45 protein-coding genes and 1 pseudogene (1 of these 46 cut by a window edge) are annotated in these 57,177 nt (G+C 73.8%); 15 read left to right on the top strand and 31 right to left on the bottom strand.

The genetic code is table 11. The features are described from left to right. The 4 genes in view from ACZ7HT_RS26505 to ACZ7HT_RS26490 are tightly spaced (at most 3 nt apart) and all read right to left on the bottom strand, a layout consistent with a single transcriptional unit that may run on beyond the window. Positions 1-1,046, bottom strand: the 5' portion of a protein-coding gene (locus ACZ7HT_RS26505) for an ABC transporter ATP-binding protein (RefSeq protein ID WP_471170564.1). 40 nt of this gene lie to the left of the window's left edge; 1,046 of the gene's 1,086 nt are visible here — the first part of the coding sequence; its start codon is at positions 1,044-1,046; the stop codon falls past the left edge of the window. Positions 1,047-1,049: 3 nt separating this feature from the next. Beyond that, positions 1,050-1,973 carry an ABC transporter permease gene (locus ACZ7HT_RS26500; RefSeq protein ID WP_471170563.1) on the bottom strand — a complete coding sequence of 308 codons (924 nt, stop codon included), beginning with the start codon at positions 1,971-1,973 and terminating at the stop codon, positions 1,050-1,052. Continuing rightward, positions 1,961-2,854, bottom strand: a complete 894-nt coding sequence (locus tag ACZ7HT_RS26495; RefSeq protein WP_471170562.1) for an ABC transporter permease — start codon at positions 2,852-2,854, stop codon at positions 1,961-1,963. The genes ACZ7HT_RS26500 and ACZ7HT_RS26495 overlap by 13 nt, the downstream gene beginning before the upstream one ends. Beyond that, positions 2,854-3,966, bottom strand: coding sequence for an ABC transporter substrate-binding protein (locus ACZ7HT_RS26490; protein WP_471170648.1), 1,113 nt, complete (start codon positions 3,964-3,966; stop codon positions 2,854-2,856). Before ACZ7HT_RS26490 ends, ACZ7HT_RS26495 begins: the two co-directional genes overlap by 1 nt. A gap of 315 nt (positions 3,967-4,281) precedes the next feature. Here ACZ7HT_RS26490 and ACZ7HT_RS26485 point away from each other — a divergent pair, with 315 nt between their 5' ends. The 5 genes from ACZ7HT_RS26485 (at position 4,282) to ACZ7HT_RS26465 (ending at position 7,927) form a co-directional block, all read left to right on the top strand. Next, complete coding sequence (locus ACZ7HT_RS26485) at positions 4,282-5,031, top strand: GntR family transcriptional regulator (protein WP_471170560.1); 750 nt, start codon at positions 4,282-4,284, stop codon at positions 5,029-5,031. Positions 5,032-5,126: 95 nt separating this feature from the next. After that, positions 5,127-5,510: a VOC family protein gene (locus ACZ7HT_RS26480; protein ID WP_471170558.1), complete on the top strand. Its 384-nt coding sequence runs from the start codon at positions 5,127-5,129 to the stop codon at positions 5,508-5,510. 103 nt (positions 5,511-5,613) lie between these two features. Then, positions 5,614-6,141 (top strand): NUDIX hydrolase family protein, encoded by a 528-nt coding sequence (locus ACZ7HT_RS26475; protein ID WP_471170647.1) that lies wholly within the window; start codon positions 5,614-5,616, stop codon positions 6,139-6,141. Between the two features lie 90 nt (positions 6,142-6,231). Further along, the gene (locus ACZ7HT_RS26470; protein WP_471170557.1) at positions 6,232-6,891 is read left to right on the top strand and encodes a HEAT repeat domain-containing protein; all 660 of its coding nucleotides are present in this window, start codon (positions 6,232-6,234) and stop codon (positions 6,889-6,891) included. 31 nt (positions 6,892-6,922) lie between these two features. Further along, a complete protein-coding gene (locus tag ACZ7HT_RS26465; protein ID WP_471170556.1) occupies positions 6,923-7,927 on the top strand; it encodes a HEAT repeat domain-containing protein in 1,005 nt (334 codons plus the stop codon). 16 nt (positions 7,928-7,943) lie between these two features. Here ACZ7HT_RS26465 and ACZ7HT_RS26460 read toward each other — a convergent pair whose 3' ends face one another. Both ACZ7HT_RS26460 and ACZ7HT_RS26455 read right to left on the bottom strand, forming a co-directional pair. Beyond that, positions 7,944-8,450, bottom strand: coding sequence for a dihydrofolate reductase (locus ACZ7HT_RS26460; protein ID WP_471170646.1), 507 nt, complete (start codon positions 8,448-8,450; stop codon positions 7,944-7,946). 8 nt (positions 8,451-8,458) lie between these two features. Further along, positions 8,459-9,256, bottom strand: a complete 798-nt coding sequence (locus ACZ7HT_RS26455; RefSeq protein WP_471170555.1) for a thymidylate synthase — start codon at positions 9,254-9,256, stop codon at positions 8,459-8,461. Positions 9,257-9,340: 84 nt separating this feature from the next. On the opposite strand from ACZ7HT_RS26455, the gene ACZ7HT_RS26450 reads away from it, so the two are divergent. Beyond that, entirely contained in the window at positions 9,341-10,891 is a 1,551-nt protein-coding gene (locus ACZ7HT_RS26450) for a serine hydrolase (RefSeq protein ID WP_471170554.1), read from the top strand. 12 nt (positions 10,892-10,903) lie between these two features. On the opposite strand, the gene ACZ7HT_RS26445 is transcribed toward ACZ7HT_RS26450, so the two are convergent. Further along, complete coding sequence (locus tag ACZ7HT_RS26445; protein ID WP_471170552.1) at positions 10,904-12,520, bottom strand: TROVE domain-containing protein; 1,617 nt, start codon at positions 12,518-12,520, stop codon at positions 10,904-10,906. A gap of 262 nt (positions 12,521-12,782) precedes the next feature. Further along, positions 12,783-14,318, bottom strand: a complete 1,536-nt coding sequence (locus tag ACZ7HT_RS26440) for a hypothetical protein (RefSeq protein ID WP_471170551.1) — start codon at positions 14,316-14,318, stop codon at positions 12,783-12,785. Positions 14,319-14,436: 118 nt separating this feature from the next. Between ACZ7HT_RS26440 and ACZ7HT_RS26435 the strand changes: the two genes are divergently transcribed. Both ACZ7HT_RS26435 and ACZ7HT_RS26430 read left to right on the top strand, forming a co-directional pair. Further along, on the top strand, positions 14,437-15,597 hold the full coding sequence (locus ACZ7HT_RS26435; RefSeq protein WP_471170549.1) for a sensor histidine kinase: 1,161 nt from the start codon (positions 14,437-14,439) through the stop codon (positions 15,595-15,597). Continuing rightward, complete coding sequence (locus ACZ7HT_RS26430) at positions 15,594-16,265, top strand: response regulator transcription factor (protein ID WP_471170547.1); 672 nt, start codon at positions 15,594-15,596, stop codon at positions 16,263-16,265. Before ACZ7HT_RS26435 ends, ACZ7HT_RS26430 begins: the two co-directional genes overlap by 4 nt. Positions 16,266-16,271: 6 nt before the next feature. On the opposite strand, the gene ACZ7HT_RS26425 is transcribed toward ACZ7HT_RS26430, so the two are convergent. Beyond that, positions 16,272-16,772 (bottom strand): MarR family winged helix-turn-helix transcriptional regulator, encoded by a 501-nt coding sequence (locus ACZ7HT_RS26425; RefSeq protein ID WP_471170546.1) that lies wholly within the window; start codon positions 16,770-16,772, stop codon positions 16,272-16,274. A 39-nt stretch (positions 16,773-16,811) separates the two neighbouring features. Between ACZ7HT_RS26425 and ACZ7HT_RS26420 the strand changes: the two genes are divergently transcribed. Further along, positions 16,812-18,080, top strand: a complete 1,269-nt coding sequence (locus tag ACZ7HT_RS26420; protein ID WP_471170544.1) for an MFS transporter — start codon at positions 16,812-16,814, stop codon at positions 18,078-18,080. Positions 18,081-18,095: 15 nt separating this feature from the next. Here the strand turns inward: ACZ7HT_RS26420 and ACZ7HT_RS26415 are convergent, their stop codons facing one another. From ACZ7HT_RS26415 to ACZ7HT_RS26390, 6 genes are all read right to left on the bottom strand, one after another. Next, positions 18,096-18,680, bottom strand: a complete 585-nt coding sequence (locus ACZ7HT_RS26415; RefSeq protein ID WP_471170542.1) for a hypothetical protein — start codon at positions 18,678-18,680, stop codon at positions 18,096-18,098. Next, positions 18,677-20,317 carry a protein kinase domain-containing protein gene (locus ACZ7HT_RS26410; RefSeq protein WP_471170540.1) on the bottom strand — a complete coding sequence of 547 codons (1,641 nt, stop codon included), beginning with the start codon at positions 20,315-20,317 and terminating at the stop codon, positions 18,677-18,679. The genes ACZ7HT_RS26415 and ACZ7HT_RS26410 overlap by 4 nt, the downstream gene beginning before the upstream one ends. Positions 20,318-20,496: 179 nt before the next feature. Next, positions 20,497-21,696 carry a S8 family peptidase gene (locus ACZ7HT_RS26405; protein WP_471170539.1) on the bottom strand — a complete coding sequence of 400 codons (1,200 nt, stop codon included), beginning with the start codon at positions 21,694-21,696 and terminating at the stop codon, positions 20,497-20,499. Between the two features lie 205 nt (positions 21,697-21,901). Further along, positions 21,902-23,059: an RNA polymerase sigma factor gene (locus ACZ7HT_RS26400; RefSeq protein WP_471170645.1), complete on the bottom strand. Its 1,158-nt coding sequence runs from the start codon at positions 23,057-23,059 to the stop codon at positions 21,902-21,904. Positions 23,060-23,067: 8 nt separating this feature from the next. Continuing rightward, complete coding sequence (locus ACZ7HT_RS26395) at positions 23,068-23,475, bottom strand: YciI family protein (RefSeq protein WP_471170537.1); 408 nt, start codon at positions 23,473-23,475, stop codon at positions 23,068-23,070. A gap of 120 nt (positions 23,476-23,595) precedes the next feature. Continuing rightward, positions 23,596-25,068 (bottom strand): MFS transporter, encoded by a 1,473-nt coding sequence (locus ACZ7HT_RS26390; RefSeq protein ID WP_471170535.1) that lies wholly within the window; start codon positions 25,066-25,068, stop codon positions 23,596-23,598. Positions 25,069-25,178: 110 nt separating this feature from the next. Between ACZ7HT_RS26390 and ACZ7HT_RS26385 the strand changes: the two genes are divergently transcribed. Beyond that, on the top strand, positions 25,179-26,147 hold the full coding sequence (locus ACZ7HT_RS26385) for an ArsR/SmtB family transcription factor (RefSeq protein WP_471170533.1): 969 nt from the start codon (positions 25,179-25,181) through the stop codon (positions 26,145-26,147). A 102-nt stretch (positions 26,148-26,249) separates the two neighbouring features. Beyond that, positions 26,250-27,011, top strand: coding sequence for a MerR family transcriptional regulator (locus ACZ7HT_RS26380; protein WP_471170531.1), 762 nt, complete (start codon positions 26,250-26,252; stop codon positions 27,009-27,011). A gap of 203 nt (positions 27,012-27,214) precedes the next feature. On the opposite strand, the gene ACZ7HT_RS26375 is transcribed toward ACZ7HT_RS26380, so the two are convergent. Next, entirely contained in the window at positions 27,215-29,236 is a 2,022-nt protein-coding gene (locus ACZ7HT_RS26375; RefSeq protein ID WP_471170644.1) for an ATP-binding protein, read from the bottom strand. Between the two features lie 334 nt (positions 29,237-29,570). Between ACZ7HT_RS26375 and ACZ7HT_RS26370 the strand changes: the two genes are divergently transcribed. Then, positions 29,571-30,524, top strand: coding sequence for a terpene synthase family protein (locus ACZ7HT_RS26370; RefSeq protein ID WP_471170530.1), 954 nt, complete (start codon positions 29,571-29,573; stop codon positions 30,522-30,524). Between the two features lie 27 nt (positions 30,525-30,551). On the opposite strand, the gene ACZ7HT_RS26365 is transcribed toward ACZ7HT_RS26370, so the two are convergent. Beyond that, positions 30,552-31,475 carry a quinone oxidoreductase family protein gene (locus ACZ7HT_RS26365; RefSeq protein ID WP_471170528.1) on the bottom strand — a complete coding sequence of 308 codons (924 nt, stop codon included), beginning with the start codon at positions 31,473-31,475 and terminating at the stop codon, positions 30,552-30,554. A gap of 115 nt (positions 31,476-31,590) precedes the next feature. Here ACZ7HT_RS26365 and ACZ7HT_RS26360 point away from each other — a divergent pair, with 115 nt between their 5' ends. Beyond that, a complete protein-coding gene (locus ACZ7HT_RS26360) occupies positions 31,591-32,034 on the top strand; it encodes a MarR family winged helix-turn-helix transcriptional regulator (protein ID WP_471170526.1) in 444 nt (147 codons plus the stop codon). A 23-nt stretch (positions 32,035-32,057) separates the two neighbouring features. On the opposite strand, the gene ACZ7HT_RS26355 is transcribed toward ACZ7HT_RS26360, so the two are convergent. Then, the gene (locus tag ACZ7HT_RS26355) at positions 32,058-32,630 is read right to left on the bottom strand and encodes a TetR/AcrR family transcriptional regulator (RefSeq protein ID WP_471170525.1); all 573 of its coding nucleotides are present in this window, start codon (positions 32,628-32,630) and stop codon (positions 32,058-32,060) included. Positions 32,631-32,721: 91 nt separating this feature from the next. Here ACZ7HT_RS26355 and ACZ7HT_RS26350 point away from each other — a divergent pair, with 91 nt between their 5' ends. Both ACZ7HT_RS26350 and ACZ7HT_RS26345 read left to right on the top strand, forming a co-directional pair. After that, a complete protein-coding gene (locus ACZ7HT_RS26350; protein ID WP_471170523.1) occupies positions 32,722-33,117 on the top strand; it encodes a nuclear transport factor 2 family protein in 396 nt (131 codons plus the stop codon). 59 nt (positions 33,118-33,176) lie between these two features. Then, positions 33,177-34,187: a zinc-dependent alcohol dehydrogenase family protein gene (locus ACZ7HT_RS26345; RefSeq protein ID WP_471170522.1), complete on the top strand. Its 1,011-nt coding sequence runs from the start codon at positions 33,177-33,179 to the stop codon at positions 34,185-34,187. Between the two features lie 10 nt (positions 34,188-34,197). Here ACZ7HT_RS26345 and ACZ7HT_RS26340 read toward each other — a convergent pair whose 3' ends face one another. From ACZ7HT_RS26340 to ACZ7HT_RS26280, 13 genes and pseudogenes are all read right to left on the bottom strand, one after another. Continuing rightward, a complete protein-coding gene (locus ACZ7HT_RS26340) occupies positions 34,198-34,989 on the bottom strand; it encodes a bestrophin-like domain (protein WP_471170520.1) in 792 nt (263 codons plus the stop codon). A gap of 231 nt (positions 34,990-35,220) precedes the next feature. Then, positions 35,221-35,481, bottom strand: a complete 261-nt coding sequence (locus ACZ7HT_RS26335; protein ID WP_471170519.1) for a hypothetical protein — start codon at positions 35,479-35,481, stop codon at positions 35,221-35,223. A 256-nt stretch (positions 35,482-35,737) separates the two neighbouring features. After that, positions 35,738-36,565 (bottom strand): 4'-phosphopantetheinyl transferase family protein, encoded by an 828-nt coding sequence (locus tag ACZ7HT_RS26330; RefSeq protein ID WP_471170516.1) that lies wholly within the window; start codon positions 36,563-36,565, stop codon positions 35,738-35,740. A 7-nt stretch (positions 36,566-36,572) separates the two neighbouring features. Then, positions 36,573-37,865, bottom strand: coding sequence for an MFS transporter (locus tag ACZ7HT_RS26325; protein ID WP_471170515.1), 1,293 nt, complete (start codon positions 37,863-37,865; stop codon positions 36,573-36,575). A 52-nt stretch (positions 37,866-37,917) separates the two neighbouring features. Continuing rightward, positions 37,918-38,268 carry a hypothetical protein gene (locus tag ACZ7HT_RS26320; RefSeq protein WP_471170513.1) on the bottom strand — a complete coding sequence of 117 codons (351 nt, stop codon included), beginning with the start codon at positions 38,266-38,268 and terminating at the stop codon, positions 37,918-37,920. 101 nt (positions 38,269-38,369) lie between these two features. Beyond that, positions 38,370-39,671: a glutamate synthase-related protein gene (locus ACZ7HT_RS26315; protein ID WP_471170511.1), complete on the bottom strand. Its 1,302-nt coding sequence runs from the start codon at positions 39,669-39,671 to the stop codon at positions 38,370-38,372. Further along, on the bottom strand, positions 39,668-40,672 hold the full coding sequence (locus ACZ7HT_RS26310) for an asparagine synthetase A (protein WP_471170509.1): 1,005 nt from the start codon (positions 40,670-40,672) through the stop codon (positions 39,668-39,670). Before ACZ7HT_RS26310 ends, ACZ7HT_RS26315 begins: the two co-directional genes overlap by 4 nt. A 96-nt stretch (positions 40,673-40,768) precedes the next feature. After that, positions 40,769-42,085, bottom strand: coding sequence for a methylaspartate mutase (locus ACZ7HT_RS26305; protein WP_471170508.1), 1,317 nt, complete (start codon positions 42,083-42,085; stop codon positions 40,769-40,771). Further along, positions 42,082-42,492 carry a cobalamin B12-binding domain-containing protein gene (locus ACZ7HT_RS26300; RefSeq protein WP_471170506.1) on the bottom strand — a complete coding sequence of 137 codons (411 nt, stop codon included), beginning with the start codon at positions 42,490-42,492 and terminating at the stop codon, positions 42,082-42,084. The genes ACZ7HT_RS26305 and ACZ7HT_RS26300 overlap by 4 nt, the downstream gene beginning before the upstream one ends. Before the next feature lie 154 nt (positions 42,493-42,646). After that, a complete protein-coding gene (locus ACZ7HT_RS26295) occupies positions 42,647-42,862 on the bottom strand; it encodes an MbtH family protein (RefSeq protein WP_471170504.1) in 216 nt (71 codons plus the stop codon). Next, positions 42,859-49,992: an amino acid adenylation domain-containing protein gene (locus tag ACZ7HT_RS26290; protein ID WP_471170502.1), complete on the bottom strand. Its 7,134-nt coding sequence runs from the start codon at positions 49,990-49,992 to the stop codon at positions 42,859-42,861. The genes ACZ7HT_RS26295 and ACZ7HT_RS26290 overlap by 4 nt, the downstream gene beginning before the upstream one ends. 203 nt (positions 49,993-50,195) lie before the next feature. Beyond that, positions 50,196-55,670 (bottom strand): annotated as a pseudogene (locus ACZ7HT_RS26285) (condensation domain-containing protein); the annotation flags it as partial. Between the two features lie 203 nt (positions 55,671-55,873). After that, complete coding sequence (locus ACZ7HT_RS26280; RefSeq protein ID WP_471170500.1) at positions 55,874-57,088, bottom strand: non-ribosomal peptide synthetase; 1,215 nt, start codon at positions 57,086-57,088, stop codon at positions 55,874-55,876. Positions 57,089-57,177: the final 89 nt, after the last annotated feature.

Here is a 57,177-nt window from a genome sequence, read left to right as displayed (position 1 = left end):
GCGATGCCGACGGCGGCGCGGGTGCCCGGGGTGAGGTCGCCGGCGTCGCGGGACGGGAGGTCGGCCTTGACCGTCGTACCGCGGTGGTCGAGGTGGACGCGGGTGACGGAGCCGAAGAAGGACGTGGAGACGATCACGGCCTCGCCTTCGGTGTCGGCGGTCACGGTGATGTTCTCGGGGCGGACGAGCACCTCGACGTCGCGGGCGTCGGGGACGTCTCCGTCGACGGGGAGGCGGCTGCCGGCGGCCTCGACGAGTCCGGAGTCGGTGAGCCGGCCCGGGAGGCGGTTCATGGTGCCGACGAACTCGGCGACGAAGGCGGTCGCGGGCCTGCGGTACAGCTCGGCCGGGGCGGCGCACTGCTCCAGCTTCCCGGCGTTGAGGACGGCGACGCGGTCCGCCATGGACAGCGCCTCCTCCTGGTCGTGGGTGACGAACACGGTGGTGATGCCGAGGGAGAGCTGGAGCCGTCGGATCTCCTCGCGGAGGCTGAGCCGGACCTTGGCGTCGAGCGCGGACAGCGGCTCGTCCAGGAGCAGGACGCGGGGCCGGAGCGCGAGGGCGCGGGCGAGGGCGACGCGCTGCTGCTGGCCGCCGGACATCTGGTGCGGGTAGCGGTCGCCGTGCTCGGGCAGGCCGACGAGGTCGAGGAGTTCGGCGGCGCGGGCGTGGCGCTCGGCCGTCTTGGCCTTGCGGACGCGGAGGCCGAAGGCGACGTTGTCGCGGGCGGTGAGGTTGGGGAAGAGGCTGTACGACTGGAAGACCATGCCGGCGTCGCGGCGGTTGGCCGGGACGTGGGTGATGTCCGCCCCGTCGACGAGGACCTCGCCGGAGTCGGGGCGTTCGAAGCCGGCCAGGACCCGCAGGGCGGTGGTCTTGCCGCAGCCCGACGGGCCGAGGAGCGCGAGGAGTTCGCCGGGTTCGACGGTCAGGTCGAGTCCGTCGAGGGCGGTGGTGGTGCCGAACGCGCGGCGCAGGCCGCGGAATTCGACGCGGGCCCCGGTGGCGGCGGTGGACTCCGTCCGTTCCGCTGTGGCAGAGGTCATGGGTCAGGACTCCTTGCGGGAGGTGCGGGGGGCTCCGGGCGTGCCGGTCGGGGCGGTCCCGGCCCGGGACAGGACGAGGAGCAGCGCCCAGGTGATGAGGAGGCTCAGGAGGGAGACGGCCACCGACATGCGGGCCTGGGCGCCGGAGATGGAGACGATCCACACGGCGAAGGGCCGGAAGCCGAGGATCGAGGCGGTGGTGAACTCGCCGAGGACGAGCGCCAGGGTGAGGAAGGCGGCGCCGGCGAGGGAGGAGCGCAGGTTGGGCAGGATCACCCGGAGCATGACGTACGGCCAGGAGGCTCCGCAGTTGCGGGCGGCCTCGACGAGCGTGGGGACGTCGACGGCGCGCAGTCCCGCGTCGAGGGAGCGGTACACGAACGGCAGGGCCATGACGGTGTACGCGAGGACCAGGACGAAGGGGAAGTCCTCGTTCTGGACGGCGAGGAACGTCTGGTAGAGCGGGGTCCGCGAGAGGTGGTCGGGGCCCCAGCGCAGGACGGTGCTGATGCCGGTGACGAGCGCGATCGGCGGCACCACGAGCGGCAGCATGCACATCACCTCGACGACCGGCCGCAGGCGCGGGGCGCCGAGCCGGACGGCCACCAGGGCGGGCACCGCGAGCAGCAGGGACAGCGCGATGGTGGCGGCGGCGAGGCCGAGGGAGAGCAGCAGGCTCTGGGTGAACCCGTCGGCGGAGAGCAGCGCGGTGTACGCCTCGAAGGAGACGCCCTGGCCGGGGGTGTGCACGGTGAACACGAACGAGGCGACGAGCGGGACGAGGAAGTACGCGCCGCCGAGGCCCAGGACGAGGCCGCGCCACACGCGGGGGCGGCGCCGGGTCCGTACGGGTGCGGTGGACCGGGCCGCCGGGCGTGTCCCGGACTCCGGGGTGACGTCCGGGGCGGTGGGGGTCATCGCAGCCATCGGGCGCTCCTGCGCTGGAGGGGGAGGTAGACCGCCATGACCAGGCCGGCGATCAGGATCATGTCGAGGCCGAGGGCGAGGGCGACGTTCTCCTGGCCGACCATGACGTTGCCGGAGAGGGCGTCCGCGATCTTGAGGGTGACCAGCGGTACGGAGCCGCCGACGAGGGCCGCGGCGGTGGCGTGGGCGGCGAAGGCGCTGCCGAAGAGCAGCACGAATCCGCCGAGCAGCGAAGGCGCGAGGACGGGGATGCCGACGTGGCGCCAGTACTGCCGGCCGCCGGCGCCCGCGTTCTGCGCGGCCTCCCGCCACTGGGGGCGCAGGCCGTCGAGGGCGGGCAGGATCACCAGGACCATGAGGGGGATGAGGAAGTACAGGTAGACGACGGTGAGGCCGCCGAAGGAGTACAGGTTCCAGCCGAGGCTGGTCAGGTCGGCGAGCTGGGTGACGACGCCGGAGATGCCGACGGTCGCGATGAACGCGAACGCGAGGGGGACGCCGCCGAAGTTGGCGAGGACGCCGGAGGCGGTGAGGACGGCGCTGCGCAGGGCCTGGGACCGGGAGGTGACGACGGCCTGGGCGATGAGGACGCCGAGGACCGAGCCGATCAGGGCGGTGAGCGCGGAGAGTTGCACGCTGCCGATGAGGGAGCCGAGGTAGGGGCCCTGGAGCGAGCGGCTCAGGTGCTCGCCGGTCAGGGCGGTGGCGCCGGTGGCCGGATCGGTGCGGGTGACGGCGCCGAACAGGAGGGCGCCGAGGGGCAGTCCGAAGGCGAGGGCCGTGAAGGCGAGCAGGGGGAGGGCGGCGAGCCAGGTGCGGGGGCCGCGCCGCCGGCGGCTGGTGCCGCCGGCGGTTCCCGTGGTGGGGGTGGCTGAGGACATCAGGAGAGGGCCTTGTCCCACTTCTCGGCGAGAGTGGCCTTGGCCTTGTCGAGCTCGGCGGAGGCCGGGAAGGAGGGGGTGCCCTCGACCTCGGGGAGCTTGGCCAGGAGCGTCTTGTCGGCGGTGCCGTCGGTGGTCATGGCCGGCAGCAGGACGGGGCGGGCGTATCCCTTGAGCCAGAGGTTCTGGCCCTCGGTGCTGTAGAGGAACTCCATCCACAGGCGGGCGGCGGCGGGGTGCGGGGCGTCCTTGTTGACGGCCTGGGAGTAGAACTGGGCGTACACGCCGTCGGTCGGGACGGCGACCTGCCAGTCGACGCCCTTGCCCTTGAACTGGTCGGCGTAGCCGGCGTTGAGGTAGTCCCAGTCGATGCTGATGGGCGTCTCGCCCTTCTCGACCGTGGCGGGGGTGGACTCGACAGGGATGAAGTTGCCGCTCTTCTTCAGCGTGCCGAAGAAGTCGATGCCGGGCTGGATGTCCGCGAAGGAGCCCTTGTTGGCGAGGCCGGCCGCGTACACGCCGCCGAAGGCGGAGCCGGACTTGGTCGGGTTGCCGTTGAGGGCGACCTTGCCCTTGTACTCGGGCTTGAGGAGGTCCGCGAAGGTCTTCGGGCAGTTCGGGATCCGCTTGGCGTCGCAGCCGATGGAGACGTAGCCGCCGTAGTCGTTGTACCAGCGGCCGTCCGCGTCCTTCTGCGCGTCGGGGATCTTGCCCCAGGCCTCGACCTTGTACGGGGCGAACAGGCCCTCCTCGGCGCCGCTGCGGGCGAAGGCGATGCCCAGGTCGAGGACGTCGGGGGCGCGCTTCTGGCCCTTGCGGGACTTGACGGCGGCGATCTCGTCGGCGCTGGCGGCGTCCGGGTTCTCGCTCTCGACCTTGATCCCGTACTTCGCCTCGAAGGCCTTGATCATCTCGCCGTAGTTGGCCCAGTCCGGCGGCAGCGCGATGACGTGCAGCGCGCCTTCCTGCTTCGCCGCCTTGACGAGGGCGTCCATGCCTCCGAAGTCCTTGGCCGACGCCGCGGTGGCCGACTTCGCGCCCTCGGCGCCGCCGGCGCCCTCGGGAGCGGCACCACAGGCGGTGACGGTGGTCAGGACGACGGCACCGAGCAGGAATGCGGCGCCGCGGACGGGGGTTCTGCGCACGGGTTTCTCCCAGAAGCAAATGGAGCGACTGAAGCGAGGGACGGAACTTGTCTGAACAAGACGCCCTTAGTTCGCCCGCACTTCCTGTCCGGAAAATGAACGGGACATGGCTGGATCCGGACGCCTCCCGGAAGAGCCGGTTGCTGTGAACCCCGGGTGACGTCCGTGGACTTGAGGTGAACCGGGAGGGCGATCCGGTGCCCGATCGCCGGGTTAGGGTGGGTGCCTGGTCAGCACACGCCGTGACGTGCTGCGCACAGCCAGGGACGATATGGGGGCATTGTGACGACGCTGTACGTGGAGATCGCGGAGGAACTCCGCCGCTCGATCCTCAACGGCGAGTACCCCGTCGGCGCCCGTCTGCCCTCCGAGAGCGACCTCGCCGACCGCTGGTCCGCCTCACGCGGCACGGTGCGCCAGGCCGTCGCCCTGCTCACCGCGGAGGGCATCATCGGCTCCCGCCAGGGCGCCCGGCGCATCGTGCTCCGCCGGGAACGCCGGCACAGCTTCGCCGAGCTCCACAGCTTCGCCCAGTGGGCCCGCACCATGGGCTACCGGTCGGCGAGCCGCTTCCTCCACCGCGAGCGCCGCCGCGCCACGCCCGAGGAGGCGCGCCGCCTCGGGCTCCCGGAGGGAGCCGCGGTCCTGGACGTCCTGCGGCTGCGCTACCTCGACGACGAGCCGGTGATGCTGGAACGCACCGCGTACGCGGAGTGGGTCGCGCCCAGCGTCGAGTCCCTGCCCGTCGACTGCGCCTCCATCATGGACAGCATGGCCGAGGACGCGGGGATCATCGCCCACTACGGCGAGCACCTCATCGACGCCGTCCCCGCCGGGAGCGACGACGCCCGCCTGCTGCGCGTCCGCCGCGGCAGCCCGCTGCTGCGCCAGCGCCACCTGACGAGCAACCAGGACGGCCGCCCGATCGAATGGACCGAGGACCGCTACCGCGCGGGAAGCGTCACCTTCAACGTCAGCAACTCGGTGGGCACCGCCCCTCTCGTCAGGGACCCCGGCTCCCTGCTGATGTGACGCGCTCGGCGGAGACTGACGTGACACTCCAACCCGGCCCGCGCCATGCGTATCTGACGGTGTGTGATCATCGCTCCGGACGTACACTGACGGGCATGGCATGCCGCATCACCGAACTGGTCCTCGACTGCGCCGACCCCGAGCGGCTCGCCGCGTTCTGGAGCGAGGTCCTCGGGTACGTCGAGATCGGCCGGGAGGACGACGGAAGCATCCAGATCGGACCGCCCGGCGCCGGCTGGGGCGGGCCGCAGCCCACCCTGCTCCTCAGCCTCAGCAGCGACCCGCGGGCCGGGAAGCTTCCCCTGCACCTCGACGTCAACGCCACCGACCGCGATCAGGACGCGGAGCTGGAGCGCCTGCTCGCCCTCGGCGCCAAGCCCGCCGACGTCGGCCAGGACGTCACCGTCAGCTGGTACGTCCTCGCCGACCCGGAGGGCAACGAGTTCTGCCTGCTGCGGACCCGGATCGAGCCCCTCTGACGGCCTCCCCGCACGGCGGCCACCCCGAACTCCCACCCGGCTGGCAGACACGCTGCCCGGGGCCGAAGCGCGACCCGGAAAGTATGATCAAGCGATGTCTGACATGACTGAGACCACGCCCGGCTGGCTGACCGCGGACGAACTGGGCACCGCCAGAGCGCAGATGCCGATCCTGTACGTCGAGGCCGTCCCCGTGCGCGTGGACGACAGCGGCGAGGTCACCAGCATCGGGCTGCTCCTGCGGATCGGCGCGGAGGGAACGATCAGCCGCACCCTGGTGTCCGGCCGTGTCATGTACCACGAGCGGGTCCGTGACGCACTCCTCCGCCACCTGGAGAAGGACCTCGGGCCCGTGGCCCTGCCCCGCGTCCCCGCCTCCCTGCAGCCCTTCACCGTCGCCGAGTACTTCCCCACGGCCGGTGTCACCGCCTACCACGACCCGCGCCAGCACGCCGTGTCCCTCGCGTACATCGTCCCGGTCGCCGGCGACTGCCGCCCCCGGCAGGACGCCCTCGACCTGGTCTGGTTCAGCCCGCAGGAAGCGGCCTCCCCGACCGTGCAGAACGAGATGCCGGGCGGCCAGGGAACGCTCCTCAAGCAGGCCCTCGCCCACGTCGGTCAGACCTACTGAACCCCGCTCCCCCCGCAGGGCCGCCCCCGCGGCCTCGTTTGACCTTGACACGGTGACAAGGTCTTCACTGTGGCCCAGGAGGTGGTCCCGATGACCATGACGAACGAGGGCACGACGGCGATGCGAGCTCTGCGGGGGCTCGGCGACGACAGCGCGTCGGTCCGGCTGCGGGCGGCGCTCGCGGTGGGCACGGCACCCGACGCGCGGTACGTCGACGAGCTCGTCGGGCGGTGCGCGGTCGAGCCCGACTTCCAGGTCCGCGAGATGCTCACCTGGGCCCTCACCCGCCACGCCTCGGCGCTGACGCTCCCCCTGCTCCTCGGCGAGCTCCGCTCGGACCGGGCCCAGGCGCGCAGTCAGGCCCTGCACACCCTGTCCAAGATCGGGGACGCGCGGGCCTGGCCCGCGATCACCCGGGAGCTCCTGACCGACGCCGACGACGAGGTGGCGCGCAGCGCCTGGCGGGCGGCCGTCGTGCTCGTACCCGAAGGCGAGGAGCCGGAACTGGCGGGAACGCTGGCGAGCGGGCTCGGGCGGGGCGGGCGGGAGACGCAGCTGAGCCTGAGCCGGGCGCTGATCGCACTCGGTGAGGCGATGGCTCCGGTCCTGCAAGCGGCCCTGTCGGATGCCCGCCCCCGCGTCCGCCGGCACGCGATCGCCACGGAGAAGCTCTCGCGCGACCCGGATGCCGGCTTCGACTTCGCGGTCGAAGAGGCGAAGCGGATCGTGGCCCTCGGACCGAACGACTGACAGGACGACCGGCCAGGAGGAGTGACAGGCAGTGTTGATCGGTGACGTCGCGCGGCACTCCGGGGTCAGTGCCCGCATGCTCCGCCACTACGAGTCGCTCGGCCTGGTGCGGCCTACGGGTCGTACGGGCGGCGGCTACCGGGAGTACTCCGACGCGGACATCCGGCGCGTCTTCCACGTCGAGAGCCTGCGCTCCCTGGGGCTCTCGCTGCGCGAGGTCGGGCGCGCGCTCGACGATCCCGGTTTCGCGCCCGCGGAACTCGTCGCCGACCTCCTCCGGCAGACCCGCGCACGCATCGCGGCCGAGACGGAGCTGCTCACGCGGCTGCGCCGGATCGACTCCGCGGAACCCGCCGGCTGGCAGGACGTCCTCCAGATCGTCGCGCTCCTCCAGGCCCTCGGGTCGAAGAGCCCCGAGACGCGGCAGCGCGCGGCCCTGTCCTCGGCCGAGGAGGCGCCGGTGCCGGTGGAGGCACTGGCCGAGGCGGTGCTGAGCGAGACGGACCCGAGCGTGGCGGGGGCCCTGCGCTGGGCCCTCGCACGATCGGGCGAGGCCGGGCTGCCGCTCCTCGCCCGTGGCCTCGGCTCGCCGCGGGCCGAGGTGCGGACACGTGCCGTCCGGTCCATCGCGGAGATCCCCGGCGACCGGGCGACGGAGCTGCTGCGGGAGGCGCTCGCGGCCCCCGACCTCGCGGTCCGGCGGTACGCGGCCCTGGAGCTGGGGCTACGGGGCGCGGACGAGGCCGTCCCCACGCTCCTCGACATGATCGTCGAGGAGGCGAACGACGTGCCCGCGGCCGAAGCGCTGGGCGCCCTGGCGAGCCGTCCCGCGCTCGCGGACCGGATCACCGGCCTGCTCGTGGACCGCCTCGCCGACGACGGCACGCGGCCGCCCGCGCGCCTCCGCCTCGTCCAGGCCCTCGCGGACATCCCGGGCAGCACGGCGTCACACGCCCTCGCGGACCTGTCCCAGGACGAGGACCGCGCGGTCGCGCTGACCGCCACGTACATCCTGGGGATCCGTGAGGAACGCTGACGGACGTTACGGCCGGTTACGGGCGCTCGTACCGGCGGATGCGGTAGCGCAGGCCGCTCGTGGAGTCCCGCCAGCCGGTGTCCTCCGAGAGCTGCCAGTCGGCGTCGAGGACCGGGGCGTAGGTGTCGCCGGCCGTCGGGCTGTCGACCTCCGTCACCGAGAGCGTCGTGGCGTGGGGCAGGGTGGCACGGTAGATCTCGCCACCGCCGATCACCCAGGCGGCGGCCTCGCCGCTCGGCTCCCGAGACCCGGCGGCCAGGTCGAGCGCCGCCTCGATGGATCCGGCGCGCTCCGCGCCCTCGGCCGTCCACTCCGCGTCGCGCGTCACCACGATGTTGCGGCGGCCGACGAGGGGGCGGAAGCGGGGGGGCAGCGAGTCCCAGGTCTTGCGGCCCATGATCACGGGGTGGCCGAGGGTGGTCGCCTTGAAGTGCGCCATGTCCTCGGGGAGCCGCCACGGGATGGCGTTGTCGGCGCCGATGACGCCGTCGGTGGTCTGCGCCCAGATGAGCCCGATGTTCACACCCGTACTCATACGGCGACCGGGGCCTTGATCGCCGGGTGGTGCCGGTAGCCCACGATCTCCACGTCGGAGTAGGCGTAGTCGAACAGCGAGGCGGCCTTGTGCAGCTTCAGCTCGGGGAACTCGTACGGCGTCCGCGAGAGCTGCTCGGTGACCTGCTCCACGTGGTTGTCGTAGATGTGGCAGTCACCGCCGGTCCAGATGAAGTCGCCCGGTTCGAGGCCGGTCTGCTGGGCCACCATGTGGGTGAGCAGGGCGTAACTGGCGATGTTGAACGGCACGCCGAGGAAGAGGTCGGCGCTGCGCTGGTAGAGCTGGCAGGAGAGCCTGCCGTCCGCCACGTAGAACTGGAAGAAGGCGTGGCACGGGGCGAGCGCCATCCGGTCGAGCTCGGCGACGTTCCAGGCGGACACGATCATCCGGCGGGAGTCCGGGTCCTTCCGCAGCGTGTCGAGGACCTGGCTGATCTGGTCGATGTGCCGGCCGTCGGGGGTGGGCCAGGAGCGCCACTGCACGCCGTAGACGGGGCCGAGCTCGCCCTTGTCGTCGGCCCACTCGTCCCAGATGCTGACGCCGTTCTCCTGGAGCCAGCCGACGTTCGAGTCGCCGCGGAGGAACCACAGCAGCTCGTACACGATGGACTTGAGGTGCACCTTCTTGGTGGTGACCAGCGGGAAGCCCTGCGAGAGGTCGTAGCGGAGCTGGTGTCCGAAGACACTCCGGGTGCCCGTGCCCGTCCGGTCGGCCTTGGCCGTTCCGGAGGTGAGCACCATTTTCAACAAGTCTTCGTACTGGGTATCCGCCACGGTCGTCGAGTCTACCGCCGGCCACGGAGCGACCCCGACCCGGCAGCGCGCGACAGACCTCGTCGCAGACCTTTGAATGGAGATATGAGCACCGTTCGATGGCTTGCCGCGGCAGGGCTGGCGGCGGCGCTTGTAGGCGCCGCAGCACCCAGCCCCACGCCGCCTCCCCCGCAACCCCCGCCCCAGCTCGACGACGCGGAAGTGCAACGCGCCGTCGACCAGCTCGACGGAGTCGTCAAGGACGCCATGCAACGCACCGGTGTGCCGGGCGTCGCCGTCGGGGTCGTCCACGACGGCAAGGTGATCTACCTGAAGGGCTTCGGCGTACGGAAGGTGGGCGAGAGTGCCACCATCGATGCCGACACCGTGTTCCAGCTGGCCTCCGTGTCGAAGCCGGTCGCCTCCACCGTGATGTCCGGGGCCATCGGTGTCGACGGCTGGGCGAAGCCGGTCGCCCCGAACCTGCCGGACTTCGCGCTCAAGGACCCGTGGGTCACCTCCCACGTGACGGCCGCCGACCTGTTCGCGCACCGCAGCGGTCTTCCCGACCACGCGGGTGACCTGCTCGAAGACCTCGGCTACGACCGCGCGTACATCCTGTCCCATCTGCGCTACGAGCCCCTCACCCCGTTCCGTGCCAGCTACGCGTACACCAACTTCGGCCTCACGGCCGCCGCCCAGGCGGTCGCCAACGAGAAGGGCGTGTCCTGGGAGAAGCTCTCCGGCGACGTCCTCTACAAGCCGGCCGGCATGAACTCCACCAGTTCCCGGTTCGACGACTTCGCGAACGCCACCGACCGGGCCTGGGGCCACGCCAAGGTCGACGGCGCCTGGAAGGCCGAGTTCGTACGGAATCCGGACGCCCAGTCCCCCGCCGGCGGCGTCAGCTCCACCGCACGTGACATGACCACGTGGCTGAAGCTCCAGCTCGGCAACGGCAAGCTGGACGGCAAGCAGATCGTCAACGCCGAGGCCCTGGAGCGCACCCACTGGCCAGAGGCGGTCTCGAACCCGCCGCACGCCCCGGCCGGCCGGACCGGCTTCTACGGCCTGGGCTGGAACGTGAGTTACGACGACGAGGGCCGGCTGAGGCTCTCGCACACCGGAGGGTTCGAGCTGGGCGCGCACACCAACGTGACGATGCTGCCCGGCGAGCAGCTCGGCATCGTCGTCCTGACCAACGCCTCACCGGTCGGGGTCGCCGACGCCGTCGCCCTCGACTTCTTCGACATCGCGCAGACCGGCCAGGTCAGCCGTGACTGGATCCCGCTCGTGGACTCGGTGTACCAGCAGCAGACGGACGCGCTCCGGTCGAAGACCGACTACGCCCACCCGCCGTCCGGCGCGGCGCCCGCGCAGGCCGCCGACACGTACGCGGGCACGTTCGAGAACTCCTACTACGGCCCCGCGAAGGTCGTCGCGGGCACGGACGGCACGCTGACCCTCCAACTGGGCCCGAAGCCGCAGTCGTACCGGCTCACGCACTACGACGGCAACACGTTCAGCTTCCAGACGGCCGGCGAGAACGCCATCGGTCCCACCGGGGTCACCTTCACCCCGGAGGGCAAGTCCTTCACCGTCGAATACCTGAACCACGAGGGCCTGGGCACGTTCACCCGCGCCGACGGCACATGAGGCCGGCGCGGCTCACATGCTGAGTCCCCACCAGGGCCAGGTGGCCTCGCGGCCCGCCTCGATGAGGCCGACCATGCGGAAGGCGGCGTCCGTGAGGCCGCCGAAGGTGTGGCGGTGGGGGCCCGTGGGGCCGTGGGCGGGCCGGTAACCGGCCAGGTTCCAGGTGTAGACCGGGATGTCGGCCGGGACGGGTTCGGTCGGTCCGGCGGGCTCGTAGGCGGCGGCCTGCTCGTCGGTGACGATCAGGACCCGGTCGTGCTCCCGGTAGTGCTTCCGGATCGCCTTCGTGGTGTACGTACCTCCGAGGCTCCGGAAGCGCTTGAGCACGTCGAGCACCGGCTCGCCCGGTGTGAACGGCACCTCGGCGCTGCCCCAGCCGAACTCCACCAGATCCGCCTGCTCGGCCCGCATGGCCAGCGCGGTGCCGAACACGGCCGCCGCGTCGGCGCGGGTCAGCCTGGACCGCTCGGACACGGTGTCCCAGAACATGGAGTCGGACCGGTCCACCAGGATCAGGGTCCGGCCGGGCAGGACCGGGACGTTGGCCAGGGAGTGGCCCAGGGCCCGTTCCAGCGGGGCCGCCCAGCGCGGCGACGGCGCGTGCTGGTGCGCTGCCAGGTAGCGGAAGGGGAACTGCCGCGACCGGGCGACCTCGGCGGCGTCCGAGAGGCGCCCGGCGACGAGGGCGGCGACCTCGTCCGAGACTCCCGCCTCGTCGAAGTTCCGCAGGTTCCTCAGGAGCGCCATCGACCCCATCGCGGGGATCACGGCCTCCCAGACGGCGGCGTCCATCGGGCCGTGGAGCCAGCCCGCCAGGGCCTCCCACGTCATGCCCGCCGCGGCGAGGCGTGCGGAGCCGCCCGGCCCGGTCACCACGGCCCGCCGCTCGGCCACGGGCGTCTCCATGAGCTCGCGGTGAGCGGTCAGGAGGTGGTCGCAGGTCGGCGGAACTGCCCGCTCCGGGTGGTGGCGGCGGTCCAGGGCGTACCGGAAGAGCGCGCCCTGCCAGGGTTCGGCCGGGTCGGGTGAGGCGTGCACCAGGTTGAGCACGTCGCCGAAGCGGAACCCCCGGAGACCCTTCGCGGCGGTGTCGTACTTGAGCAGGGACCGGGAGGTGTAGAGGCGGCGTACGCCGTCGGCGATGCCCCGCTTCACGGGCTGCGGCACCTTGCGCCCGTACGCCGAGATCCAGTGGGCGAGCAGTATGCCGGGCTCGTCGGCGCGCTGGAGCACGGAGTCGATCACGGACCGGTGGGACGGGCCCCCGGACGCCCCGGCCTCAAGCCGGGCCCGTACGTACGCGGCGGCGCCCACCAGGGACGCCGTCCGCATGTTGCCTTCGGCGCGCAGCCAGCGCAGCAGACCTGCCGTCCACTCGGGGTACTCGACGGCGAGTTCGCCGACGAGCCGGGTGAAGCGGGCGTCCCGTTCCTCGCCGCTCTCGTAGAAGGTCTGCTGCGAGACGAAGTTGCCGACGGCGAGGAGGAAGAGCTCGTCGCGGGGCTCCCGGACGAAGGCCGGACCGGAGGCGTAGGTGCGGAACTCCGGTCCGGCGGGGCTCTGGTGGAGCGGCGACGACGACGGGGGCATGGCGCGGGCGGCGGCCGAGACGTGCGGGGCCACGAGCATCTCGGACCAGACCTTGGAGACGCGTGGGGTGTGACGAGGCAGTGAATCCCCCGGATTCAAAGGATCGGACGGCCCCGGCCACGACGAGGGCGGGGCGGGCCCCCCGGGCGCCGGGCCCGGTGGGGCGGACGCGCCCGCGCCTGCCGAGATCAGAAGAGGCGGCGGCGTCACTTGGTTTCGGAAGGAAGTAGCCGCAGCCGGGCGCATCGGAGGCGCGGTCGCGGAGCCAACGTACAAGGCACCGCGACCGTCGCACCAGCGATTATCGCCACGCCGCCGATCGCCGCGCCTCGCCCGCCCGGCGTCGGCGCAGGGCGAGGCCCAGAAGCAGCGCCGCGTACCCGCCCAGGACGGCGATGCCCGCCCACCAGGGAAGCGGGAAGTAGCCGGCGGAGGGCACGTAGTGGGCGGTCACCTGCGGGTAGGCGACGAGGGTCTGCCGCGTGGCGAAGCCGGCGGCCGGGGTGACGCGCAGAAGCCACTCCGACAGGCCGTCGGGGAGCAGCGGGAACGACGTCACCCCGTACGGGAGCAGGGTCGTCAGGACGGCGGCGGGGATCGTGGTCCAGGCGCGTCGCAGCAGGGCGCCCAGCGCGAGGGCGAGGACGGCGGCGAGGGCGAGCGCGGCGGCCGTGCCCGCGACGACACGGGCTTCGGTGAGCGCGGACACCTCGCTGACGGGGATGCCGTTCCCCTTCAGGACCGCCATGCCGACGGGCATCACGACGCCGAGGGCGAGGAGGCCGGTGCAGAAGGTGACGGCTGCCAGGACGATCGCCTTCGCCGCGAGTTCCCCGCGGGTGACCGGCGCTCCCCCGGTGGCTTCGCGGCGGTGTGCGGAGGTGGCGAGCCGCACCGCGACCACGAGGACGACGAGCAGCGCGAGGGCCAGGCCGCCCAGGGTGCTCTCCGCGGGGCGGGCGCCGTCCTCGGCGCCCGCCGGACCGATGTCGCCGGAACCGGTGACGGTGATCGTGCCGTTCTTCACGACCGCGCCGGCGGGCCGGTTGCGCTTCTCCCAGTCCGTCCGGTTCGCCTCGCCGACGGTGTCGCTCCGCCATCGTGCGGCCGGGTCGGCGCCCTGGTCGCCGACGTGGTCGAAGACGCCGACGGCCTGGGTCCAGCGCACCTGCTCCGTGGCGCCGCCGAGGCCGACGGGGCGTAGGCTCAGGTCACCGGGCGAGGTGGCGAACAGGCCGATCTGCGCGGTCGGGGGCAGCCCCGGGAGGCGTGCCGTGCCGACCTTCGTCCAGCGCCGGCCGTCGGCGGACTCGTAGCCCGTGACGGTGTCGCCCGACCGGGTCAGCCGCAGCCAGCGCGGGGCCCGGGCCGAGACCCCGGCGCCGCCGCCCGCGACGTCGTGGCGGTAGTCGTACTGCATGCGCACGCCGTGGCTGCCGGTGACCATCAGCGCCGCGTACGAGGCTCCCGGGCGCACACCGTCCTTGATGACGATCCCGGCCTTCGCCCAGGGCACGAGGCCCGGGACGATCTGGTCGTGGTGCGGCGGCGGGTAGGTGATGGTGCCCGTCATGGACGTCAGCCGGACCGTGATGCCGCCGCTCTCGCCCAGGTCCCGGTGCAGGAAGGAGAACTGGTCGTGCACGAGGGCGCCGTCGGGCCCGGCCGGAGGGGCGTCACAGAGGCCGTCGCAGGAGGCGTGGTTGCCGAACGCGTACAGCAGGCCGAGGACGATGACGGCGAGGGCGGCGCTCGCCATGGCGATCAGCCGGCCGGGACGGCGGAAGGCGGTCCACTCCCGGTGGACCGCGCGGAGGATCGTGTGGGTCGATGACATGACCACGGTTGTACGGAGGCCGGCATGACGTGGTCCGAACCGTGCCTGTCATCTCGCTGTCAGGTACGGCGGGGCATGCTGGTCGCGGCCACATACGGGCGCGAGGAGGAGCACGGGCATGCTGCGGGGCGGAACGGTCGGACGGCGCTTCACCCTTCTGTACGCCGGGGGGTTCCTCGGGTCCGGGATCGTGCTGCTCGCCCTGACGTATCTGATGACCGGGGTCCGGCTCTCCGCACCCGCGGACCCGTCCGCCGACCCCCTGACCGCCCAGCAGCAGATCCGCGAGCTGCAGGCGCAGCTCGCGGACGTGCACGGGCAGCAGGAGCGCAGGTGGGTCCTCGCCTCGCTCTTCGCCCTGGTGGTGATGGCGGGGCTCTCTCTCGTACTCGGCCACGTCCTGGCAGGCCGGGTCCTGCGCCCGCTGCGGCTCATCACGGCGGCGACGCGGCGGATCTCCGCGGAGAACCTGCACGAGCGGCTGGCCGTGACCGGGCCCGCCGACGAGGTGAAGGAGCTCGCCGACACCGTCGACGGCCTCCTCGAACGCCTTGAGGCCTCGTTCGTCGCGCAGCGCCGCTTCGTCGGCAACGCCTCGCACGAGCTGCGTACACCGCTGGCGACGATGCGGGCCTCGCTCGACGTGGCCGTCGCCAAGCCCGATCCGGCCGCGCAGACCCTCGCGCTCGCCGGTCGTCTGCGGACCGAACTCGACCGCGTGGACCACCTGCTCGACGGCTTCCTCCTGCTCGCCCGCGCCGAGCACGGCGCCTTCGCCGACCGGACGCTCGTGGCGCTGGACGGCCTGGCGCGGGAGGCGCTGGACGCCCGTGCCCCCGACATCGCGGCGAAGTCCCTGGAGGTCCACGCCGAGGTGGGGCGGGCGGTCCGGACGCGGGGCAGTGCGGCTCTGCTGTCCCGGATGGTGCAGAACCTCGTGGACAACGCGATCGCGCACAACGAGGAGAGCGGCTGGATCCGGGTCACCACCGGCGGCGACGGCGGCACCGGCGCGCGGCTGGTCGTCGAGACCGGCGGGCGGGTACTGGACCAGGGCGAGGTCGACCGGTTGGGAAGGCCGTTCGAACGGCTGGGCGCCGCCCGTACCGGATCGGAGGCGAGTTCGGGCCTGGGCCTGTCGATCGTGGCGGCGATCGTCGGTGCGCACGGCGGCCGCCTCGTGCTCCTGGCCCGTCCGGAGGGTGGCCTGCGCGTCACGGTGACGCTGCCGTCGGCCGCCCCGGACCATGACACGCTGCGGGCGGAGGTGACGGCGTGAGGATTCTGGTCGTGGAGGACGCGGGGTCGCTCGCCGAGGTCGTCGCGGAGGGACTGCGGGACCAGGGGATGGCCGTCGACCTCGCGCACGACGGTCTTGAGGCCGCGGCCAAGCTCGATGTGAACGCGTACGACGTGGTGCTCCTCGACCGGGATCTGCCCGGCATCCACGGTGACGCGCTCTGCCAGATGATCACCGGGCGGGACGACCGTCCGATGGTGCTGATGCTGACGGCGGCCGGGGCGCCCGGCGACCGGGTCAGCGGTCTCACGCTCGGGGCCGACGACTACCTCGCCAAGCCCTTCCACTTCCCCGAACTGGTGCTGCGCATCCGGTCCCTGGCCCGCCGCAGGCCGGCCGCCCGCGCCCGCACGCTGCGCGCGGCCGGTGTCGAACTCGACCCGGTACGCCGCACCGCCCTCCGGGACGGCCGCCCGCTCGCCCTGTCCGTCAAGGAGTTCGCCGTCCTGGAGGCGCTCCTGCGGGCCAGTCCGGGGTTCCTGAGCGCCGAGGACCTCCTGGAGCAGGTGTGGGACGAGAACGCCGATCCGTTCACGAACACGGTGACCGTCACCGTCGGGCGGCTGCGCAGGAAGCTGGGCGGCCCGCCGGTCATCGCGACGACGACGGGGGTGGGCTACCGCATCGCGGACGCTCAGGCAGGCTGAGGGGGCTCAGCCGTCGCTCACCCTCATGGTGCGGGCGAGCCGCTCCAACAGCTCCGCGAGGTGGGCCTGTTCGTCCGGGCCGAGCCCGGCGAGGAGCCGGCGCTGGTTGTCGAGATGGACGGCGATGAGCTCGTCGGTCAGGGCGACGCCTTCGCCGGTGAGGGTGATGAGGCGTCCGCGGGAGTCGGTCTCGTCGACGGTCCTGGCGACGAGACCGCGGGCTTCGAGCCGGTCGACGCGCTTGGTGATGGCGCCGGTGGTGACGAGGGCGGTGCGGCTGAGGTCGCCCGCGGACAGGGCGTACGGCTCGCCGGCCCGCCGGAGTGCGGCGAGCAGGTCGAAGTCGCCGCTTCCGAGGCCTGCGGCAGCGAAGGGCGGACGCAGTTGCTGGTCGAGGGCGTGGGTGAGCCGGAAGAGCCGGCCGACGACGAGCATCGGCGTCGCGTCCAGATCGGGGCGCTCTCGTTTCCACTGATCGACGATGGCGGCGATGGCGTCGGACTCCATCTCTTCACTCTATCTTCCACGGATGATAAATTATCTTCCGTGGAAGATACCCGCGTTTCCGAGGCCGCGCAGCCGGCGGTCCAGCCGTCCCCCGGCACCGTCCCCGCCCGTCGCCGCCTGATCGCCTCCAGCCTCGCCACGTCGATCGGCGACGGCATCTACGTGCCCCTGACCATGCTGTTCATCCACGGACTCACGGGCCTGTCGCTCACGTCGATCGGCGCGGGCCTCACGATCGCGGGTCTCAGCGCGCTGGCCTTCATGCCCGCCGCGGGCATCCTCATCGACCGCTTCGGCGGCCGTCGCGTGCTCATCGCCGTGCTCGCGCTGCGCGCGCTCGGCTTCGCCGCCTACCCGTTCGCCGACTCCTACCCGGCCTTCCTGACGATCGCCCTCGTGGTGGCCGTGGGCATGTGGGCGTCCGCACCGAGCCAGCAGTCCCTCATAGGCGACCTCGCCCAAGGTGCCGAGCGGGACCGGCTCCTCGCCTGGGACCGCAGCCTCCGCAACGCCGGCATGGGCTGCGGCAGCCTGGCGGCGGCCGGGATGCTCGCGTGGAACGGCACCACCGGATTCATCGTCGCCGCCGAGTCCCTGGCCGCGGTCTTCGCCGTCGCCGCCGTCCTGGTCGCCAGGATCCCCCAGGTCCGCAGCGTCACCAAGCGGCCGGACACGCGCGGCGGATACCGGCAGGTGCTCGCCGACCGCCCGTACCTGCTCATCACGACGGCCAACTTCCTCATCGCCTTCGGCTACACGACCCAGGCCATGGCCCTGCCCGTCTTCCTCACCCGCGACGTCGAGCTGCCCGACGCCCTGGCCGGCGCGGTCTTCGCGGTCAACACCGTCCTGGTCGCCCTCCTCGGCGTACCCGCCGCCCGCCTCACCTCACGCGGCAGACGCACCCGTACGGCAGCCCTGGGCGCGGCCACCTTCGCGCTCTCGTTCGCCGCCTTCGCCGCCCTCCCCCACCTGGTCCGCGGCGCGGACGCCCTCGTCGCCGTCCTGGCGGTCGCGGTGCTCTACACCGCCGGCGAACTCGTCCACTCCGCCCCCTCCCAGAGCCTGTCCGTCCAGGCCGCCCCCGACCACCTCCGGGGCCGCTACCTCTCGGTCTACCAGCTCTCCTGGTCGGTCTGCCGCACCATCGCGCCCATGCTCCTGGGCTTCCTCCTCGACACGGGCCCCTGGCACCTGTGGACGGTCCTCGCCCTCCTGGTCCTGACGGGCGCGGCGATCCTCCTCACCGCCGAACGCTCGCTCCCCTCCCACACGAACCTCCCCGGCGCCGGTACGCCGGCGGTATGAGCCGGCTTCCGGGGATCAGTCGCAGCGGTACGTGAAGGTGCCCTCCGCCGTACGGGTCGTGGGGGACGTGATCACCAGGCGGGCCACGGCATGGTGGGTGCCGCTTCCCTGGAAGGTCCACAGGAGGTGGAGCCTGGCCTCCTTCTGACCGCGGGTCAGGGTCTCGCGCAGGGGCGCTGAGCGGGTGCCGTCGCTGCGTTCCCAGTGGTACGTGAGGGTGCCCCGGCGGCCGTCGGTGCGGACGACGCCCAGCACGTTCGCCGTGCCGTCGCAGCCCAGCGGCCCTTGGGGAGCCGTGACCGCGACCTCCCGTACCGAGACGCCGGGGCCGTACTCGCGCCAGGCCAGGAGGGCCAGGGCGACCAGGAGGATCAGGACCGCCGGCACGTACCGGAGCGACCGTCGCCGGGGGCGTGGTGGGGTGCCGTGCCAGATCTGAGCCGCCGTCGGGGTGTTCCCGGCGCGTCGGGCGGCGGCCGCGGTCACCCCCGGGCCGAAGCGGAGGACGTCGCCCTCCACCCGGTCGGGCGTCGCGTCCGGTGGCGGGCCCTGGAACCAGTGGCTGCCCAGTTCGGTGGCGCTGTAGTCGTCGTCGTTCACGTGATCACACACCGTCGGATGAAGGTCTGCTGCAGGGAGCCGCCGTTCGCGGCGGCGGGGTCCGTGGTCGCGCGCACTCCCCAGTAGCAGCCGGCGCCCCGGACCGCGTGCGGGAGCGTGAGGGTGTAGGTGTCGGCCCCTTCGCGACGGAAGGTCTCCGAGCCGTCCGGTGTACCGGGCACGCCCTTCTCGTCGCCCGTGAACCACTCGACGAGCAGCGTCACCGGACCCGGCCCGTCCGTCCTGATCTCGACCGTGGCCTCCGCGTCCGTCGGCCCGGTCTGGCGCAGGCTCGTGACGGAGACCGCCGTGACCGAGACCGGCGGCGGTGTCGTGGGTGGGGTGGTCGGTGGCGTGGTCGGTGGGGTCGGTGGGGTCGGTGGTGGGGTCGTCGGCGGTGGGTCCGTCGTCGTGGTCGTGGGTGGCGGTGCAGAGGGTGTCGTCGGTCCGGTGGTCGGTTCGGTCGTCGCCGGGGGTTCCGGGGGTTCCGTCGAGGCCTGGGGCTCCTCCGTCGTCGGCGTCGCCGTCGGGGTCGTCCTCGGGTCCGGTGGGCGGGCGCTCGGTGACGTGTTCGTCGTCGCCACGGCCTGGGCGGCCGAGTCCCCGGTCGTCGGCTCTCCCCCGGCCCGCGCCGCGAGAGCGAGGAGGAGCGCCAGGACGAGGGACGCCGCGGCCGCCGGCAGCCCCCGGGGGAGACGTCGCCAGAGGCGGGGCGGCGGGGCGGGCAGGGTCGTCGTGGCGAGCGCGGTCGTGCCCTGGGCCGTGCCTTCCGAGGAGGGGAAGAGCAGCGGCAGGAGTGCGGCCAGGGCCGCGAGCCGGCCGCGTCCCCGCTCCTCCCAGTCCGGTCCGTACGCGGCGGCCGCGACCGACTCCAGTTCGCTGACGAACGCGTCCGCGTTCTCCGGCCGCTCGTACGGGGACTTGGCGAGCCCGCGGCGGATGAGCGGGCGCAGTGGCTCCGGGGCCTGTCCGTCGGGTACGGGCGCCTCCAGGTGCTGGAGGGCGAGTTCGGCGAAGTTGTCGCCCGCGAAGGGCTTGCGTCCGGTGAGGCACTCGAAGAAGGTCGCGGTCGCCGCGTAGACGTCGGCCGCCGGAGAGGCGGGGGCGCCGTTCCACTGCTCGGGTGCCATGTAGGCGGGTGTTCCGGCGACGCCGGCCCTGGTGTCGCGTCCGGCCGCGATGCCGAAGTCGACCAGCTTGGAGGACCCGTCGGCGGCGACGAGGACGTTCTCGGGCTTGTAGTCGCGGTGGACGACGCCCGCCCGGTGCGCGGCGGCGAGGCCGAGGAGCGAGCCCTTGAGCACGGCGAGGGCGGCCTCGGGGCCGGTCGATCCCTCCCGGGCGAGGAGGGCGCGCAGCGCGACGCCGTCGACGAGCTCCATGACGATGGCCGCTCCCTGCGGCGCCTCGACGTACTCGTAGAGGCCGACGACGTGCGGTGTGTCGAGGGCGCCGAGGAGCCGGGCCTCGGAGCGGAAGCCCCGGACGAACGACTCGTCCGAACGGAGGCGCTCACTCAGGTACTTGACGGCCACCGGCATGCCGGTGGCGTCGTGGGTGGCCAGCGTCACGCGTCCGCTGCCGCCCGCGCCCAGTTCCCGGGTCTCCGTGTATCCCGGGACCACCCATGCGCTCATCCCCGTCCCCCCTCGGCGCCGTGGCGGCCTTCCTCCACAGGGACAGATTCTGGCCAGGGCCGGTTCCCGGCGAAAGGGGGGAAGTCGGTGATTGTCGGCCGTACGCGTGAACCGTACGTACGGACAAGGGGATGGCCCCCACGGCGTGGGGGCCATCCCTGCCGCATCTCACCGCTCGGTCACGGCGTGACCTTCAGCAGCCTGTTCGCCGTGCCGGAGGTGGCGTTCTTGATGGCGTCCGGCGTGGCCGCCCCGGTCAGCGCGTCGGCCGTCTCGGCGGGCGTCGCCGACGGGTGGGCGGCCAGGTAGAGGGCCGCGGCGCCCGTCACGTGCGGCGTGGCCATGGACGTACCGGAGATCGTCTTGGTGCCGGTGTCGCTGTCGTTCCAGTCGGAGGTGATGTCCGAGCCGGGGGCGTACAGGTCCACCACCGCACCGAAGTTGGAGAAGTCCGACTGCTCGTCGTCCTTGGTGCTGGACGCGACGGTGAGGGCCTCGGGCACCCGGGACGGCGAGCCCTGGCCGGCGTCGGAGGACTCGTTCCCGGCCGCGACGGCGAAGGTCACACCCGAGTCGATGGCCCGCTTGACGGCGGCGTCGAGCGCCTCGTCGGCGCCGCCGCCGAGGCTCATGTTCGCGACGGAGGGCCCGGTGTGGTGCTGCGTCACCCAGTCGATGCCGGCCACGACCTGCTCGGTGGTGCCGGAGCCGTTGTCGTCGAGCACCCGTACGGCGACGATCTTCGCCTTCTTGGCGACGCCGTGGGCGGTGCCGGCGATGGTGCCGGCGACGTGGGTGCCGTGGCCGTTGCCGTCGTCGGCCGAGTCGTCGTTGTCCACGGCGTCGAAGCCGTGGGTGGCGCGGCCGCCGAAGTCCTGGTGGGTGATCCGGACGCCGGTGTCGATGACGTACGCGGTGACGCCCTCTCCCCCGCCGTCGGGGTACGTGTACGTGTCGTCGCCGGCCGTCTCGGTCTGGTCGATCCGGTCCAGACCCCAGGACGGGGGCTTCTCCTGCGTCTCGTCGATGGTGAAGCGCTTGTTCTGCACGACCGTTCCGACGGCGGGGTCGGCGGCGAGCCGCTTGGCCTCCTGGACCGTCAGGCCCGATGCCGAGAAGCCGTTGACCTCGGAGCCGTACGAACGCTGAAGGGTGCCGCCGTACTTCTTCGCGAGCTCCCCCTTGTTCGCGGATGCGTCGAGAATGACGACGAAGCTGCCGTCGACGGCGCCGGGGGCGCCGAGTCCGTACACGGTCCCCTCGGCCGGGGTGGCCGCCCCGGCGAGGTTGCCGGCGAGCAGCGCCGTGACGGCCGCGGCTGCGACCCCCGTGGCTATGGACGCATTGCGAAATCGCGTGGATCGCTTGTGAGTTGCCATGAAAGAGGTTCTCTCCTCGTGTTGACGTGTGGGGCGTCAAACGTTCGAGAGAACCCTGTGCGGATTGGCAGGAGCAAATCAAGTGCGAACCGGGGGTACGGGTTTTTCAACAAGGTTTCTGAATACCCTCTCCGCATCGCCTCCATGTCGCACACGCCGTGCCGCGAACTCCTTTGCGAAAAGGGCACGTTCGCCGGTGAACCGGTCAGCTGTCGAGCCCCGCGTTCAGACGGGTGTTGAGGCGGGCGGCCTGGCGGGTCAGGTGGTCGCGTTCCAGGAGGTCGGTCGCCTTCCCCGCCGCCTCGGTGTACAGACGCGCCGCCGACCTGAGATCGCCCGCGCTTTCATGGAGGTACGCCGACACCGCCGCGTACCGCGGAAGTGTCCCGTCAAGCTCCGCGAGCGCCGCCAGGCCGGCGCGCGGTCCGTCGGCCTCGCCCACGGCGACCGCCCGGTTGAGCCGGACGACGGGGCTGTCGGTCAGGCGGGCGAGTTCGTCGTACCACTCGACGATCTGCACCCAGTCCGTCTCCGCGGCCGTGGGAGCGTCGGCGTGGAGCGCGGCGATGGCGGCCTGTGCCTGGAACTCGCCGAGGCGGTCACGGGCGAGGGCGGCCTGCAGGATCCAGACGCCCTCCGCGATCGCGGCGGTGTCCCAGCGGCCGCGGTCCTGCTCGGCGAGCGGCACCAGGCTGCCGTCGGGCGCGATCCGGGCGGCCCGGCGGGCGTGGTGGAGCAGCATGAGGGCGAGGAGCCCCGCCACCTCCGGGTGGTCGCTCACGGCCGCGAGCTGCCGGGTGAGCCGGATGGCCTCGGCGGCGAGGTCGAGGTCGCCGGAGTAGCCCTCGTTGAAGACCAGGTAGAGGACGCGCAGCACGGTGGCGACGTCGCCGGGCCGGTCGAGACGCACGCCCGAGACCGTGCGCTTGGCCCGGCTGATGCGCTGCGCCATGGTCGCCTCGGGCACCAGGTAGGCCTGGGCGATCTGGCGGGTGGTCAGCCCGCCGACGGCGCGCAGCGTGAGCGCGACCGCGGACGAGGGCGTGAGGGAGGGGTGGGCGCAGAGGAAGTAGAGCTGGAGCGTGTCGTCCACGGCGGGCGTGGGGCCGGGCGCGGGCTCCTCCTCGACGAGGTCCTCGCGCCGGCGCCGGGCGGTGTCCGCCCGGGTCGCGTCGAGGAACTTGCGCCAGGCCGCCGTGACCAGCCAGCCCTTCGCGTCGCGGGGAGGGTCGGCGGGCCAGACGCGTACGGCCTCCACCAGCGCGTCCTGGACGGCGTCCTCGGCCGCCGCGAAGTCGGCTCCGCGGCGGACGAGGACGGTGAGCACGCTCGGCGTGAGGCTCCGCAGCAGGGCCTCGTCCATGGGACCGGTCACTCCGTGATGGTGGGCGGCGCGGCCATGAACGGGCGCAGTTCGAGCCACTCGTGGATCGGCTGCCCGCCGGCCCCGGGGGCGGCGGAGAGCTCCCCGGCGAGCTCCAGGGCGCGCTCGTAGCTGTCGACGTCGATCACCATCCAGCCGGCGATGAGGTCCTTGGTCTCGGCGAACGGGCCGTCGGTGACCGGCGGGCGGCCCTCGCCGTCGTAGCGGACCCAGACCCCCTCGGGGGCGAGCCCCTGGGCGTCGACGAACTCGCCGGTCTTCTCCAGCTTGGCGGCGAAGTCGTGCATGTACTGCACGTGGGCCGAGATCTCCTCCGGCGTCCACTGGTCCATGGGCACGAAGCCCTCCGGGCACGGGGCGCCGCGGTAGTGCTTCAGCATCAGGTACTTGGCCATGACGTTCTCCTCGGTCCTTGTGCGGCCCATTCTGGTCGCTCTCACACCGGGGACGGAGCGGGGCGCGGGTTCTCGACATCACCGGCGAAGTTTCTTCCCCGGCGGGGTTACGGGACTCCCTCACGGGTGCGTCGCCGGGAGGTCGCGGCGGCCTCGCAGCGGGGAGAGGAGGGTCGGGAGGAAGCTCAGGCAGATGAGGGCTCCGCCGGTCCAGAGGGCCGCGCGCGGCGAGTAGTGCGCGCCGATGGCCCCGGCGAGGGCGGCGGCGACGGCCATCGACCCGGTGAGGAGGAACCGGAAGGTGGCGTTCATACGGCCGAGCAGGTCGGCCGGGGTCAGGCGTTGGCGCAGGCTCACGCCCAGGACGTTGGCCGTCCCCGTCCGCACGGAGAACGCGACCCATCCGGCGACCGCCGCCCACAGGCCGGTGCCCCGGTCCATCAGGGGGACCAGGAGGCCCGCCGGGGACAGCCACAGGCCTGCCAGGACCAGCCCACGGCCGTGGCCGAAGCGGTCGGCCAGCGGACGGGCGAGGCGGGCCCCGAGGAACAGGCCGACGCCACCGGCCGCCCAGAACAGGCCGAGCGCGCCCGCGGACAGGCCGAGTTCCCGGGTGAACACCACGGGGAGCATCGTGTTCACCATGACCGTGCCCAGGTTCCCGACCGAACCGCTGACCGCGATGGCACGCAGCTCCGCGTGGCCCAGGACGTGGCGCAGTCCCTCGGCGATCTGGGCGCGCAGACTCGGTCCGCGGCCGAGCGCGGCGGTAGGCTCCGCCGCGGCCTCGCGGGTGTCCGGCGCGGCCTCGTGGGCTTCCGGCGCTTCCTCGCGGGTGTCCGACGCCGCCTCGTGGGCTTCGGGCGCGTCCTCGCGGGCTTCCGGCGCGGCCTCTGGCGTTTCCGGCGCAGCCGCCGCGGCCGGGTGCGCGGTCCGCTCCGCCGTGCGCGCGTCGCCGCGCGCCATCCGCAGCAGTCGGAGCGCCGAGCCGAGGTGGCCCGCCGCGGCGCAGACCACCGCGAGCGGTGCCCCCAGGAGCTGTACGAGCGCGCCGCCGGCTCCGCGCCCGGCCACGTTGCCCGCGGCCGTCAGGCTCACCAGGGCCGAGTTCGCCGGGATCAGGGCGGCGGGGCCGACGAGCCGGGGCAGGACGCTCTGCGAGGCCACGTCGAAGAGGACCGTGGCGGCCCCGCTCAGGAGCACCACCGCGCACAGGCCGCCGAAGGTCAGGACGTCGAACCACCAGGCCACCGGGATCCACGCGAACAGCGCGGCGCGCAGCAGGTCCGCCACGATCAGTACCGTGCGGTGGCGCATCCGGTCGACCCACGCGCCCGCGGGGAGGCCGATGAGCAGGAACGCCGCCGTGCTCAGGGAGGCGAGCAGGCCGACCTGGCCGGGTCCCGCGTCCAGCGCGAGGACGGCGACCAGCGGGACGGCGACGTAGGTGACGTTCGTCCCCAGGGTGCTCAGGACGGACGCGGAGAACAGGGCGCGGAAGTCCCCCGAGCGCCAGGGGGACCGCGTGCCGTGGGGAGCCTGTCCGCGCTGGGGAGAACGGACGCGCCGGGAGGCGGTGAGGAAGGTGGGCATGCCCGGTACGGTGGCCGGTCCTCACAGCCTGGGGCCAATGTTTTAGCCTCACGTGAATCCGTCACGTGCATCCGGGGAACGTCGGCGGGCCGGAAGGGGCAGGGGTATCCGTGCTGGAGATCGAGTTCTCTGCGGAGGACGTCGCGCGCACCCGCTTCGCCATCTCACCGCTCTGGGAGGTCGTGGCCGGGGCCCGGGTCCTCGCGGGGGCCGGTGAGCAGGCGCTGCACCGGCGGTGGGCCGAGCAGGTGCGCGCCCGGATCGCGGCCGCGCGGCTCGATCTGACGCCGCTGACCTCGCTGGTGCCGGTGCCCGCGCCTTCGATCCCCGGTTTCCTGTGCCCTCCGCCGAGCACGTCGGGCCCGTCGCTCGGCGTGGAGCTGGCCGCGCTGCGCGCCACTCCGCCCGAACGGCTCCGGGCCTCGGCGCGCGAGGCGCAGCCCGGTGTCGACGCGCTGCGGGCCGACCCGGAGCGCGGGCTCGGGCGGCTCGCCGACGTGATCGCGGCCTTCTGGGAGCTCGCGATGGCCCCGTACTGGCCCCGTATCCAGACGCATCTGGAGGCAGACATCCAGTACCGGGCGCGTCGCTTCGCCGAAGGCGGGACGCGGACGCTGTTCGAGGACCTGGAGCCCCGACTCGCCTGGAATTCGGGCACGTTGAGCGTGGAGCACCGCTTCGTCCACGGTGTGCGCCGCCTGGACGGGCGCGGGCTGCTGCTCGTGCCGTCGGCGTTCGTGTGGCCCCGGGTGTTCTCGACGACGGACCCGCTGTACCAGCCGGCCCTGCGCTATCCCCCGCGCGGCATCGGCACCCTGTGGGAGGCGCCGCCGGAATCGGCCTCCCGCGCCCTGTCCGGGGTACTCGGCCGGTCGCGGGCGCTGCTGCTCGCGGAGCTCACGGCACCGGCCTCGACGACCGAGCTCGCCGGACGTACCGGCCTCACTCCCGGCGGGGTGTCGCAGCACCTCGGCGCCCTCCGCGCGGCCGGTCTCGTCTCGGCCCACCGGGCGGGGCGGGCCGTGCTGTACGCACGCACGCGCGTGGCGGAGGAACTCGTCGCGGGAGCGGGCCGGTGACAGGTCCGGGCCGAGGCTTGAAATTGCCGTTGCGGCAGCTTCTACCGTCCTGACCAGGGCCGGAGAGACCGGCCCTGCGACACACTCGTACGGGAGGCGGAGATGGACTGGCCGATCGCGGAGGTCGCCCGGATGTCGGGCGTCACCGCCCGGACCCTGCGGCACTACGACGAGATCGGCCTGCTGTCGCCCGCCCGGATCTCCGCCGGCGGCCACCGCCGCTACGGGGAGCAGCAGCTCCTGCGCCTGCAGCAGATCCTCGTGCTGCGGGCCCTCGGCGTGGGTCTGCCCGAGATCGGGCGGATCCTCTCCGAGCAGGTCGACGAGGTGGAGGCCCTGCGCGGGCACCACCGGCGGCTGCTCGCCGAGCGGGACCGGCTCGACGCGCTGGCCGGCACCGTCTCCCGCACGATCGTCGATCTGGAGCAGTCCAGGAAGGACGGCACACCCATGACCGCGATCAACCGACCGGAGAACCTGTTCGAGGGCGTCGAGCCCGCTCTGTACGAGGAGAGTCTGCGCGAGTTCCCGGAGCGCGCCGAGGCGGTCGCCCGCCGGGTCACCGGGATGACCGCGCGGGACGTCGAGGCCGGGCAGCGCGAGCGTACGGCCTCGATGGTCCGGCTCGCCGAGCTGATGGCCGCCGGCCTGCCGGCCGACGCCGCCCCCGTACAGGCCGAGACGGACGCCCAGTACCGGACCCTGACGGAGCTGCGCGCCGTCTCCGTCGAGGAGTACCGGGCCATCGGGCGCTCCTGCGTGGACAACGAGCAGTGGCGCGCCGCGTACGAGGCGATCGCCCCCGGCCTCGCCGCGTACCAGCGGGACGCGATCGAGGCGTACGCCGCGTCCAGGCTGGGCTGAACCGGGAGCGGGCCGCCGACCTCGGGGCACGCCCCTGGTCGGCGGCCCTCGCCTTCGTGGCGGGTCGCCACCGTGCGCCACGGTCATCAGCCTTCATGACGGGGCGGCGTCGTGCGCCACGGTCGTCAGCCTTCATGGCGGATCGGCACCGTGCGCCACGGTCATCAGCCTCCGTGACGGATCGGCACCGTGCGCCACCGTCGTCACCGCTGGGCCAGGCTCACCGTCGCGGACGGGGTCTGCGCTCCGTCGCGCGGTACGGGGACGTGCGGACGGAGGTGAGACGTCGGCGCGCCGGTGGCCGTCGCGGCGAGATCGAGGGCGGCGAGGAGGAGGCGCAGGGCGCGGCGGGCCTGCGGGGCGTCGAGCCGGGCTTCGAGGTCCGCCAGGGCGCGTCCGGCGCGGTGCCGGGCGCGGCCGTCGCGTCCGGCGCGGTGGTCGGCGAACGCGCGGGCGTAGTGGGCGAGGGCCGTGGCCCAGGCGTCGTCGGCGCAGTCGGGTTGTGCGAGCGCCCGGCGGGCGGTGAGGGCCGCCGCCGCGGGGGTGCGGTGGGCCTGCACCACGGCCAGGGCGGCGAGGCTCACCGCGGGGGAAGGGCCCCCGGGCGCGCCGACGGGGGTGGTGTCCGCCGCCTGCCGGTAGTACCGGGCGGCCGCCGCCGGGTCCTGCCGCTGCCATGCCAGGGTTCCGTGCACGTGGGCGATGCGGCCGAGGAGGGCGTCGTCGCCGGCGAGCACGGCCGCGGGCCAGGCGAGGGACAGCAGGTGGTGTGCGGTGCGCGGGTCCCATGCCGCGCTGAGCCAGGCCGCGAGCCATCGGCCGCGCGCGGCGAGGGGGCTGTCGGCGGGCAGCCGGGGCAGGAGTACGCGCAGCCGGTCGCTGCCCTCTCGGGCGTGATCGTGGACCGCCCACCAGAACCAGAGGTGCAGCATGGTCTCCAGGGCCGTCTCGGCGTGACCGGCGCCCTCCTCGGAGCGGTGCACGAGGGCCATCAGGTCGTCGTGTTCGTCCTGGACGGTCTGGAGCGCCTGCCGCTGGAGGCCGGTGTTCCACAGGGTCTCGGCGACGGCCGCGACACCACGGAAGTGGGCTGCGTGCCGGTCCCTGGTCACCGGGCGCTCGCCCGCCGCCGCGAGCCGTTCCGTACCGAAGTCGCGGGCGGCCCGGGCCATGCGGTAGCGGGGCGGGCGCACCGCACCGGCCTCTCCGAGGGCCTGGAGCACTCCCGTGGCGCTCAGCATCGCCAGGGCGGAGGGCACGTCGTGCGGTGCGAGGTCGGAGCCCAGGCACACGAAGACGGCGGCGGCCTCCGTGAAGGGGCCTGCGAAGACGCTGAGCCGGCGCCAGACCTTGCGCTGTACGGGTTCGCACAGCGCGTGGACGGCCCCGATGGTGGAGCGCATCGTGCGGTGCCGCAGCAGGAGCGGCGCCGGGTCGGACAGCCGGCACTGGCCGGTTTCGAGGTGGGCGGCCAGCTCCTCCATCGTCCACTCCCCCAGGCGGCCCGCGGCGAGTTCGAGCGCCAGGGGAACGCCTTCGAGCAGGCGGCAGACCCGGGCCACGGCGGTCGGATCGACGTCCTCGCTCCATCCGCGCTCCCGCGCGCGGGACACGAGGAGCTCCACGGCGGGCGACGCGCCCGCCTGGCCCGGAACGGGCTCCATGGGCAGCGGCCCCAGCCTGATCACCTGCTCGTCCCCGAGCCCGAGCGGCCGGCGCGCGGTCACCAGGACCCGTACCGCCGGCTCGGTCATCAGGAGCGTCTGCACCAGACCGATGCACTCCGTGTGCACGGGATCCACGTCGTCGAGGAGGAGCAGCACTTCTCCGACGGAGGCGGGGACGGGGACGGGGACGGAAACGGGGACGGGGGCGGGGACGGGGTACGGGGACCCGGCGGGGTCCCGGCCCGCCGGGTCCCACGGCAGTCCCGCGGCGCTCAGTTCCCTCGCCACCCGCGCCGTCAGCGCCCGGCGCCCCACGGGGATGCCGTCGTGCCAGCGGACCCGCACGACCGTCCGCCCGGGGCCGCCGGCCGGTGGCGTGACGGCGGCCTGGGCCAGCCGGCTCTTGCCCGTCCCGGCCGCTCCCGCGACGGTGACCAGCCGGTGTTCCGCCACGGCGGCCCGGAGCGCGGCGAGCTCCCCGTCGCGTCCGACCAGGGCGTCACCGTCCCGGAAGCAGTCCACGAACCGGGCGTCGTGTCCCTCGCCCCGATTCCACATCTCCGGCACCGCGCACCATCCAGATCTTCGCTCGCGCCATCAACCCACCGAGATCGGGAGTCGACACAGAACCCGCAGGTCCCGGATGCAGAACCGTCACTGCACCGGGCGTCACGGCAACCCCAACGCGTTCGCCCGCCCACGGGTGGCGCGAACGGGGGACGAACCACCCGCCGCAACGAACGAGAGAACGCATGACCGATCCGGAGGTCACAATTCCATTGGCTTGAAAGCAATCTGATGTACGTTCCTGGCAGTTGATGATCAGTTCAAGTACTCTTCGAACGCGCCGGGGGCGTCAGGGGATCACCCGGGATCAGAACCTGGGGGGCCTGTGTCCAAAGCCACCACGCTCGACCTGCCGTTTCCTCCTCGCAGCAACCCGAACCAGGCCTCCGTCGCACAGCGCCACCGGGACTGGCTCGTCCATCACGAGGGCCTCGCGGTCACCATCGCCCTGCCGGCGTACGACAAGTGGGACGTGCCCCGGCTCGCCGCGTTCACCAGCCCGGACTCCGCCGACGACGACCTCGTCCTCGCCGCGGACCTGCTCGGCTTCTACTTCCTCTTCGACGACCGGTTCGACTCGGACCTCGGCCGCTCGCCCGCCCAAGTGGCCGAGATATGCACCCGCCTGACGGGCCTTCTGCACGGCGACGGGCCCGCGCCCGGCGCCCGTACCCCGGTCGAGCAGGCCTTCGCCGACCTCTGGGAGCGCAGCGCGCGCGGGATGTCGGCGCGGTGGCTGGCCCGGTCCGCGTACAACTGGGAGTGGTACTTCGCGTGCCATCCCGCCGAGGCCGCCGGCCGGCTCACCGGGCGCCTCCCGGACCGGGAGAGCTATCTGGCGCTCCGCCGGGGTACGGCCGCCATGGAGACCCTCTTCGACATGGTCGAGCGGCTCAACCGGTTCGAGCTGCCGCAGGAGGTGCTGCACCACCCCTCGTTCCGCCGGATGCGTCAACTGGCCGCCGACATACCGTCGTTCACCAACGACGTGCACTCGTACGCCCAGGAGCTCGCGCGGGGCGACGTCGCCAACATCGTGATGATCGTCCGCGAGGAGCTCGGCAGCACCCCCGAAGAGGCGGCCGCCGAGGTGATGCGCGAGGCGCAGACGATGGTCGACCGCTTCGTGGAGCTGTCGACCGAAGTCCCCGAGATCTGCGACCTCCTGGGCCTCTCCCCGGCCGCGCGCGAGGCGGCCCGCCGGTACGTCGCCGGCCTCGCCTCGTGGATCGCGGGCTACCACCGCTGGGAGATCGACACGGGCCGCTACGGCCACTGAGCCCTCGGCCGTCGCCGCCTCCCGGGCTCAGGGAACGAGGACGACCTTGCCCGTGTTCCGCCGGGAGTCGACGAGTTCGTGGGCGCGGGCCGCCTCGGCGAGCGGGATCTCGGCGCAGACGCGGGGGCGGAGCGTGCCGTCGCGGTGGAGGGCCCACAGCTCGTCGCGCCAGCGCGCGTACAGCTCGGGCTTGCCCCGGGCGATGGCCGCCATCTGGAAGCCGACGACGGAGGCGCCGCGGACCAGCAGCTCGTACGCGTCGATCGTGCCGCCGCCCGAGCTGAAGGCGACCAGACGGCCGCCGGGAGCGAGGGCGCGCACGGCGGGACCGAGGAGCTCGCCGCCGACCCCGTCGAGGACGACGTCGACCGGTTCGCCCCAGGACTCGTCCTCGTAGAGCACGACCTCGTCGGCGCCGAGGGCGCGCACGAAATCCGCCTTCTCCGCACTGCCGACGGCCGCGACCACGCGGGAGGCCCCGCCCGCCCTGGCGTACTGCAGGGCGAGGGTGCCGACCGCGCTGGCCGCCGCGGTGACCAGGACGGATTCGCCGGGGCAGGGGCGCCCCGCCTCGTAGGCGCCGCGCGCCACGAGTCCGCTGCGAACCAGGGCCACGGCCTCGACGGCGGTCGCCCGGTCGGGTATGCGGGAGGCCGTCGCCTCGTGGACGAGGGCGAGTTCGGCGTAGGCGTGGGAGAAGCAGAGGCCGGTGACCCGGTCACCCACGGAGAAGCCGGTGACGCCTTCGCCGACGGCGGCGACGACGCCGGCCACCTCACCGCCGAGCGGGCCGGGCTCGGCGGCCTCGCGCACCTTCCGCACGGCGGGCAGGGTGACTCCGACGGCTGCGTTACGGACCAGCAGCTCACCGGGGCCGGGATCCGGCACGGGGGCCTCCTCGACGAAGAGAACCTCGGGACCGCCGGTCACTTCGTACCGGACACGACGCATGGGCACCTCCAAGGGGCACGGAACCATCGACTTCATTGGCGTTCCCAACGAATTGGATCTCACCATAGAAGCAGATCATGGGGAAGTCCAATGAATTCGCGATAGTCTGACCTCCATGACCCCCACGGAAGACCCGCACGCCCTGGCGCACATCCAGTCCCTGCCGAGCTGGCTGGTCGGCCGCGTGGCGGCCCGGGGCCGGAGTCTGGTCGCCGAGGCGATCGCCGAGGAAGGACTGAAGCTCCCGCAGCACGCCGTACTCGCGGCGGTGTCCGAGTACGGCCCGGTCGCCCAGGCCGATCTGGTGCGCAGGCTCGGCTTCGACGCGAAGGACGTGGTCCTCCTCCTCAACCACCTGGAGCAGGCCGGCCTCGCGCGGCGAGAGCCCGACCCGAAGGACCGCCGCAAGAACGCGGTGACGGTGACGCCGGCGGGTGCGGGGGTCCTGGCGCGGTGCGCGGAGCTGGCCGAGCGGGCCAACTCCGCGCTCCTGGCGCCGCTCAGCGAGGCAGAGGCCCGGCAGCTGATGGAGCTGCTGACCCGGGTGTACGAGGCGTAGCCCCCGCCCGTAGCAGTGCCGTCCTACGCCAGGCCCGCGTCGATGATGTGCTCGGCGAGGTCGCGGGCCGCGGCGGCGGGTTCGACGTCGGGCCGGGTCGCGCCGGCGGCGAGGAGACCGTCGGCCAGGATGAGCAGCTGATCGGCCGCGAAAGCGGGCCGCGCGTGCCCGAGGGCGGTGAACTCGTCCGCGAACAGGCCGTGGACGGTACGCCGGTACTCCCTGGTGACCTCGTGGCCGGGGTGCGCGGGATCCGTGAGCGCGAGGTCGGCGGCGAGGTACCGGCAGCCGTGGAAGTCCGGGTCGGCGGCGATCCGGCCGAGCCGGTCGACGACCGCGAGGAGCCGGGCCCGGGGGTCGTCCGCCGCGGCGTCCATGGTGGCGCGGTACCGCTCCACGTCCTCCGAGGTACTGCGGCGCAGCACCTCTGCGATCAGACCGTCCTTGCCGCCGAAGTGCTCGTACAGCGAGCGGCGGGCGACACCGGCCCCCTTGAGAAGGGCGTCCACGCCGACGCCGACTCCTTGGCGGTACGTCAACTCCTGGGCGGCGATGAGGAGTCGCTCGCGGGGGCCCGGCTTCACGGAAGTACTCATGCGGAGATTCTGCGGCAGTTGACACAGTAGATCAACCGGTCTATCTCTATTCCTCGTAGACCGAACGGTCTATCTCTTCTGAGGAGGCGTCATGTCCGTGCGCACGACCGCTGAAGTCATCGCCCGTTTCAACCGCGCGTTCACCGACCGCGAGGCCGGCCTCCTGGCCGGTCTGATCGCCGAGGACTGCGTCATGGAGAGCGTCCAGCCCGCGCCGCGCGGGGAGCGGGTCTCCGGACGCGAAGCCTGTACGCAGTGGTGGACCGCTCTCGTCGACGACCTCACCGCGCAGTTCACCCCGCAGGAGGTCATCGTGGCGGGCGACCGCGCGACGATCGTGTGGACCTACCGCTTCGGCGACGGCCCCGGCCAGTGGGTGCAGGGCGTCAACGTCATGCGGGTGACGGACGGCCGGATCGTCGAGGCGCTGGGCTTCAGCAAGACGGCGGGAGAGGTCCCGCCGGCCGCGGAGCCGGACGCCGTCTGATGCCCCGCCCCGTCACCCGACTCCCCCTTGATTCCCGCCTCTTACGAAGGGCTCGATCCATGCGCAGCTATCACCTGTCGCACAGCGGCGCCGGACTCTCCGGCCTCTCCGTCCGCGAGCACGACACCCCCACCCCCGGCCCCGGACAGGCCCTGGTGGCCGTGCGGGCGACGTCCCTCAGTTTCCGTGAGCTCATGGTCCTCGACGGAACGTACGTCCTTCCCGTCAAACCGGACCTCGTCCCCGTCTCGGACGGGGCCGGCGAAGTCGTCGCGGTCGGTCCGGACGTCGATGCGGTACGCGTCGGGGACCGCGTCGCCGCCACCCTCTTCCCGTCCTGGCAGGACGGCCCGTTCGCCGTCGAGCACATCGCCCAGCGCGGCGGCTCCCTGGACGGCATGCTCACCGAGTTCGCCGTGGCCGACGCGGACTCGCTGGTGACCGTACCCACGCATCTGACGTACGAGGAGGCCGCCACCCTGCCCTGCGTCGCGGTCACCGCCTGGAACGCGCTGACCGGCGACGGAGCCGGCGTCCGCCCCGGCGACACCGTCGTCGTGCAGGGCTCCGGCGGCGTCTCCCTCTTCGCGCTCCAGTTCGCCAACGCGCTCGGCGCGCGCGTGATCGCCACGACCAGCAGCGCCGCCAGGGCCGCGCGTCTGCGCGAGCTCGGTGCCGACGCCGTCGTCGACTACACGGCGACCCCCGACTGGGCCGGTGAGGTCCGCTCCCTCACCGGCGGACGAGGCGCCGACCGCATCGTCGACGTCGCCGGGCTGCTCCACGAGTCCGTCCGGGCCATCGCCCTGGCCGGCACCATCGCCTGCGTCGGCTTCACCGGCAGGACCGCCCCGCCGCTCGACCCCTACGCCCTCTTCGCGTCCGGCGCCACCCTCCGCAGTGTGGCGGTGGGCAGCCGCGCCCAGTTCACCGCGATGAACGACCTGATCGAGACGCACGGGCTCCGGCCCGTCATCGACCGCGTCTTCCCCTTCGACGAGGCCGCCGACGCCTACCGCCACTACGCCGCCGGCACCGCCTTCGGCAAAGTGGTCATCAGCCACTCCTGAACCCCGTCCCTCACTGTTCCCAGTACTGGGAGAGCGCGCCCTCGCGGTACGGGGCAGGGCTCACGCTCAGTTCGCCGGCGAACGGGCGGTCGAGGACGAAGACCAGGAGCAGGCTGAAGCCGATGAGGCCGGCGACCGAGGCGACGAAGAGGAGCTGGATCCGCAGCTTGCGCATGCCGTAGAGGAAGGTGAGCGGGACGAGGACGACCGCGCCGCCGAAGGCCAGCACCTGGAGCAAGGGCGGGAGTTCCTGCTCGGCCATGTTCAACCGGGCGCGGCGCTGGGCGGCGACGTCGTTGAGGTGGGTGACGGCCTCCCGGTAGAAGACCTCTTCGCGCGGGGAGGCCGGGTCGTACGTCTGGAGGACGGTGAAGGCGGACCGGAGGTGCGACTCCGTGGCCCCGTAGCTGGGCTGACCGGCGCGCATGCGGGGCCACTGGTCCTCGACGACCGCGTGGACGTAGCCGCTGAGGGCGGTGTCGAGGCCGGCGCGGACCGCGGGCGGGAAGGCGGCGGCGTCGCGGGCGATGAGCGCGGCGTCGGTGGCCTCGCTGGCGACGATCGTCTGCGTGCTGTCGAGTTGGGTCCAGAGGGTGACGATGACGAAGGCGAGGATGATCCCGTAGATCGCGCCGAACATCCCCAGCGTCACCCCGACCATGTCGTTGTGCTCGCCCCGGGCCAGCGAGGGATACCTGCGGCGGAGCAGCACGCTGCCGGCCACGGCGAGGACGACGGTCCCGCCGACGGTGACCACGGCGAGGGTGAAGGTGCTGAAGTGATTGAGGAGCCAGAGCGACATGTGCGGGGAGTCTAGGTGCGGTTCGCGGCCGTTCTCGCCGCATGGCCGCGATCACCGTGAATGATCACTCGCGCGTGTCGCGGATGGAACACGCTGTCGTCACGCCGCGCGGTGCCGAGGCACCCGTCACCCGGATGCGCGGGGCCGCCGGTGCGGGTGTTCACGGCGGTGGTGGAGTCGTCGGAAGCCCGCACACGGTTCGGTACGGCCGCGGTGGGCCGCCCGCGGGTCCTACGGGCCGACGACCGGAGCCGGACCCACGACCGTCAGGGGGATGCCCAGGCCTTCGCACATCCGACGGGCGCGGGCGAGCGCGCTGAGCGACGCGGGCGAGGGTTCGGCGGTCGGCAGTTGCATCCTGACCAGGCGCGGGCGGTGTGCGAGGAGGAGCGTCTCGATCTGCAGGGCGGCCGCGGCACGACTGGAGACGTCCAGATCGTGCAGGAGCGCCAGGTGCAGGACTCCGTCCTCGACCAGATGCCTGATGAGCATGGCTCCTCCTGCCGCGGATGCCGTGTCCCGCGCCTCGCCGCAGGACGCTCCGCTCCGTACGGGCACGGCGGAGGGCGGCACGAGCATTATCTGCGCAAACGTGCGCCATGGGCAGTCGCGGCGCGTATGCCGGGCGGTTGTGCGGCTCGGCCGGGCCGCGGTGGACCGCTGCCGCGGGGACGTGCTGCCCCGGCCGGCAGCACGTCCTGAGGGGGGGCGGTCCGGCCGGGACCGCGCGTCCGGCGCCGTGCGCTCGTCACCTGCGCAGGGCCACGGCGGCGTGGTGGCCCTCCGGGACGGTGACATCGGTGAGGAGCCAACCGGGTGGTGCGGACGGGACCGGTCCCGCGCCGACGTACTCGGCGGCCGGGTCGGCCCCGAGCCCGATGCCGAGTCCCTTGAGGTAGGCCTCCTTCCTGGTCCAGACGCGGGCGAACGCGGCGGGCCGGTGGGCGGGGGTCAGGGCGGCGAGCTCCGCCGCCTCGGCGGGGTGCAGGACCTCCGATGCCTCGGCGACGGTGTGCGCCGCCGGTATGCGCTCGATGTCCACGCCGACCGGCGTGGACGCGACGGCGATCAGGCTCAGCCCCTCGCAGTGCGAGAGCGAGAAGTGCAGACGCCCGTCGGTCAGTACGGGACGCCCGTGCGGCTCCCCGCAGCAGGGGCACGGTGCCCGGGCCACCGATACGGTACGGGGCGCGACGCCCAGATGGGCGCCGAGCAGGCGGCGCAGCCCGACGTGCGCGCACAGGTAGGTGGCGCGGTCGCCGGAGCGGCGGAACTCCTCGGCGCGGGCCAGTTCCTCGGTGGCCAGGACGAGGGGGGCGAACTGGGTGACGGTGTCCTGATGGGCCTCGGTGGCCACCAGCCACAACTGTGGCCGGACCGGACGGAGGCCGGGCAGCCGGGGCAGGGCCGTGGTCAGGGGCGGGAGCGCGGTCGGGATCAGCGGGTCGGCCGGAGTAGCTGCCGGAAGGGGCGTGGACTCCAGCGGGTCGGCCGGAGGTGTTGCCGGACGGTGTGGGGAATGCAGTGGGCCGGGCGGAGGAGCTGCCGGAAGGGGCGGGGAAACCAACGGGGTCATGTCTGCCTCACACGGAAGTGGCGGTGGGCTCCGGTGCGGTACGGGCCGGGGCGTCGGCGCGCGGTGTGGCGGTGGCCGTCCCGCCGCGCAGGGCGACGGCCGCGGCGACCGGGGAGAGCAGGGCGAGGCCCGCGCACAGGAGCCAGGTCCCGGTCACGCCGAGGTAGAGCGAGACGGGGCTGAACACGGCGAGGGACAGGGGTGCCGCGCCGATGCCGGAGAGCGCGAAGGTGGACATCGCGGCGCCCATCCGGCCTTCGGGGACGGCCTGCTGGTAGGCGGTGACCAGGGCCGGCCCGTTCAGTCCGGACAGCAGGCCGACGACGCCGGCCGTGCCGGCGAGGACGACGGCCGAGGGGACGAGGGCCATGGCGGCCATGCCGGCCGCGAGGCCGGCTCCGGTCACCACGAGCTTGGTGTGCGCCGGGATGCGGTGGGCGAGCGCCGCGCCCAGGGCGGCCGACGCGAGCGCGCCGGCGCCGAACACGGACAGGACCATGGCGACGGCGCCGACGCCCCAGCCCTCGTCGGCCGCCCGCAGCGGCAGGGCGACCTCGGCCGGCCAGAGGAAGGCCAGGTCCATGCAGAAGCAGGCGACGAACATCCACCGCAGGCGCGGGTGCGCGGCGAGGAGGCGGAAGCCGTCGCCGGACCGCCGCAGCAGGGAGGGTCCCTGGGGGGCGGGCTCGGGGCGGGACATGCCGTGGGTGACGTGGGCGGCGCAGGCCAGCCAGACGGCGCAGCCGACGGCCGCGGCCGTCATGGCCACGGGCAGGCCTCCGACGACGACCAGCCAGGCGCCGAGGGGCGAGCCGGCGATGGGGGCGAGCCGCAGCACCATGGAGAAGAGGGAGTTGGCCCGGCCGAGCTGGTCCTGCGGGGCGAGGCGCGGCAGCAGGACACCGGAGGCGGGGCCCGTCAGGCCGAGCAGGACGCCGTCGACGAGGGCGACGGCGATCAGCGGCCACAGGGTGTGGGTGGTGGCGGTCACCGCCGTCCCCGCCGCGAGGACGAGGACGCGGACGCCGGTCGCGCGGAGCAGGACGGCGCGGGGGCCGAGCGCGTCGGCGAGCGCGCCGCCGAAGAGGAGCAGCAGGGCGCGCGGGAGGGTGGCGGAGAGGGTCACGTAGGTGACGGCCTCACGGCCGCCGAGCTGGACCGCCGTCCAGCTCATGGCGATCAGAAGGGCGAAACTGCCCGCCTGGACGGCGGCCTGGCCGATGACGAGACTGCTGACGCGACGCCAGTCGACGGCGGCTTCCTTGCCCGCCGGTGCGCTGGTCGTGGGGGTCGTTCCCATGGGGTCGGCTTTCTGTGGTCGAGGGGCGGGGGGACGCGGCGGCTGCCGTCCCTCACACGGGTGGGCGGATGGGGACGCGGGTGCCGATGGCGTCGCCCCGGAGGGTGGCCGCGACGGCCAGGGCCACGGCGCGGTCGGCGGCGCGGCGCACGGCACGCCGCCGGCGGGTGCCGAAGGCGCTGGGCCGGGAGGTGGACGGGGCGGGAGTCCGGGGCGTACGCAGCTCGACGCGGCCGCCGAGGTAGCCGCGGCCCGCCTCGGCGAGGGCACGCAGGGCCGTGTGCCGGGCGGACGCGACGAGGCCCGTCCCGCCGTGCGTGACCGCCACGGTGATGCCCGGGGTCTCCCGTACGGAGAAGCAGGCGTGCACGGCGGCCCGGTCTCCGCGACGCCGGCGGGACACGGCCGTCCGGCCTCCGCCACCTCGGCGCTGCACGGCCGTCCGGTCCCCACCACGCCGGCGGTGCGCGGCCGTCCCGTCCCCGCCACGCCGGCGATGCGCGGTCACGGCGCCGCTCCCGCCGGGTCGGCGACGCCGAGGAGCGGCGCGTCGGCGGCGTACGACGGGTGTCCGTCCGGCCACCACAGGTCCTCGGGGCCGAGGGCGGCGACCTCGTACTTGCCCAACGCGCTGATGAGCAGCCGCAGTTCGAGGGCGATGCTGTCCGCGAGCCGCTCCAGGCCGTGCTCCGGGTCCTCGTCGACGGCCACGAGGGCCGCCCGGCCGAGGCCGACGGCGGTGGCCCCGAGCGCGAGGGCGCGCACGGCGCGGCCGCCTTCCCACATGCCGCCGGCGGCGAGGAGGCAGCCGTCGGGGCGGCCGATGCGGCGCAGGCATTCGGCGAGGGGCAGGCCGACGTGGTCGAGGAAGACGCCGGGAGCCCAGCCGGTGCCGCCCTCGGCGCCGTCGACGGTGACGGCGTCCGCACCGGCGGACCAGGCGGTGCGGGCGGCGCGGGCGATGTCGCGGCCCGGGTGGAACTTCACCCAGGTGCGGGCCTTGGGGAAGTTGTTCCGCATGAAGCGGAGCTGCTGGCGGAGGATCTCGTCGGTGAAGGTGCCGGGCGTGGCGCAGCGCAACTGGCGTTCGCCGTCCGGGTCGAGGACCTCGCGGACCGTGAAGCGGCGGGCGAGCTGCTCGGCCTCGGCGCGGTCGACGACGGTCATGCCGCCGAGGCCGGGTTTGGCTCCCTGACCGGTCTTGAGCTCGAAGGCGAGCCGGCCGGTCTCCAGGAGGGGACGGAAGGCGGGGTCGCTGTAGAGGAGGTTCCAGACCTCGGAGTCGGCGTCCTCGGTGGACTGCTGGACGACGACGCCGCCGGCTCCCTCGGGCGCGGCGTCGAGGTAGGCCTCGACGCGGGCGAGGAGTGCGGAGCGGGTGGCGTCGCCTGCGCGGCGGTAGCCGTGCACGGGGATCATGTTCTCCCCGATGACCATGGGGATGCCGAGGCGGGCGGCCTGCCGGCCGGCGTGGACGGCGAGGTCGCCGCTGCCGGCGCGGGTCGAGCCGAACGCGGACAGGTAGAGGGGCAGCCGGGCGGTGAAGCCGCCGACGCGGGAGCCGAGGTCGACGTCGGTGAACTCGGGTTCCCGGGCGAGGTCGATGAGCCTCTCCAGGCGCTGCGGCATGAAGACGGGCGGGACGATGCGCGCCCGGTCGAGGCCGTCGGCGGCGACGGTGCCCGCAGCCGGTCCGTACAGCCGCGTCCCGTACGTGCGGGAGTCGGGGAAGACCTCGGCGGTGCCGTTGCGGGCGCGGGCGCGGATCTCGCGCTCCGGGAAGCCGGGGGTGCTGAGGGCGGTCACGGGGCCACCACCCCGGGGAGCTTCGGGTAGGCGCTGACCTGCCAGAGGGCGTCGAGTCCGGTGAGGAAGCGGACCAGGCGCTGGAGGCCCATGCCGAATCCGGCGCTGGCGGGCATGCCCTCGCGGGCCTCCTTGAGGTACCAGGCGTACTTGGCGGGGTTCTCGCCGCTCTCCCGCATGCGGGTGACGATGGTGGCGTAGTCGGCCTCGCGCTCGCTGCCGGAGACGAGCTCGCCGTATCCGTGGGGGGCGATCAGGTCGAAGTTGCGCAGCACCCCGGGGCGTTCGGGGTCCTCCCGGTCGTAGAAGCCGCGGGAGCCCTTGGGGTAGTCGTTGACGAAGAAGGGGCGGTCGCTCTCCAGGGAGAGGAGCCGTTCGCCGGCCCAGTCGATCTCGCCGTCGGGGTTCTGCGGGTGACCGGCGGCGAGGAGGCGGGAGACGGCGTCGTCGTGGGTGCAGACGTCGTACTTCCCGGAGCGGATGTCGGCGAAGTCACCTTCGACTCGGCCGAGTTCACCGAGGATCTCGGGGACGGCGGTCCACACGTGCTCGGTGACGTGGGTGAGCAGGCCGGCGGCGATCTCCTGGGCGTCCTCGCGGCTCCCGTCGGCGATCTCCACGTCGATCTGGTGGAACTCGACGAGGTGACGTCCGGTGGTGGCGGTCTCCTCGGGTTCGACGCGCACGTTGGGGGCGATGTAGAAGAGCCGGGGGAAGCCGCGCAGCGATGCCTGCTTGTAGAGGATGGCGCTGGTCATCAGCTTGTACGGGTGGCCGTAGTAGTCGACGTCGAGGGCCTTGGCGCCACGGCCGCCGGGGTCGGTGACGGGCCCGACGAGCGGGGGCAGCAGCTCGGTGAAACCCTCGCCGCGCAGAAACGCGCGGGCGGCGTGGAGGGCTTCCTGCTGGACGAGCATGGCGGCGCGCAGCCGGGGCGAGCGGAGGTGTTCGCCCAGCGGGGGCGGGGTGGCCGGTGCGCCGGCGGGAAGGGTCTTGTCCATGGCGGGGGCTCCTTATCTGGATCGTCGTCGGGCGGCTGAGTACGGGGCTGTGTACGAGGGGCTGCTCACGGGGACGTGTACCGGGCCGTGTACGGGTCAGACCGTGAGCGCGGTGGCCTGCGGGCGCTCGTGGCCGCCGCCGTTGTCGCGGTGCCGGGGGCTGTCGTACCGGTCGGCGACGTGGTGGAGGGCGGCGAGCAGGCCGGCGGAGGTGAGCGGGGCCGCGCCGGCGGCCGTGTCCGGGCGGATGGGCATGGCGCCGGTCCGGGCCCAGCGGAGCCGTCCCCCGGGGTCGACGAACCCCAGGGAGCGGCCGGCGTTGTCGGGATGGAGACAGAACGGCACGTCGAGCAGCCCTCGTTCGAAGGCGGCAGGCAACGCCCGGGACAGGTCCGGGTGGAGGCCGAGGACGGTCTCGATCAGGGTGCGGGCCTCCTCGTACACCTCGCCGTCCCCTCCGGCCGTGGGGCCGGGAGCCGGTGGTCCGGCGAGCGCGGCGGCCGCGGCGGCGGTCTCCAGGGCGCGGACGTTCTCCTCGACGGTCGGGATGCGGTGGGCCTCCGCGGTGGTCTTGACGATGAGGCGGCCGGCGCCGGAGCGCACGGCGAGCCGGGCGGAGGCCTCCAGGAGGCGGGTGGCGCCCTGTTCGGTGCGGGGGTAGACGCCCATGTACGTGTAGAGGACGACGTGGTGGTCGACGTCGGCGGGCAGGAACTCGGCGGCGAGCCGGTGCAGCGCGCGCAGGGCCTCCTCGTCCTGCGCCGGGTCGGTCTGCTGGGCGTAGCTGAGCGAGACGCTGCGCAGGCCGAACCGGGTGAAGAACAGGCACTCCAGGACGCTCATGGCCACGAGCAGGCCGGGCGGGCAGAGCTGGCCGAGCAGGCAGCCGCCGAAGCTCTCCAGATGCGGCACGGTGCCGGGGCGGGCACTGGTGGCGAGGAGTTCGCAGGCGCGGGCCCATGCGGTGACGGACTCCCGCAGGGGGGTGCGGCCGTAGGGCAGGCAGTACGAGACGGGTCCGCCCTCGGTGGCGTCGAGGCCGGCGGCGGTGAGGGCCCGGACGATGGCCAGGGGGCGGGCGGAGCCGTGCCGGACCTGTACGGGGAAGTCGGCGTCGTACAGCCCGTCGAGGACGGTACGGGTGGTGGCCGGGGAGTGCGCGGCGATCGGGTAGCCGTTGAGGCGGGTTCCCTCGGCCACGGCGGCGCGGGCGGCGGCGAGGTCGCCGACGCGGGTGTAGCTGTCGACGGTCAGCGTGCCCGCGGTGTGGGCGGTGGCGGCCCTGGTCCGGGCGAGTCCGGCGCGCATGCGGGCGGGGTCGCCGAAGCCCATGCGGGGCTGGACGACGAGCCGGCCCGCGGCGGCGGAGGCGGCGACGAAGCCGCCGAAGTCGGCGGCGGGAGCGGCGGTCAAGCCGGCACCTCCCTGCGGGCGCGCGCGGCGAAGAACGCGCGCAGGGCGTCCAGGTCCTCGCCGAGGACGGCGTCGCAGCCGGCCTCGGCGAGCCGTGCCACGTCCGCCTCCTGGCGGTGCCCGGCGACGCCGAGCTTGCCCCCGAGGACCACGGGGAGGCCGGCCAGGGCGGGTTCGGCGCGCAGCCGGCGGACGGCGGCGAGTCCGTCGCGGTAGCCGTGCCCGTTGACACTGCTGAGCACCACCGCGTCGGGCGCGTGCCGCAGACAGCCGGCGACCAGCAGCTCGGCGGGGGCGCAGGGCCCGAGCCCGACGACCTCGTGGCCCTGTTCCTCGAGGAAGAGACGGAGGTACACGAGATTCCATGTGTGGGAATCCGATGCGGTTCCGCTCAGGAGTATCTTCATGTGCCGAGGATAGATTTCCGGGGATTCCGGAAGGGGAAGTAGGACCGGCAGCAAGGACCGGCACTTTCGCCCGCGAATTCCACTGCACGACGGAACGGAAAAAGCGCCGTGCCCCGCGAGGAATGCGGGGCACGGCGCCGGTGGCAGGGGCGTGTCAGGCGTACTGGGCGACGAGGCTGCGCGGGCGGATGTCGGTCCAGTGGGCAGTGATGTACTCCAAGGCCTCGGCACGGCCCCCGGCACCCCAGACGCTGGTCCAGCCTGCCGGGACGTCCGCGAAGGCGGGCCACAGGGAGTGCTGGCCCTCGTCGTTCACGAGTACGTGGAACGTGCCCTCGGCATCGTCGAACGGGTTGACGGACTCGCTCATGACTGGCTCCTCGTTTCTTCCTTCTGAAGCGCGGAGAGTTTCTCCGCGACTGTTCTTCCGATCATTTCGAGAGGTTCCGGTTCAGCCATCTGGAGGTGGCCGCATTCCACGGTGTGATTGTCGATGACACCCTCGGTGAAGGGAATCCAGGTGGCGGCGAGAGCGCCTTCCCGCTCCCCCGGCCGGCGTGCGGTGAAGAACACGGTGTCGGTGTCCGCGACGCCCGGCACGTGCCGCGCCATGAGGGCGGCGTGGGTCTCGGAGGCGTGGAGCACCGCGCGGAGTTCCGCGTCGGAGAACCCTGCGAGGACGGGGTCCTCGCGCCGGATTTCCAAGATCGCATCGGCGAACTCTACGGCATCCGCCGTCCGTTCCTCGGGCGGGAGCACGGAGACGCTGCCGGGTCCGGTCTGGTGGACGTCCATCAGGGCGAGCAGTTCGACCCGCTCGCCGGCCTCGCGGAGCCGTACGGCCATGGTGTGGGCGACGAGGCCGCCGTACGACCAGCCGAGCAGGCGGTACGGGCCCCAGGGCTGGACCTGCCGGATCTGCTCCAGGTAGTCGTCGGCCATCGCCTCGACGCTGCGCGGCCGGTGGCCGGGCTCGCTCAGCGCGCGGGCCTGGAGCGCGTACAGCGGCTGGTCGTCGCCGAGATGGCGGGCGAGCCCGGCGTAGGCCCAGCCGACGCCGGTGCCCGGGTGGACGCAGAACAGCGGGCGGCGGGTGCCGCGGGTGCTGAGCGGGAGCAGGACGCCCAGGGCGGCGGCCGAGCCGTCCCCGTCGTCCGCGTCCTCGGGGAGGCCGAGGAGTCCGGCGGGGGTGGGCAGTCGGAACAGGTCGCGGACGGTGCGCTCGATGCCGAGGACGCCGTGGATCCGGTTGACGAGGCGGACGCCGAGCAGTGAATGGCCGCCCAGGGCGAAGAAGTTGTCGTCGATGCCGACCTCGGGAACGCCGAGGATCTCGGCGAACAACGCGCACAGCACCTCCTCGCGGGCGTTGCGGGGCTTCCGGCCCCCCTCGGCGGCGGGCCGGTGCGGGGCGGGGAGCGCGGTGCGGTCGGGTTTGCCGTTGACGGTCAGCGGCAGGGCGTCGAGGACGACGACGGCGGACGGCACGAGGTGCTCGGGGAGCGTGGCGCGGGCCGTGTCGAGCAGCTCGGCCTCGGTGCGGGACGGGTGTGAGGTCACCGACGCCTCCGCGCGGGGCACGACATAGCCGACGAGGCTCTTCTCGCCGGGCCGGTCCTCTCTGACCACGACGAGCGCCTGGCCGACCGAGGGGTGGGCGGCGAGGGCCCGCTCGACCTCCCCGGGTTCGATCCGTACGCCGCGCAGCTTGATCTGGCCGTCCGCCCTTCCGAGGAACCGGAGTTCACCGGCGGCGGTCCACATGGCGCGGTCGCCCGTGCGGTACATGCGGCTGCCGTCGCCCTCGAAGGGGTCGGGCACGAACCGTTCGGCGGTCAGACCGGCGCGGCCGACGTATCCGCGGGCCACGTGCGCGCCGGCGATGTAGAGCTCGCCGGGGACGCCCGGCGGCACGGGGCGCAGGGCGTCGTCGAGGACGTGGCTGCGGGTGTTGTCCATGGGCCGGCCGAGGTGGAGTCCGGCGCCCCGCAGGGCGCGTTCGCCGGTGCCGAACCACTGGTTGTGGGAGGCGAACGTGGTCTCGGTGGGGCCGTAGGAGTGGACCAGGACGGTGTCCGGGCAGTGGGTGAGGACCCGTTGGACGGAGGCGGGGGCGGGGGGGTCGCCGCCGGTCCACACCTCCCGTAGCCGGCGGAGGGTGTCGAGGCCCTCGTCGGCCATGACGTGGAAGAGGCCGACGGTGAAGTAGGCGGTGGTGACGGCGTGTTCCCGGACGGCGCGGGCCGTCTCGGCCAGGTCGGTGCCGTCGCCGTGCAGGAGGACGAGGCTGCCGCCGTTCAGGAGCGGCACCCAGATCTCGAAGACGGAGGCGTCGAAGCCGGTCGCCGAGTGGACCAGCATCCGGGGCGCTCCGGCGGCGCGGACGTCACGGTCGCGGGCGAGCTCCACGACGTTGCGGTGGGTGACGCCGACGCCCTTCGGCCGGCCCGTGGAGCCGGACGTGAACATCACGTACATCAGGTCGTCCCCGGTGGCGCCGGTGTCCTCGCCGAGTGCCTCGCCTCCGCCGACTTCGTCGACGAGCAGGACGGTCGGGGCGGGGACGGCGGTGGCGTGGTCCCGGTCGGTCGCCGTCAGCCGTACCCCCGCGTCCTCCAGCATCAACCGGAGCCTGGCTTCCGGCAGTCGCGGATCCAGAGGGAGGTACGCGGCGCCGCACTTCAGAACGGCGAGGGCGGTCACGACGAGGGAGACACCGCGTTCGAGGAGAACCCCGACGGTGTCGCCCCTGCCCGCACCGGCGGTGCGGAGGCGGGCGGCCAGCGCTTCGGCTCGGGCGTCGAGCGCCCCGTAGCCGAGGGTCTCCTCGTCGGTGATCAGGGCGGGCGCGTCGGGGGTGCGCGCGGCCCGGCGGGCGATCTGCTCGTGGATCGTCTCCGGGGCGCCGGGGAGCACGGTCGCGGTGTCGTTGTACTCGCTGACCAGCCGGAACCGGTCGGCGGCGGTGAACAGGTCGACGTCCCCGATCCGTACGCCGGGATCGGCCGCCGCGGCGCGCAGGGTCTGCTCCAGGTGGGCGGCGAGCAGCGCGGCCGTGGGGACGTCGAACAGGTCCGTGGCGTACTCCAGGCCGCCGGTCATCCCGGCGGGCCGTCCTTCCGCGTCCCGCAGCCCGTCGAGGGCGAAGGTGAGGTCGAACTTGGTGGAGACGGTGTCGAGGAGCGGGTCTCCGCCCTCCTGGAACAGGCTGTCCGCGCCGCGGACGTCACCGGTGTAGTCGTGGTGGAGCTGGACGACGATCTGGGCCAGGGGGTGGTGGGCGGTGGTGCGGAGCGGGTTGAGGTGTTCGACGACCCGGTCGAAGGGGAGTTCCTGGTGGCCGTACGCCGCGAGGTCGGCCTGCCGGACGCGTTCGAGGAGTTCGTCGAAGGTGGGGTCGCCGGAGGTGTCGGTGCGCAGCACCAGGGTGTTGACGAAGAAGCCGACCAGGTCGCCCAGCGTCTCGTCGTCGCGTCCGGCGGTCATCGTGGCGAGGGGGAGGTCGGTGCCCGCGCCGTGCCGGGTGAGGACGGCGGCGAGGGCGGCCTGGAGGACCATGAACAGGGTGGCGCCGCTGCGCCGGGCCACGGCTTCGAGGGCCTGGTGGGTGGCGGCGTCGACGGTGACGGGGGCGCGTCCGCCGCGGTGGGTGGCCTCGGCGGGCCGGGGGCGGGCGGAGGGGAGGTCGAGGACGGCGGGCGCGCCGGCGAGGGTCCGCTCCCAGAAGTCGAGGTGTCCGGCGGCGGCCGGGCCGTCGATGAGGTCGCGCTGCCAGAGGGTGTAGTCGGCGTACTGGACGGGCAGCGGCCGCCAGGCGGGGTCGCGGTCCTCGGCGCGGGCGCGGTAGGCGGCGGTGAAGTCGGCGAGGAGGGGTCCGGTGGACCAGCCGTCGGCGGCGATGTGGTGGACGAGCAGGACGAGGACCTGTCCGCCGCCGTCGTCGGGGGTGACGAGGGTGGCCCGCAGGGGCGTCTCGCCGGCGAGGTCGAAGACGTGTCCGGCGGCTTCGGCGACGGCGGCCTGGAGCCGGTCGGCGGGGACGGACCGTACGTCGAGGGCGGGCCGGACGGTGGGCAGGATCTCCTGGTGGGGTTCGCCGTCGACGGTCCGGTAGCGGGTACGGAGGACTTCGTGCCGGTCGGAGAGGTCGGTGAGGGCCTGTGCGACGGCGTCGGGGTCGAGGGGTTCCGCGGGCCGGAGGACGAGGGGGATGTTGTAGGAGGCGCTGGGGCCTTCGAGGGTGTCGATGAACCACAGCCTGCGCTGGGCGTACGACAGGGGGATGCGTTCCGGGCGGTCCGTGCGGGGCACGGGGCGGGGGCGTGTGGGCTCGGGCGCGCCGTCGGGGCCCGGGGTGCTGGCGCGGTCGGCGATGCGGCGGGCGAGGGCGTCGGGGGTGGGTGCGAGGAGCAGGTCGCGGACCTGGACGTCGGCACCGAGGCGGGCGCGGATGCGGTTGGCGAGGCGTACCCCGCTCATGGAGTGGCCGCCGATGGTGAAGAAGCCCTCGTGGGGGCCGACCTGGTCGAGGCCGAGGACCTCGGCGAAGAGTTCCCGGAGGGTGTCGGTGTGGGCGGCGGGCGGTTCCGTGGTGGTGGGCACGGTCGCCGCCGCGGCGGTCTCGGCGGTCTCGGCTGTACGGGCACGCCGCTCGTCCAGGGCGTGCCGGGTCGTGGGGTCGACGAGGCCGGTGTCGGGGACGCGGTCCTCGGGGTGTGCGGCGGCGGCGCGCAGGGCGCGCTCCAGGGCGGCGAGCAGGATACGGGCGGTGTCCTCGTCGATCACGTCCCGCGCGTACTCCAGACCGATCCGCAGTCCGGCGGGGGCCCCCTCGCCGTCGCGGAGTTCCTCGAAGGCGGCGGTGAGGTCGAACTTGGTGGTGGCGGGGCCCTCGCCGGCGAAGCGGCCCTCGATGGCGCCGAGGCGGAAGGGGCCGCCGTCGGGGCCGGTGGTCCGCAGGGTGAGCATCACCTGGAAGAGCGGGTGGACGCCGGGTGTGCGGGGCGGGTTGAGGTGCTCGACGAGGAGGTCGAAGGGCAGCCGCTGGTGGGCGAAGGCGGCGAGGTCGGTGTCGCGGACCCGGTGCAGGAGCTCGGTGAAGGCGGGGTCGCCGGAGGTGTCGGTGGGCAGCACCAGGGTGTTGACGAAGAAGCCGACCAGTTCGTCGAGGGCCTCGTCGTCGCGTCCGGCGACGGGGGTGCCGAGGACGGTGCGCTCTCCGGCGCCGGCGGCGCGCAGGGCGAGCCCGAGCACGGACTGCAGCACCATGAGGAGGCTGGCGTCGTGCTGTTCGGCGAGGCGGACGAGGCGCGCGTGGACGTGCGGTTCGACGGCGGCGGTGACCTGGCCGCCGTCGTGGGCGCGGAGGGCGGGCCGGGGCCGGTCGAGGGGCAGGTCGGTGGCGGCGGGCTGGCCGTCGAGGGCGGCACTCCAGTGGGCGAGGCCCCGGGCGGTGAGGGAGTCGGGGTCGTCGGCGTCGCCGAGGAGGTCGTTCTGCCAGAGCGTGTAGTCGGCGTACTGGACGGGCAGCGGCTCCCGGTCGGGAGCACGGCCCTCGGAGCGGGCGGCGTAGGCGTGGGCGAGGTCGGTCATCAGCGGGTTGAGCGACCAGCCGTCCCCGGCGACGTGGTGGAGCAGTACGGCGAGGGTGGCTCCGGAACCGTCTTCGGAGACGAACAGGGCGACACGCAACGGGAGTTCGCGGGACAGGTCGAAGGTCTCGGCGGTGAAGCGGGCGACCTGCTCGGCCCGTTCCCGCGCCGGGCACTCGACGGTGCGCAGCCGGACGGCGGTGGGGGCGAGGACGTGCTGGTACGGCTCGTCCTCGGGCGCGAGGAAGACGGTGCGCAGTACCTCGTGCCGTTCGGCGACATCGGTCACCGCGGCGGCGAGCGCGGCCCGGTCGGGGGCGGTCTCCAGGTCGAGGACGATCGGCATGTTGTAGGCGGCGGACGGTCCGTCGAGCTGACCGACCAGCCACAGCCGGCGCTGCGCGTGGGAGAGCGGGACGCGGTCCCCGGCGGGGAGGGGTTCCTCGTCGACGACGGGCAGGCGCGGGTCGGCGGTGCGCAGCGCCTTGCGGTTGATCTTGCCGGAGCTGGTGCGGGGCAGGGCGACGACGACGGAGACGGCGGGCACGGCGGCGGCGGGCATGCGCGCGCGTACCCGGTCGCGCAGCTCCTCCGCGCCCGTGCCGCCCTCGGTCACGACGAAGGCGACGAGGCGCTTGACGCCGTCGGCGTCCTGCTGGGCGACGACGGCGGCCTCGCGGACCTTCGGGTGTCCGGCGAGGACGGAGTCGACGGCGGCGGGGTCGATGCGCTGGCCGCCGATCTTCACCTCGTCGTCGAGGCGCCCGTGGTAGAGGATCTGCCGGTCCTCGGAGAGGGTGACGAGGTCGCCGGTGCGATAGGCGCGTTCGCCGTCGAGGGCGGTGAACCGGCGGGCGTTGAGTTCGGGACGGTGGAGGTAGCCGCGGGTCAGGCCGCCGCCGAGCAGCCACAGTTCGCCGTCGACGACGGCGGCGCGGACGCCGGGGAGCGGCCGGCCGATGGGGATGGGCCCGGCGTCGTGCCGGCTCAGGTCGGCGACGGTGGCCACGACGGTGGTCTCGGTGGGCCCGTAGCCGTTGAGAAGACGGATCCGGTCCCCCACGAGGGATCGCCACTGGGCGACGCGCTCGGGCAGGGCGGCCTCGCCGTAGATCATGACGGTGCGCAGGCTGTCGGGGAGGCGGACGGAGCCGGTGGTGAGGACGTAGACGAGCTCGTGCCAGTAGGCGGCGGGCAGGTCGAGGTAGGTGACGCCGTGCCGGGCGCAGCCCGCGAGGAGTTCGGCGACGTCGAGCATGTCGTCGGTCCGCAGGACGAGGGTGCCGCCGGCCCCGAGGGTCGTGAAGATCTCCTGGATGCTGGCGTCGAAGTGGAGCGGGCTGAACTGGAGGACGGCGTCGTCGGCGCCGATGCCGTAGGCGGGAGTCGCCCCGGCGATGAAGTGAGCGAGCGAATCGTGAGCGACGACCACGCCGTTGGGGGTGCCGGTGGATCCGGAGGTGTAGATGACGTAGGCCGCGCCCTCACCGGCGCCGGGGCCGCCGAGGACGAGTTCGCCGTGGCGGGCGACGTCCGCGGGGGCCGGTGCCAGGTCGCCGCAGGCGTCCCTGAGGATCGCCTCGTTGCGGGCGTCGGGGGCCTGGACGTCGAGCGGCAGATAGGCGGCGCCGGTGGTGAGGACCGCGAGGAGGCCGACGATCGCGTCGATGCCGCGGGGCCGGTGGAGCGCGACGAGCCGACCGGGGCCCGCGCCCTGCGCGGTGAGCTCCCGGGCCCGGTCCGCCACGGCGGCGGCGAGCTCGCCGTAGGTGAGCCGCGCGTCGGCGTGGACCAGGGCCGTGGCGTGGGGGCGGGTACGGGTCTGGTGGGCGATCAGGTCGAGCACGGGCGGGGCGGGGGCGGGAGAGGGTCCGCCGTCGAGCAGGTCTTCCGTTCTGCTGGGGGGCATGCTGAGTTCCTCCGGTAAGGGGCCGAGAGACCGGGGCGAACGGTTCCTCTCGCCTCCGTGCCGTTCACGCTAGGCGCGCGGGGCGCTCCCGCTGGGCAGTCGGCCCGGCAGCTCGCATCGGCAGAAGCCGGGGGCGGGGGCTGCCGGTCCGCGTCGGGGCCTCGGCGCGCGGCCCGTGCCCGGCGGGCCTCACGCGCCGGGGCTCAGTTCGGGCGGCGGGAGCCCGCTGTCGTGCGGCGGCGCAGGGTCGGGGCCGCCGTCGCCGGGGCCGTGGTCGTTTCCGACAGGCGGCGGGCGAGGGCCGAGACCGTCGGGTTGCGGAAGACGTCCCGCAGCGTGAGGTCCTGGCCGAACTCGGTGCGGATGCGGTTGAGGAGCCTGACCGCGAGCAGCGAGTGCCCGCCCGACTTGAAGAAGTTGTCGTCGCGACCGACGGGACGGCCGCCGAGGACGTCCCGGAAGACCCCGAGGAGCAGTTCCTCACCGCTGCCCGGCCCCGTCGCCTCCGCCTCGGCAGGCGCGTCCGCGTGCTCCCCGGGCGCCGGCAGCCGGGGGACGGCGACGACCCGCGCGGGCGCCAGGTACTCGGGCAGCCGCTCCGCCGCCCAGCGCCGTAGCGTCGTCTCTTCGGCGCCGCCGGGCAGCCGGGTGACGTAGGCGTACAGCCGGTCGTCGCGGACGGCGACGGCCGCCCCGGTCACGTCGGGATGCCGGCCGAGCACGTCCTCGACCCGGCCCGGCTCGACCGGGTACCCGCCCGCGGTGAGGGTGGCCACGGGCCGCAGCTCCCCGTCGGCCGAGGTGTAGGCCCTGCTGCCGGTGGCGCGCAGGCCGCCGCCGGGGGTCCGCTCGTGGACCTCGCCGGGCACCCGTAGCGGCGCGGGCAGTCCCCGCTCGTCGAGGACGACGACCCTGCCGACCGGCGCCCCCGGGCCGTACGGCGTCGACGAGATGGCCATGGACGGGTCCGCGGCGAGCGCGTCCAGGGTCTCGCTCAGGCGCTCGGCCAGGAGTGCCGCGGTGTCCGCGTCGTACAGAGCCGTGGCGTACTCCAGGGCGCCCCGCAGACCGGCCGGTGCACCGTCCGCGTCGACGAGTTCGGTGAGCGCGAAGGTGAGGTCGGACTTGGCTCCCACCGCGGTGAACGCGACCGGTTCGCCGTCGAGGGCGGACGGGGTCCCGGTCCCGGTGGGCGCCGCGTGGACCTGGAGCATCACCTGGACGAGGGGGGCGTGGGCGGCGGAGCGGTGCGGGCTGAGGTGTTCGACGAGGCGGTCGAAGGGGAGGTCCTGGTGGCTGTAGGCGGCGAGCCCGGTGGCGCGGACCCTGCGCACCAGTTCGGTGAAGTCGGGGTCTCCGGAGGTGTCGGTGCGCAGCACGAGCGTGTTGACGAAGAAGCCGACGAGCGGGTGCAGGGCGTCGTCCGCACGGCCGGCGACGGTGGTGCCGATGGCGATGTCGGTGCCCGCGCCGTGCCGGGTGAGGACGGCGGCGAGGGCGGCCTGCACGACCATGAAGAGGGTGGCGCCGCTGCCCCGGGCGCGGCGCAGCAGGGCCCGGTGGGTGGCGGCGCTCACCTCGAAGGCGGTGAGGGCGCCGGCGCCGTCGTTCTCGGCGGGCCGCGGCCGGTCGGTGGGCAGGGCGAGGAGCGGCGGCAGCCCGTCGAGGGCTTCGCGCCAGTGGGCGAGCTGTTCGCCGGCGATGCCGTGTTCGCCGTCGAGGAGCTGGTGCTGCCAGAGGGTGTAGTCGGTGTACTGGACGGGCAGCGGCTCCCAGTCGGGTGCGCGGCCCTCGGCGCGGGCGCGGTAGGCGGTGTCGAGGTCGGCGAGGAGGCAGTTCGTGGACCAGCCGTCGCCGGCGATGTGGTGGACGAGGAGCACCATGGTCTGCCCGCCGCTGCCGTCCGTCACCAGCGAGGCCCGGAAGGGGATCTCGGCGGCGAGGTCGAAGACGTGTCCGGCGGCCGCGTCGACGGCCGCGCGCACCGCGTCCGGGCCGTCGGCCGCGACCTCCTGGAGTACGGGCGTCTCACCGGTCAGCACCTGCTGGTACGGCTCGCCGTCCGCCGTGCGGTAGACGGTGCGCAGCACCTCGTGCCGGTCGGCGACGTCCGCCAGGGCGGCGGCCAGGGCGGCGGGTTCGACGGGGCGGTGCAGCCGGGTCACGACGGGGATGTTGTACGTGGCGCTGGGGCCTTCGAGGCGGCCCACGAACCAGAGTCGGAGCTGTGCGGCGGACAGCGGGAGGCGGGCGGGGCGCAGGGCGTCGGGGACGGGCCGCAGCGGGGGCCGGGCGGGTGCGTCGTCCTGCTCGCCGAGGCGGCGGAGCAGCTGCCTCGGGGTCGGGGCGAGGAACACGTCACGGATCGCGGCCTGGAGTCCGAGGGCTCCGCGGATGCGGTTGGTGAGCTTGCCGGCGAGGAGGGAGTGTCCGCCGAGCTTGAAGAAGTTGTCCTCGGGCAGTACCTCGTCCCGGTCGAGGACCTCGGCGTACAGGCCGCGGAGGATCTCTTCGCGGGGGTCCGCCGCGGCACCCGCACCCGCCCCCGTTCCGCGTCCGTCCCGGGGGGCGGCGCGCCGCGCCTCGGCGAGAGCGCGGGCGAGCGCGTCGTGGCGGCGGTCGAGCCCCCGGCGCTCCTCGACGGTGAGCAGGTCGACCCCGCTCAGCGGTGTGTCGTCGGCCCGCTCGGCGAAGGCGGTCAGGGCGCGCTGGAAGAGCGCGAGGAGGATCCGCGCGGTGTCCTCGTCGTACAGGTCCGTCGCGTACTGCAGCCCGAGCATCACTCCCCCGGGTTCGCCGCCGGTGTCGTGCGTCTCGACGCAGTGGAAGGCGAGGTCGAACTTGGCTCCGGCGAGGTCGGCGCCGTCGGCCGTGCCGGTGATGCCGCCGAGGCGGACGGCCGCGTCCTGTGCGGTCTGCGCGCTGACCATCACCTGGAAGAAGGGGTGGCGGCCGAGGGAGCGTTCGGGGTTGAGGTCCTCGACGAGGAGGTCGAAGGGCAGGTCGTCGTGGGCGAAGGCCGCCAGGTCCCCGTCCCTCACACGCCGCACCAGTTCGGCGAGGGTGGGGTCTCCTGACAGGTCGGTGCGCAGGGCCAGGGTGTTGACGAAGAACCCGACGAGGTCGTGCAGGTCCTCCTCGGGCCGGCCGGCCACCGCCGTGCCCACGACCACGTCGTCGCCCGCGCCCGCCGCCCGCAGGGCGAGGGCCAGGGCGGCCCGGACGACCATGAAGTACGTGACGCGCCGGCCCCGGGCGACCGCGGCGAGTGCCTTGTGGACCTGGGCGTCGAGCTCGGCCGTCACCACCGCGCCCCGGTGGCTGGGTTCGGTGAGCCGGGGCCGGTCGGCGGGCAGCCGGGTCTCGTCCGGGATGCCGTCGAGGGCCTTGCGCCAGTAGCCCAACTGGTCGTCGAGGGTGCCGTGTTCGCCGTCGAGGAGCTCGCGCTGCCAGAGGGCGTAGTCGGTGTACTGGACGGGCAGCGACTCCCAGTCGGGTGCGCGGCCCTCGGCGCGGGCACGGTAGGCGCGGTCGAGGTCGGCGAGCAGGGAGCCCACGGACCAGCCGTCGGTGGCGATGTGGTGCACCGAGAGGACGAGCACCGCCGTCCCGTCCGCCACCTTGAACAGCCGTACCCTGAGGGGCAGTTCACAGGTCACGTCCAGCGGAATCCCGGCGAATCCGGTCGCCCGCGCCTGCGCGTCCTCCGGCGCGCCGCACTCCTCGACCTCGACCCGCACCTCCGGGGCGTCGAGGACACACTGCCACGGCTCTCCGTCCCGTACCGGATAGACCGTCCGCAGCACCTCGTGACGGTGCATCACATCCCTTACGGCCGCCTCCAGGACGGCCGTCGCGGGCTGGGCGTCCAGGGTGAGCACCATGGGCGCGTTGTACGCCGGCGAGGAGCCTTCGAGGCGGTTGAGGAACCACAGCCGGCGCTGGGCGTACGACAGGGGGAGCGGGTCGGGGCGGTGGGCCTCCGGCACCGGCCGCAGGGCCGGGCGGCGGGGGCCGTCGCCCCGCTCGCCGAGGCGGCGGAGCAGCTGCCTCGGGGTGGGGGCGAGGAACACGTCACGGATCGCGGCCTGGAGACCCAGGGCTCCACGGATGCGGTTGGTGAGCTTCCCCGCGAGCAGGGAATGCCCGCCGAGCTTGAAGAAGTTGTCGCCGGAGCGTACGTCGTCGCGGTCGAGGATCTCGGCGAACAGGCCGTTCAGGATCTCCTCGCGGGGGTCCGTCACGGAGCGGGACCCGGCGCTCTCCCGCCGGTTCGCGGTACCGCTCCGTGCCGCTTCGGAGAGGGCCCGGTGCCGGCGGTCCAGGGCTGCGCCCTCGTCGTCCGTGAGGAGCTGGATCCGGCTCACGGGGGTGCCGTCCCGCTCTTCGGCGAAGGCCGTCAGCGCGCGCCGGAACAGCGTGAGCAGGAGCCGCGCGGTGTCCTCGTCGTACAGATCCGTCGCGTACTGCAGCCCGAGCAGCACCCCGCCGGGCTCGCCGCCCTCGTCGAGGGTCTCCTGGCAGTGGAAGCTCAGGTCGAACTTGGCGGTGGCCAGGTCCGCGTCGTCGAGGACGGCGGGGAGGGGCCCGAGCCGGACGGCCTCGTCGGCCTGCCGGGACTGCGTGCTCAGCATGACCTGGAAGAACGGGTGGCGGCCGAGGGAGCGTTCGGGGTTGAGGTCCTCGACGAGGAGGTCGAAGGGCAGGTCCTCGTGCGCGAACGCGACGAGGTCCGTCTCGCGGACGCGGTCCACGAGCGCGCCGAGGCCGGGGTCGCCCGACAGGTCCGTGCGCAGGGCCAGGGTGTTCACGAAGAACCCGACGAGGTCGTGCAGGTCCTCCTCGGGCCGGCCCGCGACCGGTGTGCCGACCACCACGTCGTCACCCGCGCCCGCCGCCCGCAGGGCGAGGGCCAGGGCGGCCCGGGCCACCAGGAAGAACGTGCCCCGCCGGGCCCGGGCGAGGGAGGTGAGGGCCCGGTGGGCTCCGGCGTCCAGCTCCGCCGAGACCACCGCGCCCCGGTGGCCGGGCTCCGTGGGCCGGGGCCGGTCGGCGGGCAGCCGCGTCTCGGCCGGGATGCCGTCGAGGGCCTTGCGCCAGTGGGTGAGCTGCTCGTACGCGGTGCTGTCGGGGTCCTCGGGGTCCCCGAGCATGTCCCGCTGCCACTCGGCGTAGTCCGCGTACTGGACGGGCAGCGGCTCCCAGCCGGGGGCGCGGCCCTCGGCGCGGGCCCGGTAGGCGGCGTCGAGGTCGGCGAGCAGGCAGCCCACCGACCAGCCGTCCGTGGCGATGTGGTGCACGAGGAGCACGAGGACGGCCGTCCCGTCGTCCACCGTGAACAGGCGTACCTGGAGGGGCAGTTCGCGTGTCACGTCCAGGGGGAGCCGGGCGAAGGCCGTCGTCCGGGCCGTCACGTCCTCGCCCGCGCCGCACTCCTCCACCTCGAAGCGCACGTCGGCGTCGTCGAGGATCTCCTGGTACGGCTCCTCGTCCCGGGCCGGGTACACGGTCCTGAGCACCTCATGACGCTCCACCACGTCCCGTACCGCCGCTTCGAGCGCCGCCGGGTCGGGCATCGATCCAAGCCGGAGCACCACGGGGGCGTTGTAGGCCGAGGAGGAACCCTCCAGACGGTTCAGGAACCACAGACGGCGCTGGGCGTAGGACAGGGGGATCACGGTTGCTGCTCCTCGTGAGTGGCGGGGGCGGGCGGGTGGACCGGCGACAGGCACGGCGGTCGTGGTGGGGACCGCGGCGTCGGCAGGGACCGCGGTGGCGGCAGGGACCGCGGTGGCGGCAGGGACCGCGGGGCCGGCATCGACCGCGGGGCCGGCATCGACCGCGGTGCCGGCGTGGCGCGTGGCGCTCGTACGAACTGCGGTCAGGCATCCTGTGCGGCCAGCAGCTCCTCGATGTGGGCGGCGAGGTCGCGCAGCCGCGGGTGGGCGTACACGGCCTTGATCGGGACCGCCACGGACAGCTCGGCCCGTACGCGGGAGACGAGCTTGATGGCGAGCAGGGAGTGGCCGCCGAGCTTGAAGAAGTTGTCGTCCGGGCCGATCGACGCGGTACCGAGGACCTGGGCCCACACGCGGGCGATGAGCTCCTCCGCGCGGCCGGTGAGCCGGTCGGTGCCTTCGTCGCCGGCGGCCTCGGGCTCTGTCGCCGCCGCCGCTCCGAGACGGGTGGGCAGGGCGGACCGGTCGAGCTTGCCGCTGGGCGTCGTGGCGAAACGTTCCACCGCGACGAACGCGCTCGGCACCATGTAGGCGGGCAGGCCGGCCGAGAGCGCGGAGCGCAGGGCGGTGGCGTCGCCGCCCCGGTGGTAGGCGATCAGGCAGGGCATGCCGCCGACGCCCTCGCCGAGGATCACGGCCGCCTCGGCGACACCGTCGACCCGGGTCATGGCGGCCTCGATCTCCGGGAGTTCGATGCGGTGTCCGCGCAGCTTGACCTGGCCGTCGGCGCGGCCGAGGTAGACGAGCCGGCCGTCGGGCAGCAGCCGGCAGCGGTCGCCGGTGCGGTACATGCGCCCGCCGGAGGCGTCATCGGCGAGATCGGCGACGAAACGTTCCGCCGTCAGTCCGGGTCGGCGCCGGTATCCACGGCCCACCCGGGGCCCCGCGAGGTACAGCTCGCCAGCCTCCCCCGGCCCGACCGGCACGAGCTTCTCGTCGAGCAGGCGCATCCGGAGCCCCGGCAGGACGGCGCCGATGTGCGGCTCCCCCGGCCCGTCGACCCAGCCGGCGGTGGCGTCGACGGTGCACTCGGTCGGCCCGTACACGTTGAGCGCGCGCAGCAGTCCGGACCGTTGGGCGGCGACGAGCCGGTCCCACAGCGCCGGGCTGATCGCCTCGCCGCCGACCAGAAGGGTCAGCGGGCGCGGGCCGCCGTCCGCGGTGAGCAGGTCGAGGAGCATTTCGGCGTGGGAGGGGGTGATGTCGAGGTCGGTGAGGGCCTGCTCGTCGACGAAGGCGGAGAGCACGGGCGGGTCGAGGCGGGTCTCGTCGTCGATCATGACGAGGGTGTCGCCCCGGCAGAGCCGCGTCCACTGCTGCACGGAGGCGTCGAACGACGGGGAGGCGTTCCAGCCCACCCGGCACCCCTCGCCGGTCGCGGGGGGGGGGGGGGGGGGGGGGGGGGGGGGGGGGGGGGGGGGGGGGGGGGGGGGGGGGGGGGCAGGGG

The organism is Streptomyces sp. NPDC037410 (assembly GCF_055602235.1).
The sequence above is the reverse complement of the archived record's forward strand: the minus strand, read 5'-3'. Positions and strand labels throughout refer to the sequence as shown.

Coding starts and splice junctions, on each gene's coding strand:
- ACZ7HT_RS26500 (WP_471170563.1), bottom strand. CDS start 1,973: ATGGCTGCGATGACCCCCACCGCCCCGGACGTCACCCCGGAGTCCGGG.
- ACZ7HT_RS26495 (WP_471170562.1), bottom strand. CDS start 2,854: ATGTCCTCAGCCACCCCCACCACGGGAACCGCCGGCGGCACCAGCCGC.
- ACZ7HT_RS26480 (WP_471170558.1), top strand. CDS start 5,127: ATGGCATGCCGCATCACCGAACTGGTCCTCGACTGCGCCGACCCCGAG.
- ACZ7HT_RS26475 (WP_471170647.1), top strand. CDS start 5,614: ATGACTGAGACCACGCCCGGCTGGCTGACCGCGGACGAACTGGGCACC.
- ACZ7HT_RS26470 (WP_471170557.1), top strand. CDS start 6,232: ATGACCATGACGAACGAGGGCACGACGGCGATGCGAGCTCTGCGGGGG.
- ACZ7HT_RS26450 (WP_471170554.1), top strand. CDS start 9,341: ATGAGCACCGTTCGATGGCTTGCCGCGGCAGGGCTGGCGGCGGCGCTT.
- ACZ7HT_RS26445 (WP_471170552.1), bottom strand. CDS start 12,520: ATGCTCGTGGCCCCGCACGTCTCGGCCGCCGCCCGCGCCATGCCCCCG.
- ACZ7HT_RS26440 (WP_471170551.1), bottom strand. CDS start 14,318: ATGTCATCGACCCACACGATCCTCCGCGCGGTCCACCGGGAGTGGACC.
- ACZ7HT_RS26435 (WP_471170549.1), top strand. CDS start 14,437: ATGCTGCGGGGCGGAACGGTCGGACGGCGCTTCACCCTTCTGTACGCC.
- ACZ7HT_RS26425 (WP_471170546.1), bottom strand. CDS start 16,772: ATGGAGTCCGACGCCATCGCCGCCATCGTCGATCAGTGGAAACGAGAG.
- ACZ7HT_RS26410 (WP_471170540.1), bottom strand. CDS start 20,317: ATGAGCGCATGGGTGGTCCCGGGATACACGGAGACCCGGGAACTGGGC.
- ACZ7HT_RS26405 (WP_471170539.1), bottom strand. CDS start 21,696: ATGGCAACTCACAAGCGATCCACGCGATTTCGCAATGCGTCCATAGCC.
- ACZ7HT_RS26400 (WP_471170645.1), bottom strand. CDS start 23,059: ATGGACGAGGCCCTGCTGCGGAGCCTCACGCCGAGCGTGCTCACCGTC.
- ACZ7HT_RS26395 (WP_471170537.1), bottom strand. CDS start 23,475: ATGGCCAAGTACCTGATGCTGAAGCACTACCGCGGCGCCCCGTGCCCG.
- ACZ7HT_RS26390 (WP_471170535.1), bottom strand. CDS start 25,068: ATGCCCACCTTCCTCACCGCCTCCCGGCGCGTCCGTTCTCCCCAGCGC.
- ACZ7HT_RS26380 (WP_471170531.1), top strand. CDS start 26,250: ATGGACTGGCCGATCGCGGAGGTCGCCCGGATGTCGGGCGTCACCGCC.
- ACZ7HT_RS26375 (WP_471170644.1), bottom strand. CDS start 29,236: ATGTGGAATCGGGGCGAGGGACACGACGCCCGGTTCGTGGACTGCTTC.
- ACZ7HT_RS26365 (WP_471170528.1), bottom strand. CDS start 31,475: ATGCGTCGTGTCCGGTACGAAGTGACCGGCGGTCCCGAGGTTCTCTTC.
- ACZ7HT_RS26360 (WP_471170526.1), top strand. CDS start 31,591: ATGACCCCCACGGAAGACCCGCACGCCCTGGCGCACATCCAGTCCCTG.
- ACZ7HT_RS26355 (WP_471170525.1), bottom strand. CDS start 32,630: ATGAGTACTTCCGTGAAGCCGGGCCCCCGCGAGCGACTCCTCATCGCC.
- ACZ7HT_RS26350 (WP_471170523.1), top strand. CDS start 32,722: ATGTCCGTGCGCACGACCGCTGAAGTCATCGCCCGTTTCAACCGCGCG.
- ACZ7HT_RS26345 (WP_471170522.1), top strand. CDS start 33,177: ATGCGCAGCTATCACCTGTCGCACAGCGGCGCCGGACTCTCCGGCCTC.
- ACZ7HT_RS26340 (WP_471170520.1), bottom strand. CDS start 34,989: ATGTCGCTCTGGCTCCTCAATCACTTCAGCACCTTCACCCTCGCCGTG.
- ACZ7HT_RS26335 (WP_471170519.1), bottom strand. CDS start 35,481: ATGCTCATCAGGCATCTGGTCGAGGACGGAGTCCTGCACCTGGCGCTC.
- ACZ7HT_RS26330 (WP_471170516.1), bottom strand. CDS start 36,565: ATGACCCCGTTGGTTTCCCCGCCCCTTCCGGCAGCTCCTCCGCCCGGC.
- ACZ7HT_RS26325 (WP_471170515.1), bottom strand. CDS start 37,865: ATGGGAACGACCCCCACGACCAGCGCACCGGCGGGCAAGGAAGCCGCC.
- ACZ7HT_RS26310 (WP_471170509.1), bottom strand. CDS start 40,672: ATGGACAAGACCCTTCCCGCCGGCGCACCGGCCACCCCGCCCCCGCTG.
- ACZ7HT_RS26300 (WP_471170506.1), bottom strand. CDS start 42,492: ATGAAGATACTCCTGAGCGGAACCGCATCGGATTCCCACACATGGAAT.
- ACZ7HT_RS26295 (WP_471170504.1), bottom strand. CDS start 42,862: ATGAGCGAGTCCGTCAACCCGTTCGACGATGCCGAGGGCACGTTCCAC.
- ACZ7HT_RS26290 (WP_471170502.1), bottom strand. CDS start 49,992: ATGCCCCCCAGCAGAACGGAAGACCTGCTCGACGGCGGACCCTCTCCC.